Origin of the sequence: Nocardiopsis tropica, assembly GCF_042660575.1 — a bacterium.
Taxonomy (GTDB): domain Bacteria; phylum Actinomycetota; class Actinomycetes; order Streptosporangiales; family Streptosporangiaceae; genus Nocardiopsis; species Nocardiopsis tropica.
Genome location: NZ_JBHSUF010000033.1, coordinates 1 through 56,492 on the forward strand (window position 1 = coordinate 1; position 56,492 = coordinate 56,492).

The following is a 56,492-nucleotide window of genomic DNA, read 5'->3' on the forward strand; positions in this document are numbered from 1 at the left end:
GTGGGCAGGAGTGGTGGTGGGGGGTGGGGTGGCCCCCCTGTTTCCAGGAAAGCGGAGTGGGGGTGTGCCGCGCCAGGGGAGGATGCCGCCTGTGGACAACCCGGGGCCCGCAGACACCCCGTAGCGCGTCCGCGGGCCCCGTCGGTGTGTCAGACGCCTGCGGTGGCGGGTGAGGAGGGGGAGGCCGGTTCGGTGGCCAGCCCGTGGAGGTCGGCGGCCTCGATCTCCTCGCGGGTGATGCCGAGGATGAACGCGATCGTGTCCAGGTAGGGCACGTTCACGGAGGTGTCGGCCTGCTGGCGGACCACCGGCTTCGCGTTGAACGCGACGCCCAGTCCCGCCACCTGGAGCATGTCCAGGTCGTTCGCGCCGTCGCCGACGGCGACCGTCTGCTCCAGGGGCACGCCGGCCTCGGCGGCGAACCGCTTCAGGGTGGTGGCCTTGCCCTTCCGGTCGATGATCGGGCCGACCAGTTCGCCGGTCAGCGTCCCGTCCACGACCTCCAGGGTGTTCGCCGCGGAGTAGTCCAGCCCGAGGCGTTCCACGAGCACGTCCGTGATCTGGGTGAAGCCGCCGCTCACGATCCCGCACTCGTAGCCCAGGCGCTTCAGGGTGCGGACCAGGGTCCGGGCCCCGGGGGTCAGCTGGATCTCCTCGCGCACCGCGTCGATGGCGGAGGCGTCGAGGCCCTTCAGCAGGGACACCCTGCGCCGGAGGGACTCCTCGAAGTCGAGTTCGCCGCGCATGGCCTCCTCGGTGACCCGGGCGACCTCCTGCTCGCAGCCGGCGTGGGCCGCCAGGAGCTCGATCACCTCGCCCTGGATCAGGGTGGAGTCGACGTCCATGACGATGAGGTGCTTGGCGCGGCGGTGCAGGCCGCTGGGCTGCACCGCGACGTCGACGCCCTGGGTGGAGGCCTCCATGGCGAGCTCGGCCCTCAGCTGCTCGGCGCTGCCTCCGGAGATCTCCATCTCCACGGAGGTCACCGGGTAGCTCGACAGTCGCTCTATCCGGTCGATGTTCGCTCCGGCCCTCGCCACGCACGACGTGATCGCGCCGAGGGCGCCGGGGCGCAGGGGGTCGGCCAGGACGGTCACGTGCAGGCGGCCGGAGGCGAAGTCGTTGACGCGGCCGTTGCCGTCCCCGTCCCCGTACTCGACCTCCATGTCGAGGTCGATCGCGGTCTTGTCGAGGGCGCTGCGCACCTCCTCGAAGACCCGCTGGCGGCTCACGCCGGGGGCCACGCGCTCGTCGACCCCGAGAACCGTCCCCAGCACCAGGCGTCCCGCCAGAACGACCTGTTCGAGGTCGACGATGGTCACCGGGAAGACGGAGAGGGTGCTCAGGAGACGCGCGCTGATGCCGGGCCGGTCGTGCCCGGTCACTGTCACCAACAACGTGGAATCATCATTCATGGCGTCTTCCACGGTACTCGGCCGGGGGAGGGGCCGGTCGAGCCGGGAGGGCTCTTCGCCCAGCTAGTTCACCATGTGGACGGCTGGAGGAGAGGTGTAGGTCACTCCGGCGCCTACCGGTTGCCCCGGTTCTTCTTCTTGCGGCGCGGACCCTTGGCCTTGATGTCCACTCCGCCGAGCATGCACGTGCCCGTCAACCGGATGATCGGGGCGTTCGGGTCCGTGACCTGGTCCGTCCCGTGCATGTCCGCGCCGCCCAGAATCGCCGAGGTGTTGTTGATCACTCTCACCCCGTGCGGCACGGTGATGTCCACCCCGCCCATGATGACGGCGACCTGGATGGTCACCTCGTGCTGGCTGAGGACGGCCTCGCGGAGGTCCAGTTCGACCCCGCCGCAGAGCACGGACACGTTGGTCCGGGGCTCGACCAGCCAGCGGCCCTTGCGCTCGCAGCCGCCGAACACCGCGACCAGGTTCTCGGAGCCCTTGCTCTGGCCGGCGAGGTCGCGGGCCTCGCTCCCCAGGATCTCCATCCCGCTCGGGGGCTCGGACGACCGGCGGTCCATGGCCGCGTAGTCGTACCCCTGGCCGGTGACGGGCAGGTCCGAGACGATCGGGGCGAGCTCCCCGACGGTCTTGGCCCTGTACAGGGTGTCCAGGCGCTCCTCGTGCTCCACCGGGGTGAGGCGACCTTCAGCCACGGCCTCCCGCAGCCGCTCGGCAACCTTGTCCCGGTCCGCGTCGGAGGCTCGGATGTGCTCGGGCTGCATGATGACTGGTTCTCCTCGTCGACTCGGTGGGGCCGGGGCCCGGCGCCACACACCCAGTATCGGCACTCTCCCGTCACGATGGATCAGGTATATCCCCTGGACCTACCCCGAGAATTCCCGCGCCCCTTACCAGGGTGCGTCGGAGCGCCGGGCGTTCGCGCCTCCGCACCCGCCCCCGCCCCTCTCGGGCCCGGAGCGCGCGGCGCGGCGTGGTGGTGGCCGCAGGGGCGCCCTGCGGAGAACCCCAGGTGCGGTCGGAGGCGCGCACGGTGGTCCGGCGGGGGGAGCGCTCCTAGCGTTGGGCCATGGCCTTCTCCACCCTCCGCGGTGCACCCGTCCCCCCGCGCGGGCGCTCCGTCCCCGCGCTCCTCTGCCTCCTCGGCGCCGCCGCGCTGCTGGTCCTCCCCGCCGCGCCCGGCTCCGCCGGGACGGCCCCGCTCACCCCGGGGGCCGCTCCTCCGGCCCCGTCCCCCGGGGAGGTGGACGCGGTCGTGGAGGAGTACCGCCGCGCCACCGGTCTTCCCGGCGCCGCCGTGGTGATCACCCGCGGCACGGAGGTCGTGCACGCCCGCGGGTACGGGACCACCCCGGGCGGCGCGGACGTCACCGAGCACACGCCCATGGCGGTGGCCTCGCTCAGCAAGTCGGTCACCGCGCTGGCGGTCCTCCACCTGGCCGAGGAGGGGGAGCTCGACCTGGACGACCCGGTGCGGGAGCACCTGCCCGAGTTCACGATGGCCGACCCCCGGGCGGAGCGGATCACCGTGCGCCAGCTGCTCGACCAGACCTCCGGCATGTCCGACACCGAGTTCGCGTCCTACAGCCGCGGCAGGGACACCCTCACCCTGCGCGAGTCCGTGGCGGACCTGCGCGGCGCGCGCCTGGCCGCCGAGCCCGGCACGCGCTGGGAGTACCACAACCCGAACTTCCAGGTCGCCGCCCGCCTCGTCGAGGTGGTCGGCGGCAGGCCCTTCGCCGATCACCTGGAGGCGCGGGTGTTCTCCCCGCTGGGGATGGACGACAGCACCACCGTCGACACGGACCTGGACCTGCCGTCCGGCGCGCGGGGGCACGTCTCCGTGCTCGGACGCGCGTTCCCCGCGGACGAGCCCCCCGGGTTCGGCAACGGCTCCGGCGGCGTGGTCAGCACCGCGGCCGACATGGGCGCGTGGCTCGTCGCCCACACCGGCGGCGGGCTGGGGCCGGACGGTGTCCGGATCCTGTCGGAGGAGGGCGTTCGGGCGCTGCACACCCCCTCCGCGGCCTCCGGGTCCTACGCCCTGGGGTGGTCGCTGGGGGAGACCGCGTCGGGTTCGCGGGTCGTCGAGCACGGGGGAGACCTGCTCACCGCGACGGCGCACCAGGCACTGCTGCCCGACAGCGGGTACGGCGTGGCCGTCATGGCCAACACGGGGTCCTCGTGGGGCGGGGCCCACCCCCTGGCCTCCGCGCTCGTCGAGCTGGTCGACGCGGGCTCCGCACCCGGGCCGCCGACGGGCGCCGGGCCGGTGGCCGTCGACGCGGTCCTCCTGGCCGCGGGAGCCGCCGCCGTCCCGCTCGCCTGGCGCGGTGTGCGGCGGTCGCGCGACTGGGCCCTCGCGCGCGAGGGCGGCCCCCGGTGGGCGGTGGCGGCGCGCCTGCTGCCCTACGCGGGGCCGCCGCTGCTCCTGGTGGTCCTGCACGAGGTGGTCGGGTGGCTGTTCCGGGGGAGGGACGTGGCGTGGTTCCAGGTGCCCTATCTCTTCACGTCGTTCTGGTCGGCGCTCGCCGTGGTCGCCCTGGCCTGCGCGGCCGTCGTCTCGGCGCGGGCGGTCCGCCTCGCGGCGCTGCGCCGCCGGACACGGGGCGGTCGCGCCGCCGGGGCCGGGCGGGGGGAAGGGGAGGCCGCGTCAGCCGGGTGAGACGGCCCGGGGACGCCGAGGGGGCGTGGTCCGGGGAAGATCCGTCCGACCGCTCCGACCGCTCCGACCGCTCCGACCGGGGCCGCTGCGGGGCCCTCCGCCCCGACCACGGGGCCGGAGCGGCGCCGGCGGAGCCCGAACCCGGAGTCCGGCCCGGTGCCCGCCCCGTCCGGCTCAGCGGCCGTTCGGCGCGTGCCCGGGGAGGGCGATGGCCGCGTGGGCGGCCACCCTGGCCCGCCGCACCGCGGCGTCCAGCTTCCGCAGCGCGTCGGACCGCGCCGCCGCCTGACGGGCGTCCATCCCCCGGCCCGACGCCGGCTCGGCCAGCCTCACCACCTTCGCGAGCCGTTCCGCCTGGGCCGCCACCCGGTGGGCGCGGGGCGGGTAGCCGTGTGCCAGCGGCGGCGCCTCGCGGCCCCCCAGGTCGCCCAGCTCCCGGTGCACGCCCGGGGCGAACGCCGCGATGTCGTCCACGCCCTCCAGGGTCCTGGCGACCTCGATCAGGGTGAGCTTCAGGGTCTGCTCCGCCTCGGCCAGACCGGGAACCTGCGGGGGCGCCGGGTCGGCCCGATACGGCGCCCACGAAACGCCCACATAGGATGAACCACGCCGGTCGGGGGAGGGCACCATGCCCATCTGCTGGCCGGCGAGCTGCACCAGCACCCCCTCCTGGGCCTCGATGGCGGCCTGGTTGAGCTCCTTCGGGCCCACGAGCCCGAGGGGGTCGCCCCAGGTCGGCAGGGACAGCCGGAACGCGGACAGTCCCAGGCCACGAAGTCGTACCAGTGCCGACCGCAGCGGTACGCCGCTGTCGAAGGGCAGGTCCGCGACAGGTACTGTCCCGATCAGGTTGGGGCCGCCGCGCCGTTCGACCGCGTCGACGGCGTCGTCGAGCCCGACGTGGCCTGACAGCCAGGCGTTGCCCCAGGCGACGAGTGGTGCGGACGTGAGTTGCATTGCTTCAGGGTAGGTCGGCCCGTGCACCGGCGTGGGGCGTGATGTGAGGGAGGACGATGGACGGGCGGGTTCTGGGCCTGAGCGGGGTCACGGTCCGACGGGGTGGCGCCACCCTGGTCGACGGCGTGGACTGGTCGGTGCTGGAGGGTGAGCGGTGGGCGGTCCTCGGGCCGAACGGCGCGGGCAAGACGACGCTCCTCAACGTGGCGTTCAGCCAGCTGTACCCGACCGCGGGCGACGTGGAGATCCTCGGCGAGCGCCTGGGACGGGTGGACGTCTTCGAGCTGCGGCCCCTGATCGGCTACGCGGGCGCCTCGGTGGCCTCGCGGATCGAGGCGGGCACCCCCGTCCTCGACATCGTGCTGAGCGCCGCCTACGGGTACGTGGGCCGGTTCCGCGAGGAGTACGGCAGCCCGGACTACGGCCGCGCCCGCGCGCTGCTGGGCCACTGGGGGGTCGCCGACCTGGCCGACCGGGACTTCCACACCCTGTCCGAGGGCGAGCGCAAGCGCGTCCTGATCGCCCGCGCGCTGATGGCCGACCCGGAGCTGCTGCTCCTGGACGAGCCCGCCGCGGGTCTGGACCTGGGGGGCCGGGAGGACCTGGTGCGCCGCCTGGGCGGGCTGGCCCGCAACGAGTCCGCGCCCGCCCTGGTCGTGGTCTCCCACCACGTGGAGGAGATCCCGGCGGGGTTCACGCACGTGCTGCTGCTCCGTGGCGGCGGCGTCGTCCAGGCGGGGCCGATCGAGGAGGTCCTGACCGCCGAGCACCTGTCGGAGACCTTCGGCCTGCCGCTCAAGGTGGAGCGCGACGGCGACCGCTGGAACGCGCGCGCGGTCTGACCAGGGCATTCCGAGCGGGAAGTCGCCGATAGGGATTGCGGTAATAACACAAATCGATTGACCATAAACAGTATTCCTGTCCAGATGTGGTCGCCCCGACGTATATGGGGTAGCGTCAACGGTCGGTGAGCGGATCGCTCCATTTCGGCGCGCTTGGAGATCTTCGGGTGGGCGGGTCCGCCGGTGGACGCGGTCCGTCCGCACCGCCTGCCACCCCCGTCAGGAGATCCGGAGCTGCCCAGATGTCGATACTGAACGCCGCCCCTTGTTCGGAGACCGGGGTGCGCCGATGACCATGATCATCATCGTGGCGCTTTTCGTCGCGGTCCTGTTGCTCATCTTCTGGCGGAGCGTGCGTATCGTTCCGCACTCGATGGAGGACGTCGTCGAGCGGTTCGGTAAGTTCCACCGGACCCTGAGCTCGGGTTTCAACGTCGTCATTCCCGGGGTCGACCAGGTGCGCGAGCGGATCGACCGCCGCGTCCAGGTCGTGAGCTTCCCCCCGCAGTCGGCGATCACCGAGGACAACCTCGCGGTGGAGGTCGACTCGGCCGTCTACATCCGCGTCCGGGACGCCTACAAGGCCACCTACGAGGTCGCGAACTTCATCCAGGCCGTCGAGCAGCTCACCCTGGCCACCCTCCGCAACGTCATCGGCGGCATGAACCTGGAGGGCACGCTCACCTCCCGCGACGAGATCAACCGCGAGCTCAAGGCGGTGCTGGACGAGGCCACCCGCGACTGGGGCATCGAGATCAGCCGCATCGAGCTCAAGGGCATCGAGCCGCCGTCCTCCGTGCAGGAGGCGATGGAGATGCAGATGCGCGCCGACCGCGAGAAGCGCGCGCAGCTGCTCAGCGCCGAGGGCGAGAAGCAGTCCGCCGTGCTGCGCGCCGAGGGTGAGCGTGCGGCGGCGGTGCTGCGGGCCAAGGGTTCGGCCGAGGCCCAGATGCTCACCGCCAAGGCCGACGCCGACGCCCAGACGCTGCGGGCGCGCGGTGAGGCCGACGCCATCCACATGGTGTTCAAGGCGCTGCACACGAGCCGGGTGGACCCGGACGTGCTGGCCTACCAGTACCTCCAGAAGCTGCCCGAGATCGCCAAGGGCGACGCCAACAAGGTCTGGATCGTCCCGTCCGAGATGGGCAGGGCCCTCCAGGGCGTCGGCACGGCCTTCGACCGGCTCCGCGACGAGGTCGTGCGGGCTCCCTGACCCGGGGCCGCCCGGACCCGGCCCTCCTCCCCGCCCCGCAGGACGGCGCTCACGGCGCCCGACCTGCGGGGCGGGGCGCGTTCCGGGGCCCGCCGCGCACCGTTCGGCGGGGTCCGGCTATGCCCTGGATCACGTATCCCCGGCGTGGGGCCCCGATGATCGGCTCTCGTAGTCTGTTGACGCCCTCGACGGTCGGGGAGCGGGATCCGGAAAGCTGGTCGCATGGAACTCTGGGAGGCGGCGGTCATCCTGCTGGCCGGTGTGGCGGCCGGCGGGGTCAACGCGATCGCGGGCTCGGGGACCCTGTTCACGTTCCCCGTGCTCCTCGCCCTCGGCTTCCCGCCCGTCACCGCGACCGTGTCCAACAGCATCGGGCTCGCCCCCGGCACGCTCAGCGGCACCATCGCCTACCGGCGCGAGCTCGCCGGCCAGCGCGGCCGGATCCTCCGCCTCGGCGGGATGTCGTTCCTCGGCGCGATGACCGGCGCGCTCCTGCTCATCTACCTGCCCGCGGGCGTGTTCGAGTTCGTCGTGCCGTTCATGATCGGCGGCGCGTGCGTGCTGATCCTGCTCCAGCCGCGGATCACCAAGTGGGCGCGCTCCCGCCGACCGGCCTCCAAGAACGGGGGACCCCTGCTGCCGCTGGGCGCCTACGCGACCGGCACCTACGGCGGCTACTTCGCCGCGGCCCAGGGGATCATCCTCATCAGCATCCTCGGCGCGTCCCTGGACGACGACCTCCAGCGGCTCAACGCGCTGAAGAACGCGCTGACCACGATCGCCAACGGCACCGCCGCCGTGTTCTACATCGTGCTGGCCTCGCCGTCGTGGCCGGTGGTCGGCCTCATCGCGGCCGGGACCGTCATGGGCGGCTACCTGGGGGCCAACTTCGGCCGCAGGCTCAGCCCGGCGGCCCTGCGCGTGTGCCTGGTCGTCGTCGGGCTGACGGCGGCGGTCCAGCTGGTCATGGGCCGGATCTGACCGCTCCCCGTACACGGCCGGCCCGCCGTTCGGGGCCGGATGCGCGGCGGGGGCTGCCCCGCGGGGCGCTCAGGTGCGGAAGTAGCCGCGCCGGTCGGCGTCGTCGATCAGGGCCGCCGCGTAGGCTCCCAGGGCCTCGGAGCCCTCTTGGATCAGCTTGACCTTCTCCATGACCTGTGCCCGGGTGATGCCGAACCGGACCCAGGTCCCGCCCTCGTTGTGCCAGTTGGCGAGCATCGGGGACAGCCTGTCCACGGCGCGGGCGAAGCGGGCCTCGGCGGAGACGCGTGCCTCGAACTCCTCCCAGAGCTCGCGGGCGCGCTCGGCCTGGTCCTCGGGGAGGAGGGGGAAGATGCGGGCCGCCGCGGCCCGCTCGCGCGCCTCCTGCGTCTCGGAGTTCACCTTGTCGAAGAGGAAGGTGTCCCCGGCGTCGATCTCGACGATGTCGTGGAGCACGAGCATCTCGACGACGCGGTCGATGTCGGTGCCCTCGGGGGCGTACTCGGCGAAGGTGCGGGCGGAGAGGGCCAGGTGCCAGGAGTGCTCGGCCGAGTTCTCCCGCCGTGATCCGTCCACCAGCAGGTTCTGCCGCAGGATGCGCTTGAGCTTGTCGACTTCCAGGAGGAAGCGGAGCTGTGCGTTCAACCGCTCGTTGTCGACCCCGCTGGCAAAGACCGGTGCCGGTTCCGTCACGTGGTTCGCCCTCCTGAAGGATGAGTCGAAACGGTCAGGTGGACCGCTCGGTGCGGTCGCCACTGGATGATCCCATGGAACGCGTACCAACTGTCGCGTCGGCGTACGTCGAGGGGACGCGCGGCGAGGCGGCGGAGTGTACGCGGTGAACGGTCGGCGTGCCCGCGGCCCCTGCCGGGGGCGTGGCGCCCCGGGGGCCGTGACTAGGCCTCCGCGGATGCCCGGACCTGCGTGGAAGACGTGAGGTGGCGGTGGAACCACTCGGTGAGGGCCCTGTCGGCGAGTACTCCCGCCGGGGTGGGCCGCCCAGGTTCGAGTCCGGGCTCGGGTCCGATGGCGTGTGCCAGATCGGGCACCACGATGTGACGGAGCGCATGCTCGGGGGCGTGCCCGGCCAGGGCGTCGCACAGCGCCCCGCCCTGTTCGGGGGCCACGACGTCGTCGAGCCCGCCGTTGACGACCAGCAGGGGGACGCGTCCCCGGGAGATCTCGTCGGCCCGGCCGACGAAGTCCAGCCGTGCGCGGGCCTGGAGGGCCCGGTCGGTCCACCTGTAGGGCGTTCCGTCGCGTCGCGCGCGGGCGGTGACGACCAGGGCCGGGTCCACGACCGGGTTGACGACGGCGGCGGCGCCGACGGGCATGCGACCCTCGGCGAGGGCGAGCAGGACCGCGGCGGCCCCGGCCCCCACCCCGGCCAGGCCGACGGGGGCGTCGGTGACGGGGAAGGCCGAGCGCAGCTCGGAGACGGCGGCGCGGAGCTCGGCGGCGGCCTGCTCCACCACCGGGGCGAACAGGTCGACGAGGTGGTCGCGCTCGCCGCGGCGGTTGACCTCGGGGACGCCGCCCTCGGGCAGCCGGGCGCCGAACAGCGGCAGGCCGAGGTGGATCCGCCAGGCCGGGAGCGCCGCCATGGGCAGGGTGCCTGCGAGGGAGGCCTCGGCGCGGGGCGGCTCGAAGGCGTGCAGGCCGACGACGAGCGGGGCCGGGAGGTCGCCCGTCGCGGGCGGCAGGGCGAGGAAGGGCACCCCCGCGGCGGTTCCGGTGACGGGGCCGGTGAGGGTTCCGGCGTCGGCTACCACGGGTGGTCGCCCCCGCTGCGCTCGGAGAAGTCGGACAGGTAGCTGCTGACCAGCCGCTTGGCCTCGCCGATGAGCCTGGTGTCGCCGTCGGCGTCGTCGCGGAAGGCGAGCTTGAGGACGGCGTCGGCGGCCTCGACGGCCACGTGGACGGCCCGGTCGAGTGCGTCGTCGTCGGGGATGCCGGTGACGGAGACGATGATCCGGCGCAGGCGGATGGAGATGACGCGGTTGTTGTCGGCCCCGCCGTTGAGGAGGCGGGTGTCGACGATGTCGCCGAAGTGCAGGCTGCGGAAGCCGGGCACGTGGCGGTGCATGTCGATGTACTCGTCGACGACGGCGTCGACGGCGGCGGTCCAGTGGCTGAACGACGCGTCGGCGATCCGCTCGGTCACCCGGGCGCCGAACTGGTCGAGGAAGCGCAGGCCCAGCGCCTGGGTGATGGCCTTCTTGTCCGGGAAGAACTGGTAGACGGAACCGATGGCGACCCCGGCCCGTTCGGCGATCCGTGTGGTGGAGAGGTTGTCGTAGCCGACCTCGTCGAGGAGCTCGGCGCAGCAGTCGAGCATGCGCTGCACTCTGAGCATGCTGCGCTGCTGGGCCGGAAGTCTCCGGAGGGGGGCCTGCGCGAACGCGAGTTCGTCGTGGGCGACGCCGGCCGGTCCACGGCTCTCGCGCGGCGCGTAGGCGCTCCCGGCGGGGCCGGGGGAGCGTCGCGACCGCGGGGGCGTTGAGCTTCGGGAATTTGTCGTCACGGCTCCTATGATGCCTTTCCGGAATCACCTGGTTCCGGGGAAATTCCAGTTTCGTTCCCCGACCCCTTCCCGTGGTGCCCGGTCCGCCTGTGCCGGAGGCGTCGCCCGGGTCCGGGGCGGTGCGGACGGGGGCGCCGGCGCCGTTCGTCGTGTTCGTCGGTCCGTGTCTGTTTCGCGGCCCGGGTCCACAGGGGGACCCCGTCGCCCGAGCCACTCAGGATAGCGCTTTCCAAGGGAGGGCGTGGCATGGTTGGATCAGTGCCCGACGCAGTGCACGCACCCCTCCTGGAGGCTGAGCCATGACCACCGCCCCGGACACCACACCGGAGGAACTCGACGCCGTCCTCGAACGGGCCGCCGCCGCGGCCCCGCTCCTGGCCGCCCTCACCCCGGGCGAGCGCGCGGGCCTGCTGCGCGCCGTCGCCGACGCCCTCGACGGCGCCGCCGACCGGCTCGTACCCCTCGCCGCGGAGGAGGCCCACTACCCCGAGGCGCGCTGCAAGGGAGAGCTGGGCCGCACCACCTTCCAGCTCAGGCTGTTCGCGCAGACCCTGGAGGACGGCTCCTACCTGGAGGCCGCCGTCGACCCCGCCGACCCCGAGTGGGGGACGCCGCGCCCGGACGTGCGCCGCATCCTCGTCCCGCTCGGCCCCGTCGTCGTGTTCGGGGCCAGCAACTTCCCCTTCGCCTTCGCCACGGCCGGCGGGGACAGCGCCTCGGCGCTGGCCGCCGGGTGCCCGGTGGTCGTCAAGGCCCACCCCGGCCACCCGGAGCTGGCCCGCGCCACCGCCGGTGTCGTCGTCGACGCGCTCACCGGGGCCGGGGCGCCCGAGGGCTCCTTCGCGCTGGTGGAGGGCATGGAGGCGGGCAGGCTGGCGGTCACCCACCCGCTCACCCGCGCCGTCGGGTTCACCGGGTCGATCCCGGGCGGGCGCGCCCTGTTCGACCTGGCCGCGGCCCGGCCCGAGCCGATCCCCTTCTACGGCGAGCTCGGCAGCGTGAACCCGGTGTTCGTCACCCGCGCCGCCATGGCGGCGCGCGGAGAGCAGATCCTCGGCGGCTACGCCGACTCGGCGGCCATGGGGTCGGGGCAGTTCTGCACGAAGCCGGGCGTGGTGTTCCTGCCGGAGGACGCCGACCTCGGCGCCCTGGTCGCCGACTTCGCCGACAGGGCGGCGGGCCCGCTCCTCAACGACCGCGTGGCGGAGGGGTTCGAGCGGGGCCTGGACGCGCTCAGCGGCCACCCCGCCACCGAGGTGCTCGTCCAGGGCAGGCACACCGGCGACGACTGGTCCCCGAGCCTGCTGCGGACCGACCTGGACTCCCTGCTGGAGCACGCCGACACCCTCTTGGAGGAGTGCTTCGGGCCGGCGACCCTCGTGGTCGCGTACGCCGACGAGCGCCGCCTCCTGGAGGCGGCGGGGGTGCTCCGCGGCCAGCTCACCGTCACCGTGCACGGTGAGGAGGACGACCCGGTGGCGCCCGCGCTGCTGGCGCTGGGGGCGTCCGTCGCTGGGCGGGTGGTCTGGAACGGATGGCCGACGGGGGTGGCCGTCACGTACGCCATGACCCACGGCGGCCCCTACCCGGCGACCACCGCGCCCCTGCACACGTCGGTGGGCACCACGGCGATCCGGCGCTTCCTGCGCCCGGTGTCCTTCCAGTCGGTGCCGCAGTCGCTGCTCCCCCGCGAGCTGCGCGACGACAACCCGCTGGGCGTGCCCCGCCGCGTGAACGGGGCCGCGCCCACCGTCTGATGCCGTCCGGGCCGGGGCCGGGTGCGCTCCGATGGGTGCGCCCGGCCCCGCCCCCGGCGCCGCGTCCCCGTGCCCGGGCCCTGGGCGTCCGGCCGCTCGGCCGGGCGCGTGGGCGGGGCCCCGGCCCGGCGCGGGGCGTGAAGCCCGATGCGCGGGGCCCGTACTCACGGCCCCGGCACCGGTTCCGTGAGTGAGAGCCCGCCGGGACGGCGCTCCCGGTCACGTCGTGCCCGGGGGCCCGGGCCGCGTTCACGCCGCGGTGTCGGAACCCTCGTCCGCGCCGTCGCCGTGGGCGGCGTCGTAGGCGTCGCGGAACGCCTCCACGCGGAGCCGCCGGCGCTTCATCATGGAGGGGGTCATGCACGCCAGCACCACGATGAAGGCTGCCAGTCCCAGGATCAGGACGAGGGGGCCCGAGACCCCGTCCAGCAGGATGCGGTTGACGCAGTAGAAGGCGTTGACGAGGGCGGTCGCCAGCGCGAGGACCACGGTGGCGAAGACCGTCTTCGCACGGCCGAGCTCCTGTTCGACGGCGATCCGCCCCAGGCGGTTGCTCTCCGGGTCCGGGCCGAGTCTCCCCGCCCGAGCGAGCCGCCAGGCCTCCGCGAGCTTGGCGGGGTCGGTGCCCGGGGGCAGGTTCGTGAGCCTGATGGACTGGCCGGCGCGCTCGGCCGCTCGGGCGGATGCCGACGTCACGGCGAACAGGGCCACGAGGATCACGCACACCACCAGCAGGAGCAGGGCGAGGATGACGCCCAGCGGCCACAGGCTCCGAGCGGTGTCGATCGTGATGAAGGCGGCGGCGCCGAAGGCCCCGAGGGGGACCAGGACCACACCCGAGGCGCGGAGGGCGAACGCGCCCGGGTGGCCGGTGCGGTAGGTACGGAGCCGGGCGGCCCAGCGGGGGCGCGGCGGACGGGGGACGGAGGGGTGGGGGTCGCCCTGGGGGATCATGTCCGCAATGTACCCTTCTGTGGTTCGCCGACCGGTCGCGGTCGCCCCGACCGGGGGCCCGGCGCACCACGACGGCGGGCGGGCCGCCGGGGGAGAGGCTGACAGGCCGTCGTCAGGTTCGTCCGGAAGGGGTTGGGCGGGCGCGTGACCGCGCGTAACCTCGCGCCATGGAGAACCACACCGCCCCCGCCGGGACCGGCGTCGACGCGCTCGTCCGGGACCTTCCCAAGGTCGAGCTGCACGTCCACCTCGAAGGCTCGATGCCCGCCGAGACCCTCTTCGACCTGGCCCGCAGACACGCGGCCGAGGGCGTCCCCGACACCCTGGAGAAGCTCCGGGACTGGTACGCCTTCACCGACTTCCCCCACTTCATCGAGGTCTACCTGGCGTCGGTGACGACCCTCAGGGACGAGGAGGACTTCGCCGTCCTCGCCTCGGCGGTCGCCGGGCGGCTGGCCGCGCAGAACGTCCGCTACGCGGAGGTGCACGTCAGCCTCTACACGCACCTGATGCGCGGTGTGCCCGCGCGGGTGGTGTTCGACGGGATCGAGCACGCGCGCCGCGAGGCCGAGCGCGAGCACGGCATCAGGCTCCGGTGGATCCCCGACTTCCCCGCCGACTTCGGTCTGGAGAGCGCCGAGGCCACGCTGGAGGCCGTCCTGGCGGAGGGCCCGCCCAGCGTGGTGGGCTTCGGGGTGGGCGGTGTGGAGACACCCCTGGAGCAGTACGCGGGGGTGTTCGGCAGGGCGCGCGCCGCCGGGCTCGCCAGCCTCCCGCACGCCGGTGAGCACGGTGGACCCGAGCGCGTGCGGGAGGCCCTGGACGCGCTCCGCGCCGAGCGCATCGGGCACGGCATCGACTCCATGCGCGACGCGGAGCTGGTGGCCCGGCTGGTGGAGGAGCAGGTCCCGGTGGACGTCAGCCCCACCTCCAACGTGTGCACCCGCGCCGTGGAGGCGATCGGTGACCACCCGCTGCCCCGCATGCTCGACGCCGGGCTGCTGGTCACGCTCAACACCGACGACCCGACCATGTTCGGCACCGACCTCAACCGCGAGTACGCCACCGCCCACCGGCTGGGACTGGGGGCCGGGGACCTGGTCCGCCTCGCGGCGAACGCCGTGCACGCCTCCTACCTGGGGGCGGCCCACCGCCGCGCGCTGCTGGCCGAGATGGAGGAGGTCGCCGCCCGCCACGGGGTGGGGGTCGGGAGCCTCTAGGGACCCTGCTCCTCCCGGACCTCCGCTCCGCTGCGGCCCCGGTGTGGTGGGGGCACCGCGGCCGCCTGTGAGCGCGGGGACCTTCGGCGCCCCCGCCGGATCGGCCCGCCCCCCGCGAACCCGTCCGCGGCGCCTCCAGAGCCCGCGGGCACCCGGGCGCGGGGATCCGGCCGTGCTCCGGCCGACACGCGGTCGCCGGGCTGACCCCCGGGAGCGCCCCCGAGCAGGAGACTTGGGGGTGCGCCGGGCACGGCAGTGCCCGTGCCCGGCCCCGGGGGGAGACGCGATGCGACGGGACTCCGGCGGGAACGCCGAGGGGGGCTCCGGCCACGGCGGAGGCGCCGGGGAGCCCGGCCGGGCGGCCGCGGGCGGCGCCGGTGCGGACACGGGCGCAGTCCGCGCCGGCGGCGGGGACACCGGCCCCTACGTGTGGGAGGCCCCTCCCCCGGACGGCTCCCGCGCGCGCGGCGCCCTGGCGCGGTGGCTCCTGGCAAGGCGGGTGGACGAGGTGGGCGGCCCGGGGTCGGCGCCGCACGCCGAGCGCCAGCACTCCTGGTGGCGGGTCATGTGCCTGACCGGCGTCGACTACTTCTCCACCCTCAGCTACCTCCCGGCGATCGCGATCCTCACCGCGGGCGCCCTCTCACCCGTGGCGACGCTGCTGATCGTCGTCCTCACCCTGGGCGGGATGCTGCCCGTGTACCGGAGGGTGGCCGAGCGCAGCCCGCACGGCCAGGGGTCGGTGGCGATGCTGGAACACCTGCTCCCCGAGTGGAGGGGCAAGTTCCTCGTCCTGTGCCTGCTGGGCTTCGTGGCGACGTCGTGGATCGTCACCATCACCCTGTCCACCGCCGACGCCACCGCGCACCTGGCCGCCAACCCGTACACCCCCGCCGCCCTGGCCGACCACCCGGTGCCGGTCACCCTCGTCCTCCTCGCCCTCCTGGGCGCGGTGTTCCTGGCCGGGTTCCGCGAGGCGGTCCGGATCGCCGTCCCCCTGGTGCTGGTGTTCCTGCTGCTCAACGCGGTGGTGGTGGTCGCCGCGCTGGTGCGCATCGCGGCGGACCCGTCGACCCTCGCCGACTGGGAGGGCGCGCTCCTCGGGAGCGGCCGGGGGCTCCCGTCGATGGCGGCCACCGTCCTGGTGGCCTTCCCCCTCCTGGTCCTCGGCCTGTCGGGGTTCGAGACGGGCGTCAGCATGATGCCCCTGATCCGGACGGGGGGAGGGACCGGGCAGGAGCGCCTGCGGTCGCGGATCGCCGACACACGGACCATGCTGACCACGGCCGCCGTGGTCATGAGCGTCTACCTGCTGTCCACGACGTTCGTCTCCGGGGTCCTGGTCCCCCGGGAGGCGGTGGAGCCCGGTGGGCCCGCCGCCGACCGCGTGCTCGCCTACCTCGCGTACGACCTGCTCGGCAACGGGTTCGGCGTGTTCTACGACGTGAGCACGGTCCTCATCCTGTGGTTCGCCGGGGCCTCGGCCATGGCGGGCCTGATCAACATCGTGCCGCGCTACCTGCCGCGCTACGGGATGGCGCCCGCGTGGGGACTGGCCGTGCGGCCCGTGGTGCTGGTGTACACGGCCGTCGCGATGGCCATCACCGTGGCCTTCGACGCGGGGGTCACCGCCCAGTCGGGTGCGTACGCCACCGGGATCCTCGCCATGCTGGTCACCTCGGCCCTGGCGGTGACGGTCCTCGCCCACCGCTCGGGGCGGCGGCGGGCGGTGGCCGGGTTCGGGTTCCTGACGGCGGTGTTCGGCTACGCGCTCGCCGACAACGTCGCGGCCAGGCCGGACGGGCTGCTCATAGCGCTGGCGTTCGTGGCCGGCACCGTCCTGGTGTCGCTGGTCTCACGGGCACTGAGGAGCACGGAACTCCGGACCAGCAGCTTCCACCTGGACGAGACGGCGGTCAGGTTCGCCCTGGAGGCGGTGCTCCGGGGCCGGCTGCACCTGTTCGCCAACCGGCCCGGGTCCGGCGGGGCGGCCGGATACGAGGAGATCGAGCGCGAGCAGATGCTCCTGCACCCGATCCCGCTCCGGACGCCGCCGCTGTTCGTGGAGGTCGAGGTGCACCACCCGTCGGAGTTCGCGAGCGTCCTGCGGGCGCGCGGGGTGGAGGTGGACGGCCACCGGGTCCTGCGGGTGCGCAGCCCGGCAGCCCCCAACGCGCTCGCGGCGGTCCTCCTGTGCCTCCGTGACCGGACCGGGGCCGTTCCGCACTGCTACTTCGCCTGGTCGGAGGGGTCGCCGATCCGGCTGCTGTTCAGGTTCGGCGTGCTGGGGGAGGGGGAGACCGCGTCGTTCACCCGGGAGATCCTCCGCGAGGCCGAGGAGGACCCCAAACGGCGTCCGGTCGTCCACGTCAGCTGAGGTGCGGGGCTGCGGTCGGCCCCCGTCCCCGGTCCGCGCGCGGGTCACTCCTCCCGGGCGGCGGCCCCGGCCGGCCGAACGTCCGGACCGGGGCCCGCCGACGGGCGCCCGCCCCGCCGGAGGGGGCAGACGCCCGTCCGGCCCGCTAGGCGGGGGAGTCGGTCAGGGTCAGCCCGCACCCGGCGCGCATGTCGAGCCACGTCTGGGCGGCCTGACCCGCGGCCTCGTCCTCGTAGGGGACGGGCACGCCGCCCTGGATCCGCGCCGGCGCCCAGTCCGCCCCGGTCACACTGCCCCGGTCGAAGGTGAGGGTGAGCACCCCCGTCTCGGCGGTGGGCCCCTCGACGTTGTAGAACACGAAGTTGCCCAGCCCGTAGTGCACGTAGGAGTCGCCGGTGAACCCGCCCGGGGACAGGACGTGCGCGTGGCCGCCGACCACGGCGGTCGCCCCGGCCGAGACCAGCTCCTCGGCGAGGGAGGGCGCGTGCGGCAGCGGGCAGTGCGCGCCCTCCAGGCCCCAGTGGAGGAAGACCACGACGTTGTCGTGCTCGGCCGCGGCCCCGGAGACCGCGTCGAGCATCCGCTCCCGCATCTCGTTCTTGGTGGAGGCCATGCCGGGCTTGCCCTCACCCGCGGTCCACTCCGCCACGAGGTGGTCGTCCATGACGTCGGTGGCGCCGAACAGGGCCACGCTCTGGCCGTTGACCTCGGCCACATGGGGTGTGTACGCCTCGTCGGCGTCGCGGCCCGCGCCGACCAGCGCGACACCGGAGGCCTCGCCGTTCTCCAGCGTGTCGATCAGTCCGTCCGTGCCGTAGTCCATGCCGTGGTTGTTGGCGACGGTGGCCACGTCCACGCCTCCGGCGGCCAGGGCCTCCAGGGCGCTCGGGGGCGAGCGGAACAGGAACTCCTTGTCGGGGGCGGGGGTGCCGCCCTCGGTGACGGCGGTCTCCAGGTTGACCATGGCCAGGTCGGCGGCGGAGAGCTGCGCGGAGACGGGGCCGAGCGCGGTGGCGGGGTCGGCCAGGCGGGGTTCGAGCATCCCCTCGAACATGACGTCGCCGCCGAAGGCGATGGTGAACGGCTCGTGGGAGGACTCGGACTCCGTGTCGGGGGAGGGCGGGGTGGAGGCCTCCACCCCGGGGGCGACCGCGCCCTCCACCTCTTGCGTCTGCCCGCCACCCCCCGAGGAGCAGGCGGTCGCGGCCAGGAGGAGGGCGAGTGTCGCGGCGCCGGCCGACAGTGTCGTGCGCGTGCGTGTGCGGGGGCACGGGGGTACGGACTGCATTGCATGCTCCAGTGGGGGCGGGGGAAACGGAGGGCATGTCCTGAAAAGAGGACGCACATCATGCGTTTCCAGTTGGCCTTCATGAACGGATTGGCGGCCATGGGCGTACCGACCCGTCACCGGTGATCACCGGCAGTGCTCAGAGTAGGGCCGGCGGTCCCTTTTTCGTCGGTACGACATCGGCTGTATTCCGGTCGGTTTTCGGCCGCCCGCCGTCGATCGCACGCTCATGGCCAGCGGGTTCGGTCGAGTCCGCCGTGAGTGGGGTGAGAGTTTCCTGAGTTGCGGTAGAGGTCGTATTGGGACAGCGAAAGCATCATTTCGGCTGCTGTGAGTTCCTTTTTCTCTTTCCTTGGCGCCGGCATCGGAGGGGGCTGGGGCCGTCGTGCGAAGGGTCCTTCCGGCTCCGGTGCTCCGGGAGCCCCGTGCGTCGCGCACGTCTATCCGCTCTTTTCTCTCCAACGCCGCATTGTTCTCATGGAGCGCAAGGGGGTGCCTTGGGGTATAAGGCGTACTCGAAGACCGGTCAAACTAATCAACGAAGGTGCTTAGTGGATTACGTTCGGGGGTTTACCTGAAAAAAATTCATCATCTTTCATGGCCCTCTGTTGTTTTGTGTGTACCCTGAGTAGTCGTCTCCACGTCTGCGAACAGCAGGTATCCCTCAGAGTGACATACTGTGAGCGGAGGGTATTTGTGGCGATGGCGGACATTGCCTGAAAACGCGTGCGAGCCCGCAGTGGCTTGCTAACGTTTCGGTCCGTCGGCGGTTCGTCCCCGGAAAACCACTTCGGAGAACGCCGGACCACGACTCCCACGTGCGCGGGTCACCCCGCCGTTCCACCGCTCGCCGGTGACGGACCCGCACGGTCGTGGCAGCGGGACCGCACGAGTGCTCCGCCGCGACGCGGACACCCGGTCCGCCCACGACCACCAGCGCCACGACCGGCGCAACCCAGGCTGTCTCCGTGAAAGGTCCTAGCCGCACATGCGCAACACACTCCGTTACTCCTTCGCCACCGTGATGACCGCCGGGCTGGTCATCGCCCCCGTCACAGCGGCCTTCGCCGACACCACCACCGACGGCTCCGGCGGCATCGGCAGCGGCAACCAGATCGTCGTCCCCGTGGACATCGAGGCCGATCTGTGCGGCAACTCGCTCGCGGTGCTCGGCATCTCCTCGGCCAAGTGCACCCGGGTCTCGGAGGTCCTCTACGAGGTCAGCGGCCAGGGCGGGGCCGCCACCAGCGGAGCCGGCGGCATCGCCAGCGGCAACCAGATCATCGTCCCCGTCGACGCCGCCGTCGACGCGTGCGGGAACTCCGTCGCCGTCGGCGGCATCTCCGAGGCCGAGTGCCTGGAGGTCGTCGAGGTCCTGGAGCAGGAGAGCGCCGACGCGCCCCGTGCCCTCACGGACGGCTCCGGCGGGGTGGCCAGCGGAAACCAGATCGTCGTCCCCGTCGACGCGGCCATCAACGTCTGCGGCAACTCGGTGGCCGTCCTGGGCGGCTCCAGTGCCAAGTGCACCACCATCATCAACATCATCCAGGCCTCCCCCGAGAACGAGGGCGGACCCTCCACCAGCGGCGCGGGCGGTGTGGCCAGCGGCAACCAGGTGCTCGTCCCCGTCGACGCCGCCGTCGACATCTGCGGCAACGCCGTCTCCGTGCTCGGCCTCGCCCAGTCCGCCTGCATGGAGACCATCTCCGAGGGCGGGGACCCCGACCCCGAGACCCCCGAGGAGCCCGAGGAGCCGGGTGGCGAGACCCCCGAGGAGCCCGAGGCCCCCGAGGAGGAGCCCACCGTTCCGGAGGCGCCCCGTGAGGAGGACAGGGGCGAGGACGACTCCAGCGTCAGCGGCGACCGGCCCGCCACCCCCGAGCCGCAGGCCGACGAGCAGCTCGCCGTGACCGGTACCGCTCTGGGCGGCCTCGTCGCCGCCGCGGTCGCCGCGATCGGCGCGGGCGGCGCGGGCCTGTACTTCGCCCGCAAGCGCAAGGCGTCCGCCGCCGCCGGCCACGAGGAGTAGGAGGCCCGGGTCCGGCAGGTCCGGACCGGGGCCGGGACGCGGGGAGGGGAGGCTCCCCGCGCCCCGGGCGCCCACGCGGGGCCGCCGGACGCCGGCGGCCCCGCGGCCGTTCGCGAGGGGCGGTGCGGCGCGGCCCGGAGCGTCTCATAACCTCGAAGACGTGCTCAAGGTCCTGTTGTCGCAACGCATGCTGGCGTTCCACGCGCTCGTCCTGGTGATCGTGCCCAGCTTCGTCTGGCTGGGCTTCTGGCAGCTGGACCGCTGGGAGCTGCGCAGCGCGTCCGTCAACCTCCAGCAGGACAACCTCGCCGCCGAACCCGTTCCCGTCTCGGAGCTGGCCGCCGTCGGGGAGGACGTCGCCCCCGGCGACCGGTGGCGCACCGTCGAGGCCTCCGGCACCTGGGACACCTCCCACGAGATCCTCCTGCGCAACCGCGACGGATCCGGCGGCGTCGGGTACCACGTCCTGACCCCCCTGGTCGGGGAGGACGGTACGGCCGTCCTGGTCAACCGCGGATGGATCCAGCGCGGTGAGACCGCGCTGGACGCCCCCGAGCCCCCGGCGGCCCCCGGCGGGACCGTGGACGTGACCGGTCGGCTGCACTTCTCCGAGACGGAGGAGAACAGCGGCCTGCGCAACCGCGACGACCTGCCCGAGGGGCAGCTCATGATGGTCGACGTCGACATGATCGCGGACGGACTGCCCTACCCGGTCTACGGCGGATTCGTCGAGCTCACCCGGCAGGACCCGGCGCCCGATCCGGCCCCCGAGCCGGTCGAGCTGCGCGAGGTGGACTCCGGCATGAGCGCCTCCTACGCCGTGCAGTGGTGGGTGTTCGCCGTCGTCGCCGTCGCGGGCTGGATCTTCCTCGTCCGCCGCGAACTGCGCGAGGCCCGAGAGGCCCGCGAGGACGGGCGTCCGGGGGAGGCGGCCCCCGCGGGGCCGCCCGGGCAGGAGCCGTCGGAGGCCGCCGCCGGGACCGGTGGCGGTACCGACCTTTGAGTCCCCGTCCACGGCACGAGGAGCCAGCCCCATGCACGACGAGACCGACTACCCGGCGCCCGGACACGTGGAGCGCCGCGACGTCGACGCGGAGGAGAGCTCCCGCGCCGGACGCCTGTGGTGGGACGGCGCCGCCGACGCCTACCAGGCCGAACACGGCGGCTTCCTGGGCGACGCCGATTTCGTGTGGTGCCCGGAGGGGCTGACCGAGGAGCGGGCGGGGCTGCTCGGCGAGCCCGCGGAGCTGCGGGGGGCACGGGTCCTGGAGGTCGGCTGCGGTGCGGGCCAGTGCGGCCGGTGGCTGCGCGCGAGGGGCGTGCGGGAGGTGGTCGCGTTCGACCTGTCGTTCCGGCAGCTGCAGCACTCGCGGCGGATCGACGCCGAGACGGGGCACAGCCTGCCGACCGTGCAGGCCGACGCCCAGCGGCTGCCTTTCGCCGACGCCTCCTTCGACGCGGTGTTCTCGTCGTTCGGCGCGTTCCCGTTCGTGCCCTCGGCCGACGACGCCCTCGGTGAGGCGGCGCGGGTCCTGCGCCCCGGCGGGCGCCTGGTCTTCTCGGTGACGCACCCGGTCCGGTGGAGCTTCCCGGACGACCCCGGCGAGGAGGGGTTCACCGTCCACCAGTCCTACTTCGACCGCCGTGCCTACGTGGAGGAGGACGACGAGGGCAACGCGGTCTACGTGGAGCACCACCACACGGTGGGCGACTGGGTCCGGGGGATCGCCCGCGCGGGGCTGACGCTGAAGGACCTGGTCGAACCGGAGTGGCCAGAGGGGCTCGACCGCGTGTGGGGAGGCTGGGGGCCGGTGCGGGGCCGGATGATCCCCGGCACCGCGATCTTCTCCGCGGTCAGGCCGAAGGGCTGAGGGCCGGCCGGGACGCCCCGCCTCAGAGGTCGGGCGCGGCGGACCCGCCCAGGTATTCCGGGGGCACGGCGGCGACGAGCCAGACCCCGTTCCCGGTCACACGGAAGACGTGGCCGTCGGCGTGCATGCGCCCGGCGGCGACGGAGAGCACCACGGGAGTGCCCCGGCGGGCCCCCACCCGGCGGGCGGTCTCCGTGTCGGGGGACAGGTGGACGTCGTGGCGGTTCATCGGACGCAGGCCCTCGGCGGCGATGGCGGGCAGGAACCGGCCCACGGTTCCGTGGTGGAGCAGTTCCGGGGGGACGCTCGGCTCCCAACCGAGGTCGACATCGACGGAGTGGCCCTGCTGTGCGCGGATGCGGGTGCCGTCCGGGCTGAGGGCGAACCGCTTCTTGTCGTTGTTCCCGACCACCTCGGCGAGGGTTTCCCGGGAGAGGCGGATCCCGGCGTCGCGGCAGCCCGCGAGGAGGTCCTCCACCCCGGTCCACCCCTGGGCATCCAGACGCAGCCCCGCGAGGCCGGGGTCGTGGCGCAGGACGCGCGCCAGGAACTTGGAGGCGCGGACCCTCTCCTTGGTGTTCATGCGTGTGTTCGCCGGTCTTTCCACATGGGGATGATCCCGTGCGCCCGCCGTCGCGTGCCAGGGGTTTTCGGGCTGTCCGGATGCGGAAATCTTCTTGGAGGCTCGGGTCCGGGGGAGTAGTTTGCGTAGTTCGACCGGTATTCGGCCGACGACCGTCCGCCTCCAGGGACCGCGGGCCGGGCCCGCGCCGTGGACCACAGGAGGAGGGCCCCGTGTCCCAGAGGTTGCGTGCCGTGTGGCGGGAGACCCGCGACGCCTTCGAGCAGGGGCACTACCGGGTCGGGGAGCGGCTGGTGGACCTGTCGGGGGACCTGGCCGCGATGCGGGCGGGCACGCGGCTCTACCTGCCGGGTGAGCCGGCGGCGCCCTCCGGGCCGGGGATGCGGCGCACGACCCGTTTCGAGGTCACCCGGGAGAGCACGCTCGCCGCGGCCGGGCGACTGGCGTCCGGGCCGGGGCGGACCCATGTGGCGGCGCTGAACTTCGCGTCCGCCCGCAGGCCCGGCGGCGGCGTCGCCAACGGCGCGCGTGCGCAGGAGGAGAGCCTGGCCAGGTCGAGCGCCCTGTACGCCTCCCTGGTGCTGTGCCCGGAGTACTACGACCACCACCGGGAGCACGGGAGCCTGCTCTACACGGACAGGGTGATCTGGTCGCCCGGCGTGCCGGTGTACCGCGACGACGGGGGCGGGTGGCTGCCGGAGCCCCTGCTGGTCTCCTTCCTCACCTGCGCGGCGCCGAACCGGCGGATGATCGAGCGCAACCGGGTCGAACCCGCCGACCCCGTTCCCGGCGTCCTGGCCGCGCGGGCGCGCGGCGTGCTCGCCGTCGCGGCCGAGCAGGGGGTCGACCGGCTGGTGCTCGGGGCGTGGGGGTGCGGCGTGTTCGGCAACCACCCGTCGGAGGTGGCGGCGGCCTTCGCGGGGCACCTGAGGCCGGGCGGCGGGTTCGCCGGGATGTTCGAGCACGTGGTGTTCGCGGTCCTGGACCGCGACGACACGGTGCGCGAGGCCTTCGCTGGGGCGCTGTGACCCCGCGCCCGGCGCGGGTCCGCGTCAGTCCCCGGGCACCACGCCGGCCCGCCGGGCGGACTCGTCGGCCTGTGCGAGCCTGCGCAGGACCGCCATGAGGGTGTCGCCGAGCACCGAGTACACGACGGCGCTCTCCAGGATCTCGTCGGTGCCGGTGACCCGGCCGATGACATCGAGGTCCACCCGGGCCGCCTGCTCCATGGTGGCGGCGTAGCCGTCGAGGGCCTCGTCGTCGAGGGGGCGCCCTGCGCGGCGGTAGGTGGAGACCACCTCGGCCAGGTCGGCGGCGGCGCGGCTCTCGGGGTGGACGTGCCAGCCGCGCCGCTCGAACAGGGCCCGCACCCGGCCGTGGTCCTCCTCTTCGGCGGTGGCGACGCCCTTCGTGGCGGGCGGGAGCACGTGCATGGCGTGGCCGAGGAGTTCGTGGGTGATCGGAGGGTCGGGGGAGTCGACGCGGGCGAGGATCTCGCGGGTGGTGGCGATGGGCAGGCCGCCCACGTCGGTCAGGGCGCGGACCAGGCGCAGCCGGTGGAGGTGCCCCTCCCCGTAGCTCGCCTGGTTGGGGCCGGTGCGCTCGCCCCGGGGCAGGAGCCCTTCGCGGAGGTAGTACTTGATCGTCGGCACCGGGGTCCCGGACCGCTCACTCAGCTCGCCGATACGCATGGGCCCATCCTCGCTTCTTTCCCTTGCCACGTCCCGGTGCTTCATGGATAGTAAAGGTATCCGTAATGGATAGTGGAAGTATCCAAAAAGGAGAAGCGTGAACGTCCCGACCACCCCCCGCCCCGCCCCCGGCGCGTTCCTGCGGACCGCGCCGGACTGGCACCGCCCCCTCATGGCGACCGCCGCCCTGTGCGCGGTCGTCCTGGCGGCGGCCCTCGTCGGCCTCGCGGTGGACGACCGCACGCTCGTCGGCCGCCCGATCTGGCTCAAGCCGGCCAAGTTCGCCCTGTCGATCGCGGTCTACAACGTCACCCTGGCGTGGCTGCTCTCGCTGCTCGTGCGGTGGCGGCGCACCGGGTGGTGGCTCGGGACGCTCTTCTCCGCCATGGTCCTCGGCGAGCTGGCCGCGATCGGGCTCCAGGCCTGGCGGGGCGAGCTCAGCCACTACAACTACGCGACCCCGTTCGACACGGCCGTCTACAACGCCATGGCCGCCATGATCGTCACCGCGTGGACCGCCAACCTCGGGATCGGCGTCCTGCTGCTCGTGCAGCGCGTCGGCGAGCGCTCCACCACCTGGGCGGTGCGGATCGGCACGGGGATCGCCCTCGCCGGAATGGCCGCGGCCTTCTTCATGACCGTCCCGTCCGACCAGCAGATGGTCGCCCTGGAGAACGGCGGACCGGGGGACGTGATCGGGGCGCACACCGTCGGCGTGGCGGACGGCGGGCCGGGGCTGCCGGTCGTGGGCTGGAGCACGGTCGCCGGGGACCTGCGGGTCGCCCACTTCGTCGGCATCCACGGGCTCCAGGCGCTCGTCCTGCTCGCCCTGCTCCTGGTGGCGCTGGGCCGCCGCCACCCGCGGCTGGAGCCGGACGCCGTGCGGCTGCGCGTGGTCGCCGTGGTCGGATCGGCCCACGCGGCGCTCCTGGTCCTGACCGCCTGGCAGGCGCTGCGGGGCCAGTCGGTCGTGCGCCCGGACGCCGTCACCCTCCTGGCGGCGGCACTGCTGGCCGCGGCGACCGCGGCGGGCCTGTGGTGGGCGCTGCGCAGACGCGGGAGCGGCCGCGAACGGAACCGGGCGACCGGGCGGGCCTGAGCGGCCTCCGCCTCCGGTCGGCCCGTATCATCCGTGTGACCGGACGCGGAGGAGGCACGGTGCGGCTCAAACTCGACCTGCACGACATCTTCAACAAGGGCCGCGATATCGACAGGGCCCTCGCCGACATCATGGACGAGGCCGAGCGCACCGGGGCCAGGACCGTGGAGATCATCCCCGGCAAGGGGTCGGGGCAGCTGAAGAAGCGGGTGCTGCGCTACCTCGACCGCAAGGACGTCAAGGCCCGCTACCACCGGGTCGAGAAGGACTCCAAGAACTTCGGCCGTCTCTTCATCCACTTCAAGCGCTGACCCGGGGCACGGCCGCTCCGTGCGATGCCCCGTGCCGTGAGCGGGCTGCTACGGGCCACCGGGAGTCTTGAGGGCCCGTGACGAGGGAGGACACAGTGGGTTTCCCCGCCGTTCCCCGGCAGGGCGGAGTGTCCCGGGGGGCGGGGGTCTGCATGCCGGTTTCCCGGGGCGTGGCCGTCGTTCGACCAGGGGCGCCACGTCGAAAGGCGCTCCGGGCTCAGGCGGCGCTGGTCAGAATCCGGAACGACTTCCGCGGACCGAGACCGACACCCAGGCGCAGCACCATCCATATCCCGGAGTAGACGCGGACCCGTTCTCGGCGGACCGTCACCAACATCGGCTTCCAGTCCCAGCCGGGTCTGGCCTGGGAGAGCATCTCCTGTATATGCGGATCTTCGAGGCTTCGGCTCTCCAGCCATCCGCCTCCGATCTTCTCGACAGTTCGAGCCAGGTTTCCGCACCTTGCACAGCTGCTGTCGAACAATAAATAGTTTGCCAACAGAAAAATCCCTTCCTGGTGTTCCGTGCGGCCTTGACTGTCCGATACAGGGTGGCGGGTCGGTGGTCCCCCGTGTGCCAGGGGCTCCCGGAGTCCGGTCCGCCGTGCAGCCTCACTTCGGAGCGGGGCGGTTCTGCCGGTGCTCCCGGCAAGGCGCCCGTTTCCACCGAGTCGTCCGTTCGGCGGGGCGGCCCTGCCCCGTTCGGGGCCGGGCGGTTCCGAGGGCCCCGGGGTCGGTACCGATTACTCCTGGCGGGACGCCCGGTCGGTCCGACGGGTTTTCACCGGGGTGCTTTCCCGGCGATCAACCGCCAAGGGTGAGAAACGTGATGATCAGGGCCAGGGCGATGACGCCCGCAATCGACCAGACAACGGTCTTCGTTCCCTGCTTCATTCTGTATACCTCTCCTCGTGTTTGTTAAGGTGCCTCCCGGCTCGGGGGTGCCGGGGAGTTCTCGTCCGAACGGTTCAGGCGTCGCGGCGCACCAGGAAGACCGCGTACACGGCGAGGGCCACGAGAGCCCAGACCGCGAGGGTCAGCGCGGCGATTCCGGGTGGAAGCTCATGCACGTCGTAGGCGGGGGCTCCGATCAGGCTCAGGCCGGCCTGGTCGGGCAGGAGCCTGAGCGCTTCCGGCCACTGCAGGACGCCGGTGGCGACGACCAGGGGGAGGGTGATCAGGATCCCCAGGGGCGTGATCGTGCTGCGGAGGAGGCCGGCGAGGCCGAAGGCGATCACCGACATGAACGCGTACACCGCGATCCACCGTCCGAGGTCGAGGAGAAGCTCTCCCGCCCCCGACCCGGCCGAGACCCCGATGAGCAGTCGCGCGGGGGCGAGCACGACGACCGCCGCGGTGAGCACGGTGGTGACCATCGCTCCCAGCTTCCCGAGCACCAGGGCGCGGCGGTCCGGGGTCGCGGTGAGGCTCATGCGAAGCTGGCCTCCGCGGTATTCGCTCGCCGCGGCGTGCACGGGCAGGACCAGGAACGCGTACACCGGGGCGAGCATGAGAGTGCCGAAGGAGGACAGCGTCGAGGGCCCTTGGGAGCCTCCGGTGTAGAAGGTGACCCCCGACGCCTCGATCACCGCCAGGAGCGTGTTCGCGGCCAGGGTGACGGCGAGCATGGTGATGCCGACCGGGTTCGTGATGATCTTGGTGATCTCTGCGGCGGTGACGTCGCGTCGACGGATCACGGGCGGCTCGGTCCTCGTGTTCACCTTGCGTCCCTCCGCTTGACGGCGAGCGTCGCGACGACAGAGGTGACGAGAGCCCAACCGGCCAGGACTGCCGCGCCGTGCCCGGCGCTGCCGGTCAGCGGCGCGCCCGCGTCCCGTCCCTGCAGCAGAAGGTTGCGCGCCGCACTCAGGGGCAGGAACGCGTCCACGGCGGGCGAAACCATCGCGACCACCTGGGCCATGGTCAGCATGATCAGGATCACCGTCGCGATGATCCCGGTCAGAGTGCGCCGGGTGATGAGGGTGATCCCGGCGCCGATCAGGGTGAACGTCACGGTGAAGAGGAGCAGGGCGGCCTCGGCCGCCAGCATGTCCGTGCTCCACAGCATGTCGGGGTTCCAGTTCCGGACAGCGATGTACATGAAGGCGTTGGCCATGGCGATGCACACGAGCCCGAGCACGAGCGCGTAGGCCGTCATGGCCGAGAGCTTGCCCAGGACCAGGCGGAGGCGGTGGGGAACGGCGACCAAGCTCAGGCCGAGCTGCCCCGCCCGGAACTCCGTACCCGCGAGCACCGCGCCGAGGATCGGGAAGAGGAGGCCCGGATTGAAGACGCTGACACCGAGCGTCTGCCGGAGTTCCGTCTCGGCGTGAACGGCCCTTCCATCGACCTCGGACATACCGTCGGGCCGCACGTTCGCGACGGTGTCGATGTTGAATCCGAGAGTCTGGTACTGGAAGAAGACGTTGAGGGCGAGGATGACGCCCGTGATCACCCAGACGCTCGGGAGGGTCAGGACCTTCGTCAACTCGGATCGGACGACGCTCAGCACGCCGATCACCAACTCTGCCCGGGCTGGCTGCCCGTCAACGAGAAGAACGCGTCTTCGAGGGAGGCGTGCCCCTCGGTGATCTCGCTCAGGGAGCCGTTCGCGATGATGCGGCCCTTGTCGATGATCACGATGTCGTCGACCGTCTCCGCGGTCTCGCCCATGAGGTGGCTGGACAGCAACACGGTGTTGCCCTGGTCGGCATACCGTCGCAGGAAGGTACGGATGGTCCGGATGCCTTCGGGGTCGAGGCCGTTGACCGGCTCGTCGAGGACGAGGATCCGCGGCTCTCCGAGCAGGGCCGCGGCCAGACCCAGCCTCTGTTTCATGCCCAGGGAGTACTTGCCCACCCGCACCTTCGCCGCTTCGGAGAGGCCGACCGTCTCCAGGACCTCGGAGATCCGCCGGGACGGTATGCGGTTGGACTGGGCGATCCAGCGAAGGTGGTCGACTCCCCGGCGTTCCGGCACGGCCGAGGCGCCGTCGAGCATCGCACCGACTGTCCTCAGGGGCTGCCGTAGCGATGTGTACGGCCGGCCCTCGATGAGCGCCGTGCCGGAGGTGGCCCGGTCGATCCCGAGGAGAACGCGGAGCGTACTCGACTTCCCGGCCCCGTTCGGGCCGAGGAAACCGGTGACCCGTCCGGGGGCGGCGCTGAAGCTCACCCGGTCGACGGCCACCTTGGGACCGTACTTCTTCGAAACGTCCTTGACTTCGATCACCGGCACCAGACCCCTTGTGTCGACCGCCTCCTCCGTGCGCATCGAGCTTCACACGCCGGGCCCCGCCGCGCTGACACCCGAAAGTGGACACCTGGCGGCCCCGGTCCGTCCGGGCGGGGTCCGGCCTCAGCCGAGGACGCCCGCCTCGTAGGCCAGGACGACGAGGTGGGTCCGGTTCTTGGCGCCGAACTTCTCGAACATGCGCCGAAGGTAGGTACGCACGGTCTCGTTGCTCAGATGGAGTTCTGCTGCGATGTCCTGGCTCCTGTGGCCGGCTGCCAGGAGACGGCAGATCTTGATCTGCTGCTCGGTGAAGGACGGGTGTCCGCCGTCAGGCGGTCCGGCCGGGGCGGCGCCGCCCCCGGCGGAGAGGCGACCGAACAACCGCGACGTCACGTCCAGCGCCAAGGACGCGTGTCCCGCGTGGACGGCTCTGATCGCGCTCAGTATCCGGACGGGCGAAGCGCTCTTCAGGAGGAAGCCGGAAGCGCCGAATCGCAGGGCCTCGTGAACGTATTCGTCGTGGTCGAACGAAGTGAGCATCACGGTTCTCGTCGAAAGCGAATTCCGTCGCAAATCGCGGACGACGTCGATGCCGCTCGGCCCCGGCATCTCGATGTCGAGCAGCAGGACGTCCGGCTCCGAGGCGGCCAGCCGCTTCACCATTCCCTTTCCCGTGTCGGCTGTGCCGACCAGGTCGATATCGGGAACCTTCGCGAAGAATTTCTTGTAGGCGCGCAGGAATCCGTCGTCGTCGTCCGCCATGAAGACCCTGATGGAGGACCCGGGGTGCGTCGGTCCTCCGGCCCCGGCCGCGTCGACGACGGCGATGTCCTCCCTGGCGGGAGGAGAGGGTTCATACACCTGCGAGCTCATGTCTTCTCCGCGTGCCCCGAGAGGAACTGGTGCTTTGCGAGCTCATTGTACAACTCGCAGCTCTGGATCAGTTCGTGGTGGGTTCCCTGGGCGATGACGCGTCCCATGTCGAGGACAATGATCTTGTCCGCCGAGACCACGGTTGAGAAACGATGGGCGATCACCAGCGTTGTCCGGTCGATTGCCGAGAGGTCCAGGGCATCCCGGATCAGGGCCTCGTTACGGCTGTCCAAATTTGATGTCGCCTCGTCCAGCAGCAGCACGGGGTTCCCGGAGAGCAGAGCCCTGGCGATTGCCAGACGCTGGCGCTGTCCACCACTGAGGCGCATGCCCATTTCGCCGATCTGCTTTTCGAGATAACGGCGTCCTTCCTCGCGGTCCTGCACGAGCCCGACTTGTCTCAGAGCGTCGATGCACTCGGTGTCCGTCGCTTCTGTGTCAGCCAGCATCAGGTTCTCTCTCACGTTCCCGGAAAGTACAACGGCGTCTTGATCGACATATGCTAGCTGCTTCCGGAGTTTATCGCGTGATAATTCCATGACGTCTTGTCCATGGAAGAGTATCCGACCGTCGGTCGGTTCGTAGAAACGCTCAAGAAGTGAGAACAGGGTTGATTTGCCAGCGCCGGACGGCCCTACGAGGGCAACGGTTTCCCCCCGTGCGACGGAGAACGAGACGCTGGAGAGCGTCAATTCTGTGGTGTCGGGGACGCTCGACGTCGGTCGGTCATACCGGAACGATACGTCTTCGAAGCGGAAGACTTCGTCCGCATGTCCGGCGAGGATACTGCTGTTTGCAGTCTGGATGTCCGGTTCTGTGGGCTCGGACTTTATCTCTAATATGCGCGCCAAGGCGCCGAAAGCTTCACCGAGGGAGGCCACGACATTCCCCACCATCGCGATCGGGGTCACCATGAGCATCAAGTACATGATGAATGCGCTCAGTTCACCGGTGGTGAGCTCCCCCGACGCGACCCTCAGGGCGCCGAAGCCGACGATCACGATCAGGAGAACCTGCACGGCCACACCGGACACCGTCTGCAGCAGCGCGCGCAGACCTGCTGCCCTGAGGCCGGCTCGGCGGACCTCCGAGGCCATCGCCATGGCCTTGTCGGATTCCCGGCCGACCGCCCGGGCGGCCCGCACAGTCTTCATGGACCCCAGCGAGCGCGAGACGCTCTCCGCGAGAGCACCCAGCGCGTTCTGCATCTGGAGCCCGACCGGCCTGGTCTTCCTGCCGAGAGCCAGGACGACGACGAACACGACCAGAACCGCCACGAAGGAGAGGCCGAGCAGTACGGGGTCGATCAACGCCATCATGACAAGCGATATCAATACGGTGATCGTGCTGATGGCAAGGTCGATCAGGCCAGATGTCAGGAAGGTCCGTGTCTCGGAGACGTCTGTCGTCACCCGCGTGACCAGGTCTGCCCGGTCCCGGAAGTCAAGCCTGGCCATCGGCAGCGAGTAGAGGTGCTTCACCAGCCGTTCGCGGGAATCATAGGCGAACCTCTCACCCGTTCGTTCGATCACGAGTTCGCGCACCCCGGTGAGCACTGCGCTGACGAGCAGGAGCACGACCAGCAGAGCCGCCTCACCCAGAGGGAGGCCGCTCTGGAAGGTGTCGACCATCCTGGACACCACGAGAGGCTGGACCGCGCCGGCGGCGGTGCCGAGGGTGCCGAGGAAGAAGGCGATGCCGAGCGGAACGCGGTACGGCCTCAGGAGCGGCAGAACGTCACGAAAACCGGCGACCGGGCCGTTTGAGGGGCCAGGCGCGCCCCCCTCCCCGGAACGGAGCGGGTCTCGGGGGTCTGTGTCCGTGTCCGAGACGGTCAATTCTTCTCACCGCCTGAGGAGGCGTACTCCGGGGTGCACACGAGCATCTTGCGGAACCCGCCCAGATCGGCGGACTCACCCACGGGGCGACCGTCGATCTCGACCCAGGCATGTGCGGCGAAGGGCCTGTCCTGGACGCCGGTGCACCAGGTGACGCCGTAGCCGTGCCACCTCGCCAGGAGCGCGGTGGCTATCGACCGCGGCAGACAGCCCTCACCGGCGCACAGCGTGCTGACGGAGACGACCAGTCCCCGGTGGTGTTCCACGTCCTCCACCGCGGGTCTCCCGCCGTTGCGCACGACCAGGCTCATGAGCTGCTTGATCCGATGCGGCTTGAGCTGGCTGACGACGAGCGCCAACCCCACACAGGCGCGAGAACGGAGCAGCGCTCCGCGGGAGGCGGACTCCGCTGCCGGTTCCGGTAGGACGGGGCTGCTCACGCTATCCTCCCCTCGACGAGACGCGCCTTTTTCATGTCCCGGAGAAGCTTGCGGACGTCGCGTCGCGCGACGTCCGGGGGCACGTCGAAATCAGTGGTGACGGTCAGGACGAGTTCATCGACCGACCGTTCTACGTCGAGGGCCTCGGCAAGTCGTATGCCAACCGCGTTCAGATGCCAGTAGGTTCCTCTCTTCGTGTCCAGCAGCAGAGCGCCTTCCTCGTTTGCGCTGATCTTGACCGTGGATTTGAGCTTTACCATGCCTGTTTTCCTCCCGCGGTGATTCTGATCTTTTCTTCGCGGACGTTCCGAAGCCATCTCTCGGCGAATTCGAGGTCAACGACTTCCGAATATGCGATCCCGTCTGCCGAGTAGGAGTCAGATGCTCTCACCACCTCTTCGTTCTTCACGAGCCCCATGTCACCGAGTAGCGACCCGTCGGAGAAGGTGTCGTGTGCGCGGTCGAGTATCGTCCGGTGGTGGTCGAACACCTCAGGTGTGTAGTCCCCCTTGTCGCGGCGAAGAAAGTAGTCGAGGCCCATCTCTTTCGGTCTCGCTGCTGCAAGCAATGGCTTGGCCGGATACTGTCGCGTTCGATCCCTGTGATTGAGGGAAAGTGCTGCTTCGACGACTCTTCTGTCGAGATACGGGCTGTCGAACTGGACCTTGTCCGACACGTAGTTCATCCTCCTGTTCACTGCCCCATGGACGGTGAGATAGGAGAGTATTTGATGGGCTGTCCGGTCCGGGGACAGTTCGGCGACTCCTTTCCGGAGCTCGGACAGGGCGAGGTTGCTCACCTGCTCCCTGGTTGCTTCGGTGAAGAAGCTGGGGAACCGTGGCACCTGGATCCAGCTCGAGTAATCAGATGCATCGTGAGCTGGATACGAGTAGTTCCCCGAGGCGATCTGGCCGAGCTCATAGGAGAAGGTCCTCCGATCCAAGAGCATTCTGAACAACGCTGGTACAGGGATGCGGTTCATCGTCCGGTACCGCCAGATCCAGGCGTACCTGCCCCGCCCACCCGACCTGAAGTAGGACCAGATCATGCTTGATACCTGCCCGAAAAGGGCGTCCCCTGCGTGTCCGTTCAGATGTAGGGTGCTTCCGGTACCCCCGATATGCTTCTCAATGGTGGAAGCCGATGCTATGGCTGTCGACAGTGCTCCAGGCCCCTCCGGAAAGATAGAGGGTGAGGCCGGGATCTCCCCCGTGATGTGGTCCAGAACCGACTGGTAGGGCACCTTCAAATGATGGGAGGAAATCTCACGCGCTGCGCGGTCCGACCACGACCAGTCGTTGTTTGATTTATCCCTCGACTCCATGAAGAAGGTGTGGAGATTCAGTCCGATGCTGGACAAGAAAAAGCCCAGCGTTGTGGAGTCCAGGCCCCCTGAAAGGTCGGCGCTGACTGCAGGACGGCCTTCTGTGCGTGACCTCAGTGCTGTCTCGATCCCTGTGGAGAGCTTGTGTTTCAGTTCATCCAGCGGCTGGTCAGCCTTCGGTGGGCGCCACCACAGACTTCTTCGGGGTTCGGAATCTTTGGCGATGTGTAGGTATTCTGCAGTCCCCAAGGCGTCGACGTTGAGCCATATCGGCCGCCGCATGAAGGGGTGGGACACCTCGGCGTTGGCGAGGCGCGTGGCGAGTACGCTTTGATCTAACTCGAAACCGTTGAGAGCGGCGAGTGGATACTGTTCGTCGCTCACTACCACAAGCCCGTCGAACCGCGTCCAGAAAAGAGACCTCGACTGAAAGACTGGAGCATAGGCGTGGAGTTCCTCCCCGTTGTGGGCGAAGAGGAGGACATCGAAGTCCACGAGCTCGTCGGCGAGGTCCTTCGTCTGTGGAAGGGAGGAGATCCTGTCCGTTTTCTCTGTGAGATCCCCGCTTTTTAGGCGGGCGTGGCCGGTGACGGCGAAGTTTAAGTTCCTGTTGTGCGATGTCAAGAATGCGCCGCTGGCTGGACTGCCCAGTATCCAGGGGCGTCCGGAGCGATGATGACAGAGCACAGGACCCACTGTGTCCTGGAACAGCGACAGGGTGCGCTCATGAATATCGGTGTCGGGGAGGATGAATAGCGCCACGATCACTCCTCTCGTGCCGGTGGTTTCATTTTGCGTATCGGGGCTCGTCCTGAATTTCTGTAGAGCGGTATTCTCCGATCTCGCATGGGAGTACGGGGCAGCACTCCAGGAGTGCTGCCCCGTACTTGTTCAGGTCGTTCAGCAGGCGGGGCTGGTCGTCCACAGGGCGCGGAAGCCGAGGATGTCATTGCAGCTCAGGCGACCCAGCGACTTCGTAAGCTTCTTGAACGAACCGATGTGGGTAAGAGAGGGGGAGGTGTACTTCTTCATGGTCTTTCCTTTCTTGGAGAACTGGCGGATCTGGCGGGGCAGCTTCCTTCAGTCTTCCACGGGCGCCAATGCAGGTCGTAGGAGGCCCCCGAAGGGGCAATGGCTTCCCCAATGACCGTGGCTGTTTGGTCGGAAAGGGCTGTAGGCAGGCCTGCTGATCCGCCGGCCCCGGTATGCGGACGAACGTTTGTCCGTCCGTAGGGAATCTAAGTGAGTTCTCCCGCCCAAGTCAATGAACCTCCGCCGCCACGGTGGATGTCTTTCGTTCTGGAAGTGCAGGTCACGGCGTTGTGAACGTTCGCCCCGGGCTTCACTCGGAGAAAGAAACCCCTGGTGGGGGAGTGTTCTTGCAGAAATCTTCGAAGGAATCAGGGATGAGGCGCCCTCCGGGGCTTCGTGGGCGCTCTGCGGTAATCGTTCTACCCTTATTGAACTGGGGTTACTGGAACAGACATGAGGAAACAGGTTCGATAATCATGAACAAATGATCTTGAATTGGAGGCGGGTACGTTCTGCAATGAATCGTTTCCGCTGTGTCATCAATCCTATTCGCCTCGTCGTCGGGCCGCCTGCTGCTGAATCGCATGTCTATGCATGCGTGAATGGACGCATGTTGTTCGAGGTGAAGTTGAGAAATTTGTGAACCAAAGTTTTCCGAGCAGGGGGGTGAAGGAGGGATTTCGTGGACGGATACTCCTCCATCAGAGCCCGGGTGGGCCCGCACCACCCTGATACGGGCCTCCGTACGGTGGCGGTTGGAAAGGCACTCGCCGAGGACGGGTGCGGAGGGTGGGGCGCCGTGGTCGGCGGTGCGGGCCGCTGTGGTGGGATCGACGCATGTTGAGAGATGCTCGGGAGGCGTCGGGTCGGCGCTCCGCCGCCTCACGGCTGGTGGACGCCGCCGTGTCCGCGGCCGTCGTGCTGGTCTTCTGGATCCCCCCGGTGCTCGGCCTAGCCCCGGGAGGGGACCGGCTGCTCGGCTCCTGCCTCGCGCTGCTCGTGGGCGGCGCCGTGCTGCTCCGGTGGAGGTTCCCGGCTGCCGCGGTGTCCGTGGCGCTGGCCTCCACGGCGGTGGGATGGCTGCTCTCCGCCACCACTGATCCCATGGTGGGGGCGGCCTGGTGCCTGTACCCCCTGGCGCTGCGGGGCGGGTCCCGGGAACGCGACGTCGGCTCCGTCGTCCTGGGGGTCCTCGTCCTGGTGTCCCTCGTGCTGGGGGTCAGCTCATCGGCACAGGACGCGATGCAGGGGGTCGTGTTCGGCCTCGGCGCGATCGGTGTGGCCTGGCTCCTCGGACGAGCCGAGGCGGAGCGGCTCGGTGCGGTGCGTCGTGCCGAACGCCAGCAGGCCGAGTTCGAGCACGTCCGGAGGGAGGCCGCCATGGCCCGCGAGGTCCACGACGTCGTGGGCCACGCGCTGAGCACCATCAGCGCCGAAGCCGCCGTCGCGCGGGCCGTGTCGTCCTCGGAGCGGGAGGAGCTCCTCGAGGCGCTGGAGGACATCGAGCACCGGTCGCGTTCGGCCCTGGTCCAGGTGCAGGACCTGGTGCGGGCGCTGCGCCGGCGTGACCGTGCTCCGCTCGGCGGCGGCGGGAACCACGCCGCCGCGCTTCGTGAGCTGGTCGCGGCGGCGACGGTGAGCGGCCTGGAGGTGGATGCCCACATCGACCTCCCGGAACACGGAGGGGAAGCCGCCTTCGTCGCCACCCGTGTCGTCCAGGAGGCGCTGAGCAACATCGTTCGGCACGCGGCGGCCGAACGGTGCGAGCTCATGCTGGCGCCGGTCGGGGGCGAGCTCGTCGTCCGGGTCGACGACGACGGCGTCGGGATCCGGGCCGGCGGGAGCGCGGGCTCGGGGATCGCCGGGATGCGCGAACGGGTCGAATCCGTCGGAGGGCGTCTGACGGTGACCAGACGTCTGAGCGGAGGGACGCGTGTCCTGGCGGAGCTCCCGCTGGAGGTGCGGCGCTGAGCACCTCCCCGACCGCGTTCCGGAGCGGCCGGGCCGGCCAAGGTGAGTTGTGAGAGTCTTTGCCGCCCCGATCCCCGACGGGCCGGTCGGCCGGGTCACACTCGGAAGTGGTGTGCGTCCGATGGAGAAGGGGTTCTGATGATCACCACCGACTTCCTGCCCGGTTCACCCTGTTGGACCGATCTGTCGTCGCCCGACGTCGAGGCTTCGGCCGCGTTCTACCGGGAGCTGTTCGGCTGGCAGGCGGTCGAGGGAGGCCCCGACAGTGCCGGGTACCGGTATTTGCTCCTGGACGGCGCCGCCGTGGCCGGGCTCGTGCCGTTCATGGGCGAGAGTGAGAGGCCCGCCTGGACGGTCTACTTCTCCGACCCCGACGTGGACGACACGGTCCTCACGGTGGAGCACCTCGGCGGAACCCTCGTGGTGGAGCCGTTCGACGTCCTCCACCGCGGGCGCATGGCGGAGTTCACCGACCCTCAGGGCGGCTACGCCGGGCTCTGGCAGGCCAGGGCCTTCCGGGGGATGGAGGCCGCCGACCGCCCCGGGACGCTGTGCTGGGTCGAGCTGTGGACCCCCGACGGCGACGGTGCGCGGGATTTCTACGCCGAGCTCTTCAAGTGGTCCTACACCGGCTTCTCCCTGCCGGGGGAGGCAGGGACGTACACGATCGTCACCCCCGCCGGGCAGGGGCGGGACCGGGCGCACGGCGGGATCATGCCGGTCGATCCCGCTCAGCTGGCCGCCACCGGGGGCGCGGCGGACTGGCACCCGGTGTTCGCGGTCGAGAACTGCGACGCGGCCGTGGAGAGGGTCCGATCGGCGGGCGGCCGGGTGTACACGGGTCCGGAGAGCACACCGGGGGTGGGGCGGCTCGCCCTGTGCGCCGACGTGTTCGGCGCGGGGTTCGTCCTGCTCGCGCCCTCGCCGATGTGAAACCGCGCCCGTTCGGGGCCGGGCCCCGGCGGGGACCGCGGCCGCAAGGAACACGGAGGCCACTGCCATGATCACCACCGACTTCACACCGGGCGCCCCCTGTTGGCTGGAGCTGGGCACACCGGACGTCGACGCGGCCGCCGCCTTCTACCGGCGGATGTTCGGGTGGACCGACACCTCGGCGGGACCGCACACGGGCGGTTACCGGTTCGCCCGCCTGGACGGGAAGGACGTCGGCGGGCTCGGCCCGCTGATGGAGGAGGGCGAGCAGCCCGCGTGGACCGCCTACTTCTCCGTCCCGGACGCGGGGGCCGCCGCCAAGGCGGTGCGCGGACTGGGCGGCACCGTGCTCGTCGAGCCGCTGGACGTCATGGGACTCGGGTGGATGGCCCACTTCCTGGATCCACGGGGCGGGCACTTCGCCGTCTGGCAGGAGGGGAGGTTCGCCGGGTTCGACGTCGCGGACCGCCCGGGCACCCTGTGCTGGCTCGAACTGTGGTCGCCGGACGGGGCGGGGGCGCGCTCCTTCTACGGCGGGCTCTTCGGATGGTCCTTCCACTCCTTCGCCCTGGCCGGGGCCCATGAGTACACGCTCGTCGGACCGGAGGGGACGGGGGAGGAGGCCGCCCACGGCGGGATCCTGCCCGTCGACAGGTCCCGGCTGTCCGACGACGCGGGCACCGCGCTCTGGATCCCCGTGTTCCGTGTGGACGACTGCGACGCCGCCGCGGAACGGGCGGCCGACGCGGGCGGACAGGTGTACACGGAGCCGGAGGACACGCCGGGCGTGGGGCGGGTCGCGAACTGCGCGGACCCCTTCGGCGCCGGGTTCATGGTCCTCGGCCCGTCGGTGTGAGCCGCCCCCGCGGGCCGGACCGGCCCGCCGGACGGCCCCGCGCGGGCCCGGTCGGGGGACGCCGGGCCCGCTCCGCCGCCTACTGCCGTGACACGGCGGACGCTCCGCCGCGCAGGACGAACTTCCGGATCTTGCCGGTGGCGGTCTTGGGGAGCTGGTCGAGGAACTCCACCTGCGTGGGCGCCTTGAAGTGGGCCAGGTTGTCGCGGGCGAAGCCGATCAGCTCCTTCTCCGTGGCCTCGGCCCCCTCGCGCAGCACCACGGACGCCCTCGGTGTCTCGCCCCAGCGCTCGTGCGGCACCCCGACGACCGCGGCCTCCAGCACCGCCGGGTGCCGCAGGAGGACCCCTTCCACCTCGACGGACGAGATGTTCTCGCCGCCGGAGATGATGACGTCCTTGATCCGGTCCTGGATCTCCACGTACCCGTCCGGGTGGGTCACCGCGGCGTCCCCGGTGTGGAACCAGCCGTCGCCCATGGCCGCCTCGGTGGCCTCGGGGTCGTCGTAGTAGCCCTTCATGACCACGTTCCCGCGCACGGTGATCTCCCCGACGGTCGTACCGTCCCAGGGGACCTCCCGGCCGGCGGTGTCCACCACGCGCAGCTCGCCGGAGGTGAGCAGCTCGACCCCCTGCCGGGCCTTGACGGCGGCGCGGTCGCGGCCGGACAGCCCCCCGTGCTCCGGCCGGGGCTCGCACACGGTGATGAACGGAGCGGTCTCCGTCAGCCCGTAGACGTGGGTGACGGTCCAGTCGAAACCGTCTTCCAGGCGCTCGATCGTGTCGGCGGCCGGGGAGGCCCCGGCGGTGACCACGCGCACGCCGGGCGGGACCTCGCCGCGCACCCCCTCCGGGGTGTTGGCCAGCATGATCAGCACGGTGGGCGCCGCGCACAGCCAGGTGACGCCCTCGTCGCGGATCAGGTCGTACACGGTGGCCGGGTCCATCGCGGGCAGGCACACGTGGGTGGCGGACGCGGCCGTCACCGTCCACGTGTAGGTCCATCCGTTCGCGTGGAACATCGGCAGGGTCCACAGGTACCGGTCGCCGACGTCCATCCGCAGGTGGAGCAGGGTGCCCACCGAGTTCATGTACGCGTTGCGGTGGGTGATCATCACGCCCTTGGGGCGCGCGGTGGTCCCGCTCGTGTAGTTGACGGTCAGGAGGTCGGTCTCCTCGACGACCGGGCGCACGAACTCGGGGGAGGCCTCCGCGACCAGGGCCTCGTAGTCCTCCCAGCCGGACCGGGCCCCCTCCAGCGCCACGAACCGCTCCACGTCCGGAAGCCGGTCGCGGACGGCGTCGACGGTGTCGAGCTGGTCGGCGTGCACGCACAGGACCTTCGCCCCGGAATGGTTGACGATGTAGGCGAAGTCGTCGGCGGACAGGCGGAAGTTCACCGGTACCAGGACCGCGCCGAGCTGCGGCACCGCGTAGAAGGACTCCAGCTGCGCGTGGGTGTTGGGGGAGATGTACGCGACCCGGTCGCCCTTGGCCACCCCCATGCCCTGGAGGACCGACGACCACCGGTCGCACCGGTCGAAGAACTCCTCGTAGGTCAGCCGGAGGCCCCGGTCGACGACCGCCTCGCGGTCCGGGTGCAGTCTGCGCGTCCGGCGCGCGAACTCCAGGGGGGTCAGTGCGAGTTCCATGGTGCCTTCCTTCTGTGCTGGGCCGGTCCGTGTCCGCGGCGGGCCCGTGTCCGCGGCGGTTCCCGGCTGGGGGCGGTCACAGTGCGAACAGCCGTGCCGCGTTGCCGTGGAGGACGGCCCGCAGCCAGTCCGGGCCCAGGCCGAGGCGGGTCAGGGCGTGGAGCTGCTCGGCGTAGGGGTAGGGGATGTTCGGGAAGTCGGTGCCCAGCAGGACGCGCTCGCCCAGGTCCGCCAGGCGGGGGAGGGCGTCGGCGGGGAACGGCGCCCGGGCCTCGGCGAAGTCGGTGAACACCATCGTGGTGTCGAGGTGGACGCGGCCGTACTTCTCGGCGAGGTCCAGGAACTCGACGTACTCCGGCGCCCCGGCGTGCGCGATGACGGCGGTCAGCCGGGGGTGTGCGCTCAGGACCTCGGAGAAGGGGCCCGGACCGGTGAATCGGCCCGGCTCGGGGCCGGAACCGCAGTGGACCACCACGGGCGTCCCGGCGTCGGCGAGGTTCCCCCAGACGTCGGAGAGCAGGGGGTCGCGCGGGTCGTAGCCGCCGACCTGGAGGTGGGCCTTGAACACGAGGACGCCGGCCTCGACGGCGGCGGCCACGTAGTCGCCGGCGCCGGGCTCGGGGTAGAAGGTGGCGCTGCGCAGGCAGTCGGGGTTGTCGTCGGCGAAGCCGCCCGCCCAGTCGTTGAGCCACACGGCCATGTCCGGCCGGTGCGGGTACGAGAGCGCCGTGAAGTGGCGGACGCCGAACCCCCTGAGCAGGGCGAGGCACTCGTGCTCGTCCCCCCGGTAGGCGAGGGGCCACTGGTCTCCGAGGGCGTCGAAGTGGTTCCGCACCTTGCGCAGCACGTTGTGCGGCATGAAGTGCGTGTGGACGTCGATGAGCCCCGGGAGGCCCAGGTCCCGCCAGACCGTGTGGACGTCGGCGGACCCGGACGCGGGGTCGGATGAGACTCGTGTCACACCTGACACGATACGTGGGCGTTCCCCCGCTGTTCGTGCTGGCCCTGCGGGGAACTCCGGGTCGCCCGCGGAAGACGGGGGCCGAGGGGGCGGGGTCGGGGGATGCCGGGACCTCGGCCGCCGCGGGAGCCGCCCCGGGCCGTGGGCCGTGAACCCTCGGCGCGCCGTTCCGGCGGAGCCCTCCCGGGAAGGCGGAGGGCCCGGCCGGTGCGTCCGGGTCAGCGCCGCCGGGTGCGCGCCGTGGTCGGCGCGATGCGGTCGTTGCGCAGGTGCTCGTAGACGATCGAGGCGCGCACGTCCGCGACCTCGGGTCTCTCCGTCAGCTTGTCGACGACGAACGCGTACAGGCTGTTGTTGTCCGGCAGGGCCACGTGGACCAGGAAGTCCTCGCTGCCCGAGGTGACGAACACGGACAGGGTGTCCGGCAGGGAGCGGACCCAGTCCCGGAAGGCCTCGATGTTGTGGCGTGAGGGCTTCACGACGCTCACGGTGATGAGCGCCTGCACCGGGCGGCCGATCTTCTCCAGGTCCACGTCCAGGATCGAGCCGCGAATCACACCCTTCTCCCGCAGCGCGCGGGTCCGGTCGAGGGTCGTCGTGGGCGATGCGCCGACCGCGGCGGCCACGTCCCGGTTGGTTTTTCGTGCGTCTGACTGGAGTTCGGCCAGAATCGCCGTATCAAGTTCGTCAAGATCAGGCATGGGCGCATTGTAGCCGTATTAAATACGGAATGTTGTGTATACACCCGCTCTATGATTAACATTTAAGAGAAAAGGTCGTATTTGGCTCGCCGAGGAAGTGATCCTTCCGGAGCAGGCACCGTCGCCCCGCCGTTCGGCCCAGCTCTGGCGCGAGGACGCGCCACCGCAGAACACAAGGGACGTCCGTACCGTGAGACCTTCCTCTGTCCCGGCAGCCGCCGACCGACCGTCGGCCCGCCCGCGGACCCGTGGCCGCACCCTGGCCCTCATCGCGATCGTCTGCGCGGCGCTCAACCTGCGCCTGGTGGTCACCTCGCTGTCCCCCCTGCTCGCCACGGTGGGGGAGGAGTTCGGGTTCACCGCCGTCGTCGTCGGCGTGTTCGGCACCCTGCCCCTGATCGCCTTCGCGGTGTTCGGTCTGGTCACGCCCGCGATCATGCGCCGGCTGGGGCCGGAGGCCACCGCCGCTCTGAGCATGCTCCTGACCGGGGCGGGACAGGTCGTGCGCTCCTTCGCCCCCGACACCGGGACCCTGCTGGTCCTCACCGGCATCGCCCTCACCGGCGCGGCGCTGGGCAACGTCGTGCTCCCGCCGCTGATCAAGCAGTACTTCCCCGACCGCCTGGCGGCCCTGAGCACGGTCCAGATGGTCGCCATCCACGCGGGAGCCCTGTTCCCCCCGCTGGTCGCCGTCCCCCTGGCCGAGACGATGGGCTGGCGCTTCGCCCTGGGCGCCTGGTCGGTGCTCGCCCTGGCGGCCGCCCTGCTGTGGGCGCTCCAGGGGCGCCGGGTGCGCCGGGACGCCCCGGCCGTCGCCGCCTCCGGGCGCCGGTCGGGCGCCGTCCCGGCCGACGGCGCGGGGCCGGAGGACGCCGCCGGCGCCGGACCGGCCCGCCCGATCTGGCGGGTCGGCACGGCCTGGCGGATGGCCCTGCTGTTCGGCATGGTCACCTGGAACGTCTTCACCCTGTTCACCTGGCTGCCCGCGCTGCTGACCGGCGCGGGCCACTCCCCGGCTGCTGCCGGTGCCATGGTGTCCCTGATGGTGGGCTCCAGCCTGCTGTTCGGGCTGGTCGCGCCGACCCTCACCCTGCGTGCCGTGAACACCTTCCCGATCGTGGCACTCGGCCTCACCGGCTACGCGGTCGGCTACCTGGGGGTGGCGGCGGCACCACAGCTGGCGCCGCTGTGGGTGGTCTGCCTGGGCCTGGGCACCAGCCTGTTCGTGGTGACCATGACGATGATCAACGCGCGCAGCACCACCGCGCGGGGCTCGGCGGCCCTGTCCGGGTTCGTGCAGGGCGCGGGCAGCGGGATCGCCCTGGGAGGCCCTCTGCTGTTCGGGCTGCTGCGTGAGCTGACCGGGGGCTGGACCGCCTCGTACGCACTGGTCGCCGGCGGGTCGCTGGCGGTGGCGTTCGTCGTCGCCCACGTCGAGCGCACGCCGTGGACCATCGAGGCGGCCGCGGCCGGAGGCCGTCCCGGCTGACCGGCGCCCCCGCGGGCGGCGTGCCGGTGGGCGGCCCCGGGCCGGGAAAGGCCCGGTTGGCCGGACCCGGCCACCCGGTGCACGTGCACCGGGTGGCCGGGTCCGGCCGCTGTCTCCCCCGAGCGCGGCCGGGGCCCCGGCCGCCCGCCGATCCCGGCCGGGCCGCGTCCCCGGAGGGGCGCAACCGGGTGGCCCAGGTGATCGGTCCTGGCCAGAGGCATGGGAGACGGGCCGGGGCGGTCCCCGCCAGGCCTTTGCGCAGGCCCGGCGAGCCGCGAGTGCGCCGTCGGCGGAGGGGGGTTTCCGGTCGGTCCGCCGATGTACGGGGCAGAAACACCAAACCTCGCTAATACGGGCAAGACGCGCATAATGACGTCATGACAAGCCCACCCCTCGACAGGCCGTCCCCAGCGGCCCGTGATCGGGTCCCCCGACCGCGATGACAGCGGATCGGGATCGCCGACCCCCGCCCCCCGGCCCGGTCCCCCCGGTGGGCGGCGCGGAGGAGGTCCGGCCGCTCATCCGCAACCACGACTTCCAGACGCTCTGGGTCAGCCGGTTCTTCGCCGGGCTCGGCAAGGAGAGCGGAGAGGTCGCCTACCCGCTCCTCGTCCTCTTCCTCGCCGGCTCGGCCACGCAGGCGGGCGTCATCGGGTCGGCCCAGGTGGCCACCGCCATGGTCGCCGCCGTGGCCGGGGGCGTGCTCGCGGACCGGGCCGACCGCAGGACCGTCCTGCTGTTCTGCGACCTCGGACGCCTGGCGCTGCTCGCCCTTTTCGCGCTCCTGCTGTTCACGGGGAAGGTGGCGTTCCCCGTCATCGTGGCGGTCGCGGTCGGCTCGTCGGCGATGATGGGCGTCTCCAACCCGGTCGCCATGGCCTCCGTCAAGCAGCTGGTCCCGGCCTCGCAGGTGTCCGGGGCCGCCGCCCAGAACCAGATCCGCTTCTCCACCACCACGGCCCTGGGCGCGCCCATCGCCGGGTCGCTGTTCAGCCTGGGCCGCGCCCTGCCCTTCGTGACGGAGGCCCTCGCCTACCTGGTGTCGGCGGCACTGGTGCTGTTCATCCGCCGCCCGATGCAGGCCTGCCGCGCTCCGGCGCGCGAGCGCTGGACCCTGCGCGGCACGGTCGGCGGGTTCTCCCTGCTGGCGGCGGACCCGATCCTGCGACCGATGATCCTGTGGATCGTCGGGTTCAACCTGGCCTTCTCGCAGTCGGGGGCGTTCCTCGCGCTCATCGCGACGGCGGAGGCGCAGGGCGCGGGCCATGTGCAGATCGGCCTGACCGTGTCCCTGGCAGGATCGGGCGGACTGGTCGGCGCCCTCGCCGCCGGCGCGGTCCTCAGGTGGGTACGTCCCTCCTCCGCGTTCCTCGCCGCGGCCTGGTCGGCTCCGCTGTGCGCCCTCGGACTGGCGGTCGCGCCGAACGCGGTGTCGCTCGGTGTGTTGCTGGGTCTCGTGTTCGCCGTCGTTCCGTGCGTGAACGCCCTGTTCTACGGCTACGTGGCCGCGTCGGTCGGCGACGGGTACCAGGGCAGGGTGCTGGGGGCGGTCATGTTCATGGCGCTGGTCTCCCAGCCGGTCGGCATCCTCGGGATCGGGATCGTCTTCGACCGTGCGGGGCCGACCTGGGTGTTCCTGGCGATGGCGGGCCTGTCGGCGCTCGCGGCGCTGTTCACCCTCTCGCCGGTGATGCGGGACCTCCCGCGCCCGGAGGAGCTGGCCGGGACCTGAGCGCGGAGGCCGGACCCCACCCGCCCCGGGCGCGGGCGGCGGAACGGGGCCACGTCCCCACGCGGACCCCTTCCGCGGGGCGCACCGGGGCGGGGCCCGCGAGGACGCGCCCCCGGGGTCGGAGGCCGCCGACAGGCCGGGCCGGATGTCGGCACGACGCCACGTTTTTCCCATATATGGAGTTCAGGGTGTTACGTGCTCCGAGGACGGGGGGTACTACACCCACAGGTATTCGTGACTCTCCGTGATGGGATAACTGTGAAACGTATCGCCGCCGTCCTCGCCGCCGCCGGACTCGCCCTGACCGCCGCCGCCCCGGCCCACGCGGCCCAGGGCACGCTCGAACTGGGCCCGAGGAGTTTCGAGAACCCGAGCGGGTGCTACAACTTCCGGCCGTTCGAGGCCAAGACCGTCACCAACCTGACGGACGAGACGGTCACCGTCCACTACGAACGCGACTGCTCGGGGGAGGTGGTCGGGCAGGTCGGGCCGCAGGCGACCGAACGGTTCGACAACAGCCTCTCCACCTTCAGCGTCCACGTCCCGTGAGACGGCCCCGGCCCCCGGGCACGTCGTGCACGGGGGCCGGGGCCCGGGTTCGAGCGGAGCACGGCGGGGCCCGGCGGGCCCCGCCCCCGCGGGAGCCCCGTCCGATCCCTTCGCGCGCCCGCCGGCCGCCCACCGGAACAGTCCCCTGGACTCGTCCGGCCCCGGGTCAGCCCTCGAAGGGCATCGCCATCAGCGGGTCCGAGGTCGGCTGTTCGGAGCCGCCCTCCGGCTCGACCGTGACCGCCACGCCGTCGGTGTCCTCGTCCTCCGGGGTCGCCAGCACCGGCAGCACGAACCCGGCCTCGTCCACCGACAGGACCCCCGCCGACGAGACGGTGCCGTCGGGGCGGGTCAGCCAGAGCTGGTAGTCCTCGTCCTCCAGCCGCTCCAGCCCGTGCGCGCTGAACACCAGCTGCCCGCTGGCCTCCGAGTGCACGACGGTCACGGACACGCCCTCCATGGGCTCGGCCGTGGTGTGGTCGGCGCCCGGGTCCGACAGCACGGCGGCGATCTGCCGCTCGTTCTGGCGCAGGCGCTCCACCTCGCGGATCTGGTCGACGGCCACCGCTCCCAGGGCGACCACGAGCACCAGGCACGCCGCGAGTACCAGCCCCGTGCCCCGGTTCCACCGCTTGCGGCGGGGCTCGGGCAGTGGCTCGGGCGGCGGCGCGAGCTGGCGGGTCCTCGCCACCTCCTCCAGCACGAGCCGGCGCAGCTCCGCCGGGGGCGTGAGCGCCGCGGCGGAACCCAGCAGGGCCGTCGTCTCGGCGAAGCCCCGCACCTCCTGCACGCACGAGTCGCAGTCGGCCAGGTGGTCCTCGAACCGGACGCTCTCACCCGGCGACAGCGCGCCGAGTGCGTAGGCGCCCGAGAGCGTGTGCAGGTCCTGGCCCAGTCTCCTGCTCACCACTCCACCCCCAGGCAGTCGCGCAGCCGGATCAGCCCGTCGCGCATCCGCGTCTTCACGGTGCCCAACGGCGTGGACAGCAGACGGGCGACCTCACGATAGGTGTACCCGCCGTAGTAGGCCAGGCGCACGGACTGGCTCTGGAGCTCGGTCAGGGTGTCCAGGCACCGGCGCACCCGCTCCCGTTCGAGGCGGTCGGTGGCCTCCTCGGCCACCTCGTCGTAGGGGCGGTGCGTGTCGGCCGCCACCGCGCGCGCCTCCCGGTCCGTGGCCGCCTGCTCGGACCGCACCCGGTCCACGGCCCTCCGGTGGGCGAGCGTCATCACCCACGCGCGAGGGCTCCCCCGACGCTCGTCGTAGCGGCACGCGGTGCGCCACACCTCCACCATGACCTCCTGCGCGACCTCCTCGGACTGGGCCGGGTCCCTCAGGACCCGTCGCACCAGACCGTAGACGGCCGGACTGACCAGGTCGTACACCTCGCCGAACGCGCCCTCGTCGCCACGGGCCACCTCGCGGAGCAGCCGCGTGAGCCCCTGGTCGGACGGGGCGGGGGCCGCCGCCCCCTCCACGCGGCGGGGACCACGGGGCGCCGTGGCTTCCTCGTTCATCCGCTCCTCGTTCCTGGTCGGTACGCGGTCGTGCTCCTACGGCTCCTGCCCGGTGGCCGTGTGACGCACGGGCCCGGACGGCCCGGCGTCATCGCGCGGGCCGCCCGGGTGCGTCGTGCTCGGAGCCTGGGTCGTGTTTTCCGGATCATTCCGCCCTCGCGTCCACCCGGCCTCCTCGCGCGGCGCCTCCGCGCCCGTGGAGCACGACCAGTCTGGACCTCGCAGATCGTCTTGCGGGAGACCGCCCGGTCGGCCGCCCGCGCCGGTGTCGGATTCGCCGACACCGGCGAAGGCATCCGGAGAGCACCACCTAGGAGGGCATGAGCACGGTGTCGACGATGTAGACGGTCGCGTTCGAGGTCTGGACGTTGCCGCAGACCACGGCGGAGTCGTCGTCGACCGTGTAGTCCTCGCCGGACCCGGCGGTCGTGACGTCCCCGCCCTGGAGCGACGTGAACGTGCCCTCCTCCAGGTCGGCGGGCGCGTGGCGTCCCTCGACCACGTGGTAGGTCAGGACCTCGGTGAGCTGCTCCTGGTCGGCCAGGAGGGCGTCCAGGTCCTCCTGCGGGATCTTCTCGAAGGCGTCGTTGCTGGGCGCGAAGACGGTGATGTCCTCGGCCGAGTTCAGGGTGTCGACGAGGTCGGCCTCGCCCACGGCTGTCACGAGGGTGGACAGCAGCGGGTTGTTGGACGCGGCCGTCGCGACCGGGTCCTGGGCCATGCCCTCGAAGCTGCCGTCGCCGTCCGCCGGCACGTCGGCACAGCCGGGGCCGAAGTTCTCCCCGGCCTCCTGCATCCCGCCGGAGCCCTCGTTCTCCTCCGTGGCGGGGCTCTCCTCGGCGCCGCCCGCGGCCGGGGTCTCGGCCTCCGTGTCCCCTTCCATCCCGCCACAGGCCGACAGGCCGAAGGCGAGGACGGCGGCGGCTGCGGTGGCAGTGAGAGCGTTCTTGCGGATCATGGTTCTCTCCTTCAACTGGGTGAACTTCGGTTGTCTCGAACCGCTGCCCGGGAGCAGCGGAAGCGTGGTCACTCGGCGGTGAAACGGACGCGGTGCCACCCGGTGGCGCCGTTCGGGACCGGGTCGACCCGCTCCGGGGGCTGGGTGCGGCCGGCGGAGTCGGTGGCGCGGACCTCGACGGTGTGCTGGCCGGGGTCGACGACGGTCTCCGCGACCCACTGGACCCAGGTGTCGATGCCCGGAACCCGGGCCAGCTCGGCGGTCTGCCACGCGCCGTCGTCCACGCGGACCTCGACGGCGTCGACCCCCCGGCGCTGGGCCCAGGCCACCCCGGCGAGGACGACCTCCCCGGAGCCGACGCGCCCCAGGGGGGCGGGCACGTCCACCCGCGACATGGTCTTGACCGGCGCCCGCACGGCCCAGCCGCGCTGTGCCCAGTAGGCCTGCTCGTCGGCGAACCGGGTGAGCTTGATGTCGGTGACCCACTTGGTGGCGCTGACGAACCCGTACAGACCGGGGACGACCATGCGGGCCGGGTACCCGTGGACGGGGGTCAGGGCCTCGCCGCCCATGCCGACGGCGAGGAGGGCGTCGCGTCCGTCCATGACGACCTCCGTGGGGGTGCCGCAGGTCCATCCGTCGTGGGAGGTGCTGAGGATCTGGTCGGCGTCCGCGTGGACTCCGGCGCGGCGCAGGAGGTCCGCGAGGGGGTGGCCGAGCCAGCGGGTGTTGCCCGCGAGGTCCCCGCCGACCTGGTTGGACACGCAGGTCAGGGTGATGTCGGCCTCGACGAGGGGCAGGCCGAGGAGTTCTTCCATGTCGATCTCGAACGGCCGGTCGACCATGCCGTGCACACGCAGGGTCCACCGGGAGGCGTCCACCCGCGGGACGGTGAGGGCTGTGTCGATCCGGTAGAAGTCCTCCGCGGGGGTGCTGAAGGGGGACAGGCCCGGCACACCGAGGTCGGTTCCGGAGGGCAGCGGGGCGAGGGGTTCGGCGGCGGCGGGGAGGGCGATCGCGGACCGCCCGCCCGTGCCGCCGAGGGCGGACGGCAGCAGGCGGCCCAGGGCGCCGGCCGTCCCGGAGGCGGCCAGGACCCCCGCCGCGGTCAGGACGAAGCCGCGCCTCCCGGGCCCCTGGGCGGGTCCCGGCTCGGGAGCGTGCGCCGTCTGCGCGCCCCCGGTGCCGTGTGCGTCCGGGGCGTCCTGCGAGCCCTGCGCGTCCGCCGGCGCCTGCGGGCCTGCGCCTGTCGGCCCGTCCGCCCCGGCTGCGGCCTCCGCCGCCGGGCGGAGGTACCCGCGCGCGCTCCGGAGGAGAAGGGCGAGGGCCGAGGCCCCTGCCGCCGCGCCGACGAGTACGGGGATCGCGGCCCCCGGCTCGTCGGCGCGGCGCAGGAGCACGGCGGCGATCCCCGCCGCCGCGAACACCGCCAGCCCTGCGTACCCGACTGCCGGGCGCCGGAGCGCCACGACGCCGAGCACGGCCCCGACACCGAGGAGGACGACCGCGATTCCGGAGAGCAGTACGACTTTGTCGGCTGTTCCGAACAGCGAGATCGCCAGCTCCATCAGGGCCGGCGGTGTGTTGTCGACGACGGCGTCGCCGACAGCGATCACCGGTGGCGCGGTCCGGGCCAGCGCGGAGGCCAGCTCGGCGGCGCCCAGTGAGGCGCCGACCGAGAGGAGCCCCACGACCGTCCCGACGACGGTCCGTCGCCTGTCGCGTGGCGGGTTTCTCGTCCCGCGTGTCTCGGTGGTCACATGGGGTATTCGGACCCGGAGGCCGGGCGGATGGGTCGGCCGGGAACTTTTTCCGAGGTTTTTCGAGGAGGGTCCTGAGCTGGGGCTACTCCGCGGTGAAGCGGATGCGGTGCCGCCCCTCGGCCCCGTCCGGGATCGTCTCCACCTCGTCGGAGGACTGGGTGTACCCGGAGGAGTCGGTGGCGCGCACCTCCACCGCGTGCATCCCCGGGCCGACCCGCGTCTCCGCGACCCACTGGACCCAGGTGTCGGCGCCCGGCGTCCGGGCCAGTTCGGCCGGCCACCACTCGCCGTCGTCCACGCGGACCTCGACCGCGTCGATCCCGGTGTGCTGCGACCAGGCCACACCGGCCAGGACGACGTCCCCGGCGGCGGTCCGCGTGAAGTCGCCGGGCACGTCCACCCGCGACATGGTCTTGACCGGTCCCCGCTCCGCCCACCCGCGGTCGGACCAGTAGGCCTGCCTGTCGGCGAACCGGGTGAGCTCGATGTCGGTGACCCACTTGGTGGCGCTCACGTAGCCGAAGAGGCCGGGCACGACCATGCGCGCCGGGAAGCCGTGCTCGTGAGTGAGCGGACGGCCGCCCATGCCGACGGCGAGGAGGGCGTCGCGCCCGTCCATGACGGTCTCGGTGGGGGTGCCGCAGGTCCACCCGTCGTGGGAGGTGCTGAGGATCTGGTCGGCACCGGCGCGGACTCCGGCGCGGCGCAGGAGGTCCGCGAGGGGGTACCCGAGCCAGCGGGTGTTGCCGACGAGGTCGCCGCCGACCGGGTTGGACACGCAGGACAGGGTGATGTCGGCCTCGACGAGGGGCAGGCCGAGGAGTTCTTCCATGTCGATCTCGAACGGCCGCTCCACCCTCCCGTGGACCCTCAGCACCCACCGGGAGGCGTCGAGCCGGGGGACGGTGAGGGCGGTGTCGATGCGGTAGAACTCGTCGGCGGGGGTGCTGAACGGGGTCAGGCCGGGGATGCCGAGGTCGGTTCCGGCGGGCAGCGCGGGCAGCGGGACGGCGGCGGCCGGCAGGGCCGGGGCGGGTCGCCCGGGGGGACCGCCGAGGAGGGCCGGGAGCCGGAGGCCGAGCGTGCCCGCCGCGCCCGAGGCGGCGAGGACCCCGGCGGCGGTGAGGACGAACCGCCGCCCCGCGCCGGTCGGCGCCGACCCGTCTCCCCCGGCGGGCGCGGACGGGCCGCCGGACCCGTCGTCCCCTGCGGGCCGGCGGGCGCCTCGGCCCTCATCGGCCCCGGGGGTTCTCGTGTCCGCGTCGGTGACCGGGCCCGGGGCCGTGCCGGGAGCCGCATCCCCGGTTCCGCCGGGCCCCCTCCCGGAGGCGTCGCGCCCGTCCGCCCCGGCCGGCGGGGCGGCTCCCCCTGTACCGCCCGCGCTCCTCAGCAGCACCGCGAGCGCGGCGGCCCCGGCGAGGGCGGCGCACACCACGGACAGCGCCGCACCGGGGTCGTCGGCCCCGCGCAGCCGCGTCGCGGCCAGCCCCGCGGCGGCGAACGCGGCCAACCCGGCGAAGCCGACGGAGGGGCGGCGCAGCGCCACCGCCCCGAGCGCGCCCCCGGACACCGCCAGGACGGCCACGATCCCCGCGAGGAGTACGGCCTTGTCGGCGGTCCCGAACAGCGTGATCGCCGTCTCCACCAGCCACGTGGGGCTCAGTTCCACGACGGCGTCGCCCACCGCCACCACCGGCGGGGAGGACCGGACCGCGGCGGCGGCCAGCTGTGCGGCGCCCAGTGCCGCGCCGACGACGAGCAGGCCGACGACCGGCCCCGTCCACCGGCCGGGGAACGGCCTCGCGCGCGCTGTGCCCTCTCCCGTTCCGGCGGTGCTCGGGCCGGAGGCGGGATCGGCGGACCGGGGGGACCTCTTCGCGGACATGCCACCAAGAATCCCCCACCCGGGGGTTCACCGCCAGAGCCGTCGCCGTCCACGGCGGGGCCGGGCGCCTCCTGGACGCACGTCGAGGGCCCCAGCGCCGAACGGCGCTGGGGCCCGAGAGTTCAATACCACCTACCGGCCGCTGCCGGTCTTCCGCTGCCCGAAGTCGAGCTGGGACGGGATCGCGGGGATCGCGGTTGTGTGACCGTGGACCACCTTCTTCCGAACCGGGCCTTGCGGTGCCCGGGCGAACGTTCCGCGCCGGGCGGTCCTGATGGCACCTACTCCTCTCGATCTCACTGCGTGCGCTGTCTTCCACTGCGGTGCTACCGGCTCCCGGCGCCGTGCCGCTGAGCGCGCCGGTCGAGCCCTACCGCGTTCTTCGTCCTGCTGCGGCGTCCCCTGGACGGGCGGGATGCCGGTCCTGCGTACTGCGGTGCTGCTCGTACTGCGGTGCTGCTGTCCTACCGGCTCCCGGTGTCTTGAAGCACGTGCACACCGTCGAGCCGTCCTGCGTTACCTCCTGCGCGGTGTTCCCCGGTACGGGCGGGACACCGGTACTGCGGTGCTACCGGCTCCCGGCGCCGTGCCGCTGAGCGCGCCGGTCGAGCCCTACCGCGTTCTTCGTCCTGCTGCGGCGTCCCCTGGATGAGCGGGATGCCGGTCCTGCGTACTGCGGTGCTGCTCGTACTGCGGTGCTGCTGTCCTACCGGCTCCCGGTGTCTTGAAGCACGTGCACACCGTCGGGCCGTCCTGCGTTCCACCGGCGTATCCGGTGGTCCAGCCGTGTATCTCTGTGGCTACGACAGGAAATCTAGCAGCACCGAAGGGGCATGTCTACTCCAGCCGCTGTAGTTTTCTGAGCTTTCCGGGAGAAGGTTTCCAGGAGGCGCGGGGGGACCTCCGGCCGCCGGCCGTCCCGGCCTCCGGCGGCGGGGCCGCGGAGAGCGGGGCCGGGCGGCCCGACGGCGCCTGTCGGCTCCTGTGCCGGTCCCGCCCTCCCGATTCCCGGACATCCCCCCTCCGAGCGGCCGGTATCCCGCCAACCGGGGACGTGGCGGTCGGTTCGGCCCTCCGAGTGCTGGAGGATGTTGCCGGTACGCCTCCCTCAACGATCGGAGTTCCCCCACATGGCGCGGAAGACGCCCATCACCGTGGTCGCGCTGATGGTCTCGGGCAGTCTCCTGCTCAGCGGCTGCACGGTCACCGCGGACATATCCGACTGGTGGTCCGAGACGTTCGGAGACGCGTCGGGGCCGCCGACGGTCAGGGAGGAGTTCCCCTACGTCCGCGAGGGGCGCATCTTCCAGGACACCGGGCAGGACACGGAGATGCACTTCGCGGTCACCGGCCTGGAGCGCACCGACGACTACACCGTCATGTACTACGAGGTGACCTACCCCGACGAGTTCTCCGGGCCCAACCGCAACCTGAGCATGGCCCACACCCTCGTGGACCCGCTCAGCGGCCGGGTCTACCGCCAGTTCCTGGACGGGGAGGGGCTCAAGTACGGGTCGGAGAGCCCGAACCAGGACGGCCTGTACCCGGTCCACGACGGCGTCACCAACGAGTACGTGCGCTACTTCCCCCGCATCCCCGACGAGGTGCGGCAGGTGACCTTCGTCGGTAGCGGCCTCGGAGCGATGACGGGCATCCCCGTCCAGGACGTGGAGGAGGAGCGGCCGGACCCGGAGAGCCCCAACGGCCCCGACCACCTCACCCTGGACGCTCCGCCGCCCCGTGGCGAGAACCTCACCTTCGTGAACCGCCGCCCCGACGAGGACGCGGTGGCGGACGAGGGCTGGGTGCAGAGCTTCGTGGACTCCGAGATCGCCTCCACCACGCGGGACGGCGACCGCGAGATCATCTCCCTGCACTCCGACGTCATGTTCGAGTTCGACCGCTCCGACCTGACGGCGGACGCCGAGGACGTGGTGCGCCGGGCCGCCACCACGCTGGCCGCGAACGTCGATCCGGACGAGCCGGCCATCACCGTCATCGGGCACACCGACGGCATCGGCGACGACTCCTACAACGACAACCTCTCGGTCGAGCGGGCGGAGAGCGTCCGCGACCTGCTCGCCGAGGAGCTGGGCACCGACTTCACCCTGGAGGTCGAGGGCCGGGGCAAGCGCGAGCCGGTCGCCCGCGAGGGCGGGCCCGACGACGACGAGGCCCGCGCCCGCAACCGCCGCGTCGAGTTCTCGTACGTGTTCAACACGACGGTCGAGGCGACGGAGGAAGAGGAGTACGACGACGACGGGCTGGGCGTCGCGCAGCGCAACGTCACCTGGCCGGCGCCCTACGACGCGGACCCGGGGTCCGTGGTGGCCGAGGGCGAGCTGGACGGGGTGCGCCTGGAGGTCTACCCCCTGCGCCGCGACGGCGCGTACGTGATCGGCACGGTCGCGCTGACCAACACCACCGGCGAGCCGACCATCCCCGACCTGGGCGGCCAGGAGGCCGTGCAGGCCGGCGGCCCGGAGCAGTTCAACAAGGGTACGCTCGGCGGCTTCCAGCTGCTGGAGCCTGAGAGCGGGCTGGTGCGCTACGTGGCGCAGATGGACTTCGGCGAGGGCCGCTACAGCAGCTTCGCCGAGGAGGTCCACATGCTCCAGCCCGGCAACACCTACAACCTGGTCGCCGTGTTCCCGGCGCCTCCGGTGGACGTGGAGGAGCTGACCCTGCGGGCCGGGCCGTTCGGTGAGTTCGAGGAGGTCCCGGTCGAGTACTAGCCGGCCGGAGGCCCCGCCCCCGGTGCTCCGGTAGGTGCGGTGGGGCCCGGCGGGCCGCGGCGCAGACCCGGTTCCGCAGGGCCCCGCCCCCGGCGCAGGGCCTCCGGGGTCCCTGGAGCCCCGGAGGGTCCGGGACGGCCGCGGGGGCTGGGCCGGGGTCGCATAAGCCGCGAGGGGCCGTCAGCGCGACGCTGACGGCCCCTCGTCGTGTGTGCGGCGTCCGGAGCCCGGCCCCGCGCGCGGTCAGCCGCGGACGCGCTCGGCGGCCTGCATGACGATCCGCTCCAGGTCCTCGCGGGGGACCTCCTCGCCGTAGGCGATCACGGTCACGTACAGGTCGCCCGGCAGGGACAGGTACAGGTTGCGGCTCGAACCGTCCACGGTCCCCACGTACTCCAGGTCGCCGCCCAGGGAGTCGGACTCGTCGGTGTGGTAGGTGTCCACGTCCACGTCGATGTCCACCTCCCAGTTCATCTCCTCCTCGGCGCCGGGCACCTGGACGACGTCCGGGTTGGCGCTGGGGTCGGCGCCGGACGTGAAGACCAGGGTGAGGGAGGGGGCGCCCGCGGTGCCGCTCCCGTCGCTGAAGGAGCACACCACCTGCTCGGCGCCGTCGATCCCCTCCACCGGGCCGGCGTCCTCGGCGAGGACGGGGCCCGGGGCCAGGTCGCCGACGACCTCGGCGGCCCCGGCCGCGGCGCAGGAATCGGGGAGCCCGTAGGACGAGGCCTCCTGCTCCGTCTCCTCTTCCTCCCCCTCCTCGGCGCCGGGCTCGGCGCTCGGGTCCTCGTCCGGTGACTCCTCGCCGTCTGCGGAGAAGAAGCTGAAGTCCATGTCGAACTCGTCGGTGTCGACCACGTCACAGCCGACGAGGACGAATCCGCCGACGACGACGGCGACGGCGGCCGTGCCCAGGCACGACAGGGGGGAGGACGGGATCAGTCGCATGGGTGGCTTTCGGTTCGGGGAGCGCCGGGCGGACGGGAGTGGCGCCGACGGGGGACACACGGAAACCTAGCAAGTTCCGCGTCCCCCCATCGATCGGACACCGCCGCACCCCGTCCCGCCCGCGCCCCGCCCCGCCCGGGCGCCGGCCGCACACGGCGGCGGCCCGTCCCCGGGACCCCTGGCGCCCCGCCCCGCCCGGCCCCCGGAGCGGGGGCGGCGGACGGTCCGGCGCGGGTCCCCCGGCGGCGGATTCCGCGTGTGTTTTCGGCATACCGGGATCAGGATCCTGGATAGTCGGCACCGTTGAGTCCGTTTTATGTACTTATGTGGCGAAACGGTGAACTCTTTCTGGTTCCGCTGGTTATAACGTGTGTCACGCCCGTTCCATGCGAAACCTCTCGGAGGCCCTGGCCCCCGAACTCCCCGAGCCGGTTTTCCCCCGCATCCCGACCCCCCTTCCAGAACTCCCCCACCCCCCTTTCCCAAGCCCCTGATCTCGACGTATCCGTTTTCCCGCCGTTCCTTTCCCCGGCCCCGGACCTCCCGGACGCGACGCCCGCCGACCCGGTCCGGGGCGGGTTCCCCCGCCCGTCCGAACATCTTCGAGAGTGAGACCCGTCCATGCTCGACGCGGACATCCGCCTGGAGTGGTTCGTCTCCTTCCTGGCCGTCATCGACACCGGGAGCTTCGTCGCCGCGGCCGAGTCCACCCGCAGGTCCCAGCCGCGCGTGAGCCAGCACGTGGCCGCGCTCGAACGCGAGATCGGCCAGCCCCTCTTCGACCGCAAGAAGCGCCCGGTCCGCCTCACGGAGGCGGGTGACGCCCTCGCCGTCCAGGCCCGCAACGTGCTCCGCGCGCTGGAGGCGGCCGAGTCCGCCATGGCCCCCTGGCGCGGAGGCACGCGCGGCATCGTCTCCCTCGGCTCCTACCCGAGCGCCAGCGCCGCGTTCGTCCCCGGCCTCCTCAAGAACCTCATCGCCGAGGACCCCGACGTCAAGGTCGTCCTCGTGGAGCGCTCCACCCTCGAACTCGACGAGGCCCTCGCGTCCGGGGGCATCGACCTCTACCTGCGGCCGATGTCGCCCCGGCCCACGTCCCCCTCGGTCACCAGCCTGCCCCTGTGGTCCGAGCCGCTCGTGGTCCTGCACGCGGAGGGCCACCCCCTCGGGGACGTGCCCGACCCCGTGCCTGTCGACGCCGTCGCGGAGCACCCCATCGTGTCCATCGGGCGTCTCGACGCCCCGGAGACCTCGGAGTTCGAGTCCTACCGGGTGTTCCAGGAGCGGGGGCTGCAGATCGACCCGATCCAGGCCACCAA

At 71.9% G+C, this 56,492-nt stretch carries 49 protein-coding genes (1 of these 49 running past the window's edge); 21 read left to right on the forward strand and 28 right to left on the reverse strand.

What is annotated here, in order from left to right; translation table 11 throughout:
• Positions 1-149 precede the first annotated feature (149 nt).
• Complete coding sequence (gene serB / locus ACFQBR_RS32345) at positions 150-1,415, reverse strand: phosphoserine phosphatase SerB (protein ID WP_267947480.1); 1,266 nt, start codon at positions 1,413-1,415, stop codon at positions 150-152.
• Positions 1,416-1,528: 113 nt separating this feature from the next.
• Positions 1,529-2,185: a DUF1707 SHOCT-like domain-containing protein gene (locus ACFQBR_RS32350; protein ID WP_344182561.1), complete on the reverse strand. Its 657-nt coding sequence runs from the start codon at positions 2,183-2,185 to the stop codon at positions 1,529-1,531.
• A 305-nt stretch (positions 2,186-2,490) separates the two neighbouring features.
• Between ACFQBR_RS32350 and ACFQBR_RS32355 the strand changes: the two genes are divergently transcribed.
• Positions 2,491-4,086 (forward strand): serine hydrolase domain-containing protein, encoded by a 1,596-nt coding sequence (locus tag ACFQBR_RS32355; protein ID WP_344182559.1) that lies wholly within the window; start codon positions 2,491-2,493, stop codon positions 4,084-4,086.
• A 174-nt stretch (positions 4,087-4,260) separates the two neighbouring features.
• Here ACFQBR_RS32355 and ACFQBR_RS32360 read toward each other — a convergent pair whose 3' ends face one another.
• Entirely contained in the window at positions 4,261-5,043 is a 783-nt protein-coding gene (locus ACFQBR_RS32360) for a hypothetical protein (RefSeq protein WP_267947483.1), read from the reverse strand.
• Between the two features lie 56 nt (positions 5,044-5,099).
• On the opposite strand from ACFQBR_RS32360, the gene ACFQBR_RS32365 reads away from it, so the two are divergent.
• The 3 genes from ACFQBR_RS32365 (at position 5,100) to ACFQBR_RS32375 (ending at position 8,079) form a co-directional block, all read left to right on the forward strand.
• A complete protein-coding gene (locus ACFQBR_RS32365) occupies positions 5,100-5,885 on the forward strand; it encodes an ABC transporter ATP-binding protein (protein ID WP_267947484.1) in 786 nt (261 codons plus the stop codon).
• A 289-nt stretch (positions 5,886-6,174) separates the two neighbouring features.
• The gene (locus ACFQBR_RS32370; protein ID WP_267947485.1) at positions 6,175-7,098 is read left to right on the forward strand and encodes an SPFH domain-containing protein; all 924 of its coding nucleotides are present in this window, start codon (positions 6,175-6,177) and stop codon (positions 7,096-7,098) included.
• 222 nt (positions 7,099-7,320) lie between these two features.
• Complete coding sequence (locus ACFQBR_RS32375) at positions 7,321-8,079, forward strand: sulfite exporter TauE/SafE family protein (RefSeq protein WP_267947486.1); 759 nt, start codon at positions 7,321-7,323, stop codon at positions 8,077-8,079.
• A gap of 69 nt (positions 8,080-8,148) precedes the next feature.
• On the opposite strand, the gene ACFQBR_RS32380 is transcribed toward ACFQBR_RS32375, so the two are convergent.
• From ACFQBR_RS32380 to ACFQBR_RS32390, 3 genes are all read right to left on the reverse strand, one after another.
• Positions 8,149-8,772, reverse strand: a complete 624-nt coding sequence (locus tag ACFQBR_RS32380; protein ID WP_267947487.1) for an HD domain-containing protein — start codon at positions 8,770-8,772, stop codon at positions 8,149-8,151.
• A 203-nt stretch (positions 8,773-8,975) separates the two neighbouring features.
• A complete protein-coding gene (locus ACFQBR_RS32385) occupies positions 8,976-9,851 on the reverse strand; it encodes an alpha/beta hydrolase family protein (protein WP_267947488.1) in 876 nt (291 codons plus the stop codon).
• Positions 9,845-10,435, reverse strand: a complete 591-nt coding sequence (locus ACFQBR_RS32390; RefSeq protein ID WP_344182555.1) for a TetR/AcrR family transcriptional regulator — start codon at positions 10,433-10,435, stop codon at positions 9,845-9,847. Before ACFQBR_RS32390 ends, ACFQBR_RS32385 begins: the two co-directional genes overlap by 7 nt.
• Before the next feature lie 467 nt (positions 10,436-10,902).
• Here ACFQBR_RS32390 and ACFQBR_RS32395 point away from each other — a divergent pair, with 467 nt between their 5' ends.
• Entirely contained in the window at positions 10,903-12,360 is a 1,458-nt protein-coding gene (locus ACFQBR_RS32395; protein ID WP_267947490.1) for an aldehyde dehydrogenase (NADP(+)), read from the forward strand.
• Between the two features lie 249 nt (positions 12,361-12,609).
• On the opposite strand, the gene ACFQBR_RS32400 is transcribed toward ACFQBR_RS32395, so the two are convergent.
• Positions 12,610-13,314 (reverse strand): hypothetical protein, encoded by a 705-nt coding sequence (locus tag ACFQBR_RS32400; RefSeq protein ID WP_344182553.1) that lies wholly within the window; start codon positions 13,312-13,314, stop codon positions 12,610-12,612.
• Positions 13,315-13,481: 167 nt separating this feature from the next.
• Here ACFQBR_RS32400 and add point away from each other — a divergent pair, with 167 nt between their 5' ends.
• Both add and ACFQBR_RS32410 read left to right on the forward strand, forming a co-directional pair.
• Entirely contained in the window at positions 13,482-14,534 is a 1,053-nt protein-coding gene (add, locus tag ACFQBR_RS32405; RefSeq protein WP_344182551.1) for an adenosine deaminase, read from the forward strand.
• 286 nt (positions 14,535-14,820) lie between these two features.
• Positions 14,821-16,911, forward strand: coding sequence for an APC family permease (locus ACFQBR_RS32410; RefSeq protein ID WP_344182549.1), 2,091 nt, complete (start codon positions 14,821-14,823; stop codon positions 16,909-16,911).
• Positions 16,912-17,056: 145 nt separating this feature from the next.
• Here the strand turns inward: ACFQBR_RS32410 and ACFQBR_RS32415 are convergent, their stop codons facing one another.
• Complete coding sequence (locus tag ACFQBR_RS32415) at positions 17,057-18,199, reverse strand: CapA family protein (protein WP_344182547.1); 1,143 nt, start codon at positions 18,197-18,199, stop codon at positions 17,057-17,059.
• Between the two features lie 988 nt (positions 18,200-19,187).
• On the opposite strand from ACFQBR_RS32415, the gene ACFQBR_RS32420 reads away from it, so the two are divergent.
• The 3 genes from ACFQBR_RS32420 to ACFQBR_RS32430 all read left to right on the forward strand — a co-directional run bounded on the left by ACFQBR_RS32420 (position 19,188) and on the right by ACFQBR_RS32430 (position 22,099).
• Positions 19,188-20,228: a chaplin gene (locus ACFQBR_RS32420; protein WP_352983309.1), complete on the forward strand. Its 1,041-nt coding sequence runs from the start codon at positions 19,188-19,190 to the stop codon at positions 20,226-20,228.
• A gap of 160 nt (positions 20,229-20,388) precedes the next feature.
• Entirely contained in the window at positions 20,389-21,231 is an 843-nt protein-coding gene (locus ACFQBR_RS32425; RefSeq protein ID WP_344182543.1) for an SURF1 family cytochrome oxidase biogenesis protein, read from the forward strand.
• A gap of 31 nt (positions 21,232-21,262) precedes the next feature.
• Positions 21,263-22,099: a class I SAM-dependent methyltransferase gene (locus ACFQBR_RS32430; RefSeq protein ID WP_344182541.1), complete on the forward strand. Its 837-nt coding sequence runs from the start codon at positions 21,263-21,265 to the stop codon at positions 22,097-22,099.
• A 22-nt stretch (positions 22,100-22,121) separates the two neighbouring features.
• Here the strand turns inward: ACFQBR_RS32430 and ACFQBR_RS32435 are convergent, their stop codons facing one another.
• Positions 22,122-22,682: an RNA 2'-phosphotransferase gene (locus tag ACFQBR_RS32435; protein WP_344182539.1), complete on the reverse strand. Its 561-nt coding sequence runs from the start codon at positions 22,680-22,682 to the stop codon at positions 22,122-22,124.
• A 212-nt stretch (positions 22,683-22,894) separates the two neighbouring features.
• Here ACFQBR_RS32435 and ACFQBR_RS32440 point away from each other — a divergent pair, with 212 nt between their 5' ends.
• Positions 22,895-23,710, forward strand: a complete 816-nt coding sequence (locus ACFQBR_RS32440; protein ID WP_344182537.1) for a TIGR02452 family protein — start codon at positions 22,895-22,897, stop codon at positions 23,708-23,710.
• Positions 23,711-23,734: 24 nt separating this feature from the next.
• Here ACFQBR_RS32440 and ACFQBR_RS32445 read toward each other — a convergent pair whose 3' ends face one another.
• On the reverse strand, positions 23,735-24,373 hold the full coding sequence (locus ACFQBR_RS32445) for a MerR family transcriptional regulator (protein WP_344182535.1): 639 nt from the start codon (positions 24,371-24,373) through the stop codon (positions 23,735-23,737).
• Between the two features lie 97 nt (positions 24,374-24,470).
• On the opposite strand from ACFQBR_RS32445, the gene ACFQBR_RS32450 reads away from it, so the two are divergent.
• Entirely contained in the window at positions 24,471-25,472 is a 1,002-nt protein-coding gene (locus tag ACFQBR_RS32450; protein ID WP_344182533.1) for a hypothetical protein, read from the forward strand.
• A gap of 59 nt (positions 25,473-25,531) precedes the next feature.
• Positions 25,532-25,783 (forward strand): Smr/MutS family protein, encoded by a 252-nt coding sequence (locus tag ACFQBR_RS32455; protein WP_267950208.1) that lies wholly within the window; start codon positions 25,532-25,534, stop codon positions 25,781-25,783.
• A gap of 967 nt (positions 25,784-26,750) precedes the next feature.
• Here ACFQBR_RS32455 and ACFQBR_RS32460 read toward each other — a convergent pair.
• The 9 genes from ACFQBR_RS32460 to ACFQBR_RS32500 form a co-directional block, all read right to left on the reverse strand.
• Positions 26,751-27,503, reverse strand: coding sequence for an ABC transporter (locus ACFQBR_RS32460; RefSeq protein ID WP_344182531.1), 753 nt, complete (start codon positions 27,501-27,503; stop codon positions 26,751-26,753).
• Positions 27,500-28,294, reverse strand: coding sequence for an ABC transporter permease (locus ACFQBR_RS32465; protein ID WP_344182529.1), 795 nt, complete (start codon positions 28,292-28,294; stop codon positions 27,500-27,502). Before ACFQBR_RS32465 ends, ACFQBR_RS32460 begins: the two co-directional genes overlap by 4 nt.
• A 5-nt stretch (positions 28,295-28,299) precedes the next feature.
• Positions 28,300-29,013 (reverse strand): ABC transporter ATP-binding protein, encoded by a 714-nt coding sequence (locus ACFQBR_RS32470; RefSeq protein ID WP_267950209.1) that lies wholly within the window; start codon positions 29,011-29,013, stop codon positions 28,300-28,302.
• Positions 29,014-29,139: 126 nt separating this feature from the next.
• Positions 29,140-29,889 carry a response regulator transcription factor gene (locus ACFQBR_RS32475; RefSeq protein ID WP_344182527.1) on the reverse strand — a complete coding sequence of 250 codons (750 nt, stop codon included), beginning with the start codon at positions 29,887-29,889 and terminating at the stop codon, positions 29,140-29,142.
• Positions 29,886-31,727: an ABC transporter ATP-binding protein gene (locus tag ACFQBR_RS32480; RefSeq protein ID WP_344182525.1), complete on the reverse strand. Its 1,842-nt coding sequence runs from the start codon at positions 31,725-31,727 to the stop codon at positions 29,886-29,888. The genes ACFQBR_RS32475 and ACFQBR_RS32480 overlap by 4 nt, the downstream gene beginning before the upstream one ends.
• Positions 31,724-32,167, reverse strand: a complete 444-nt coding sequence (locus ACFQBR_RS32485; RefSeq protein ID WP_267947506.1) for a lasso peptide biosynthesis B2 protein — start codon at positions 32,165-32,167, stop codon at positions 31,724-31,726. Before ACFQBR_RS32485 ends, ACFQBR_RS32480 begins: the two co-directional genes overlap by 4 nt.
• Positions 32,164-32,427, reverse strand: coding sequence for a PqqD family protein (locus tag ACFQBR_RS32490; RefSeq protein ID WP_267947507.1), 264 nt, complete (start codon positions 32,425-32,427; stop codon positions 32,164-32,166). Before ACFQBR_RS32490 ends, ACFQBR_RS32485 begins: the two co-directional genes overlap by 4 nt.
• Entirely contained in the window at positions 32,421-34,253 is a 1,833-nt protein-coding gene (locus ACFQBR_RS32495; protein ID WP_344182523.1) for an asparagine synthase-related protein, read from the reverse strand. The genes ACFQBR_RS32490 and ACFQBR_RS32495 overlap by 7 nt, the downstream gene beginning before the upstream one ends.
• 138 nt (positions 34,254-34,391) lie before the next feature.
• Positions 34,392-34,523, reverse strand: coding sequence for a putative RiPP precursor (locus ACFQBR_RS32500; RefSeq protein WP_267947509.1), 132 nt, complete (start codon positions 34,521-34,523; stop codon positions 34,392-34,394).
• Between the two features lie 837 nt (positions 34,524-35,360).
• On the opposite strand from ACFQBR_RS32500, the gene ACFQBR_RS32505 reads away from it, so the two are divergent.
• The 3 genes from ACFQBR_RS32505 to ACFQBR_RS32515 all read left to right on the forward strand — a co-directional run bounded on the left by ACFQBR_RS32505 (position 35,361) and on the right by ACFQBR_RS32515 (position 38,283).
• Complete coding sequence (locus ACFQBR_RS32505; protein ID WP_344182521.1) at positions 35,361-36,494, forward strand: sensor histidine kinase; 1,134 nt, start codon at positions 35,361-35,363, stop codon at positions 36,492-36,494.
• Between the two features lie 138 nt (positions 36,495-36,632).
• Complete coding sequence (locus ACFQBR_RS32510; RefSeq protein ID WP_267947511.1) at positions 36,633-37,427, forward strand: VOC family protein; 795 nt, start codon at positions 36,633-36,635, stop codon at positions 37,425-37,427.
• A 67-nt stretch (positions 37,428-37,494) separates the two neighbouring features.
• Positions 37,495-38,283 (forward strand): VOC family protein, encoded by a 789-nt coding sequence (locus ACFQBR_RS32515; RefSeq protein ID WP_267947512.1) that lies wholly within the window; start codon positions 37,495-37,497, stop codon positions 38,281-38,283.
• Positions 38,284-38,362: 79 nt separating this feature from the next.
• Here the strand turns inward: ACFQBR_RS32515 and ACFQBR_RS32520 are convergent, their stop codons facing one another.
• The 3 genes from ACFQBR_RS32520 to ACFQBR_RS32530 all read right to left on the reverse strand — a co-directional run bounded on the left by ACFQBR_RS32520 (position 38,363) and on the right by ACFQBR_RS32530 (position 41,596).
• Entirely contained in the window at positions 38,363-39,934 is a 1,572-nt protein-coding gene (locus ACFQBR_RS32520) for a long-chain-fatty-acid--CoA ligase (protein ID WP_344182518.1), read from the reverse strand.
• Between the two features lie 76 nt (positions 39,935-40,010).
• On the reverse strand, positions 40,011-40,895 hold the full coding sequence (locus ACFQBR_RS32525; RefSeq protein WP_344182516.1) for an amidohydrolase family protein: 885 nt from the start codon (positions 40,893-40,895) through the stop codon (positions 40,011-40,013).
• Between the two features lie 218 nt (positions 40,896-41,113).
• Positions 41,114-41,596: an Lrp/AsnC family transcriptional regulator gene (locus tag ACFQBR_RS32530; RefSeq protein ID WP_267947515.1), complete on the reverse strand. Its 483-nt coding sequence runs from the start codon at positions 41,594-41,596 to the stop codon at positions 41,114-41,116.
• 190 nt (positions 41,597-41,786) lie between these two features.
• Between ACFQBR_RS32530 and ACFQBR_RS32535 the strand changes: the two genes are divergently transcribed.
• The 3 genes from ACFQBR_RS32535 (at position 41,787) to ACFQBR_RS32545 (ending at position 45,366) form a co-directional block, all read left to right on the forward strand.
• The gene (locus ACFQBR_RS32535) at positions 41,787-43,085 is read left to right on the forward strand and encodes an MFS transporter (protein WP_344182514.1); all 1,299 of its coding nucleotides are present in this window, start codon (positions 41,787-41,789) and stop codon (positions 43,083-43,085) included.
• Between the two features lie 439 nt (positions 43,086-43,524).
• A complete protein-coding gene (locus ACFQBR_RS32540) occupies positions 43,525-44,817 on the forward strand; it encodes an MFS transporter (RefSeq protein WP_344185940.1) in 1,293 nt (430 codons plus the stop codon).
• Positions 44,818-45,075: 258 nt separating this feature from the next.
• A complete protein-coding gene (locus ACFQBR_RS32545; protein WP_267947518.1) occupies positions 45,076-45,366 on the forward strand; it encodes a hypothetical protein in 291 nt (96 codons plus the stop codon).
• A gap of 166 nt (positions 45,367-45,532) precedes the next feature.
• Here ACFQBR_RS32545 and ACFQBR_RS32550 read toward each other — a convergent pair whose 3' ends face one another.
• The 5 genes from ACFQBR_RS32550 to ACFQBR_RS32570 all read right to left on the reverse strand — a co-directional run bounded on the left by ACFQBR_RS32550 (position 45,533) and on the right by ACFQBR_RS32570 (position 51,490).
• A complete protein-coding gene (locus tag ACFQBR_RS32550; RefSeq protein ID WP_344185939.1) occupies positions 45,533-46,273 on the reverse strand; it encodes an anti-sigma factor in 741 nt (246 codons plus the stop codon).
• Positions 46,270-46,884 carry an ECF RNA polymerase sigma factor SigK gene (gene sigK, locus ACFQBR_RS32555; protein WP_267947520.1) on the reverse strand — a complete coding sequence of 205 codons (615 nt, stop codon included), beginning with the start codon at positions 46,882-46,884 and terminating at the stop codon, positions 46,270-46,272. The genes ACFQBR_RS32550 and sigK overlap by 4 nt, the downstream gene beginning before the upstream one ends.
• Before the next feature lie 310 nt (positions 46,885-47,194).
• Entirely contained in the window at positions 47,195-47,842 is a 648-nt protein-coding gene (locus tag ACFQBR_RS32560) for a fasciclin domain-containing protein (protein WP_344185938.1), read from the reverse strand.
• A 68-nt stretch (positions 47,843-47,910) separates the two neighbouring features.
• A complete protein-coding gene (locus ACFQBR_RS32565; protein ID WP_378554952.1) occupies positions 47,911-49,611 on the reverse strand; it encodes a molybdopterin-dependent oxidoreductase in 1,701 nt (566 codons plus the stop codon).
• Between the two features lie 76 nt (positions 49,612-49,687).
• Entirely contained in the window at positions 49,688-51,490 is a 1,803-nt protein-coding gene (locus tag ACFQBR_RS32570) for a molybdopterin-dependent oxidoreductase (RefSeq protein ID WP_378554951.1), read from the reverse strand.
• A gap of 1,130 nt (positions 51,491-52,620) precedes the next feature.
• Between ACFQBR_RS32570 and ACFQBR_RS32575 the strand changes: the two genes are divergently transcribed.
• Positions 52,621-54,225, forward strand: a complete 1,605-nt coding sequence (locus ACFQBR_RS32575) for an OmpA family protein (RefSeq protein ID WP_267947523.1) — start codon at positions 52,621-52,623, stop codon at positions 54,223-54,225.
• Between the two features lie 243 nt (positions 54,226-54,468).
• Here the strand turns inward: ACFQBR_RS32575 and ACFQBR_RS32580 are convergent, their stop codons facing one another.
• Positions 54,469-55,173, reverse strand: coding sequence for a hypothetical protein (locus tag ACFQBR_RS32580; protein ID WP_267947524.1), 705 nt, complete (start codon positions 55,171-55,173; stop codon positions 54,469-54,471).
• A 621-nt stretch (positions 55,174-55,794) separates the two neighbouring features.
• Between ACFQBR_RS32580 and ACFQBR_RS32585 the strand changes: the two genes are divergently transcribed.
• On the forward strand, positions 55,795-56,492 hold the 5' portion of the coding sequence (locus tag ACFQBR_RS32585) for a LysR family transcriptional regulator (RefSeq protein ID WP_267947525.1). The gene runs 304 nt beyond the window's last position; the window shows 698 of its 1,002 coding nt (coding positions 1-698); its start codon is at positions 55,795-55,797; its stop codon lies beyond the right edge, outside the window.

Bases quoted from the DNA above. Each gene is read 5' to 3' on its own strand.
- ACFQBR_RS32420 (WP_352983309.1), top strand. From the start codon at position 19,188: ATGCGCAACACACTCCGTTACTCCTTCGCCACCGTGATGACCGCCGGG.
- ACFQBR_RS32510 (WP_267947511.1), top strand. From the start codon at position 36,633: ATGATCACCACCGACTTCCTGCCCGGTTCACCCTGTTGGACCGATCTG.
- add (WP_344182551.1), top strand. From the start codon at position 13,482: ATGGAGAACCACACCGCCCCCGCCGGGACCGGCGTCGACGCGCTCGTC.
- ACFQBR_RS32445 (WP_344182535.1), bottom strand. From the start codon at position 24,373: ATGCGTATCGGCGAGCTGAGTGAGCGGTCCGGGACCCCGGTGCCGACG.
- ACFQBR_RS32570 (WP_378554951.1), bottom strand. From the start codon at position 51,490: ATGTCCGCGAAGAGGTCCCCCCGGTCCGCCGATCCCGCCTCCGGCCCG.
- ACFQBR_RS32505 (WP_344182521.1), top strand. From the start codon at position 35,361: ATGTTGAGAGATGCTCGGGAGGCGTCGGGTCGGCGCTCCGCCGCCTCA.
- ACFQBR_RS32475 (WP_344182527.1), bottom strand. From the start codon at position 29,889: ATGAGCTCGCAGGTGTATGAACCCTCTCCTCCCGCCAGGGAGGACATC.
- ACFQBR_RS32575 (WP_267947523.1), top strand. From the start codon at position 52,621: ATGGCGCGGAAGACGCCCATCACCGTGGTCGCGCTGATGGTCTCGGGC.
- ACFQBR_RS32410 (WP_344182549.1), top strand. From the start codon at position 14,821: ATGCGACGGGACTCCGGCGGGAACGCCGAGGGGGGCTCCGGCCACGGC.
- sigK (WP_267947520.1), bottom strand. From the start codon at position 46,884: ATGAACGAGGAAGCCACGGCGCCCCGTGGTCCCCGCCGCGTGGAGGGG.
- ACFQBR_RS32520 (WP_344182518.1), bottom strand. From the start codon at position 39,934: ATGGAACTCGCACTGACCCCCCTGGAGTTCGCGCGCCGGACGCGCAGA.
- ACFQBR_RS32580 (WP_267947524.1), bottom strand. From the start codon at position 55,173: ATGCGACTGATCCCGTCCTCCCCCCTGTCGTGCCTGGGCACGGCCGCC.
- ACFQBR_RS32530 (WP_267947515.1), bottom strand. From the start codon at position 41,596: ATGCCTGATCTTGACGAACTTGATACGGCGATTCTGGCCGAACTCCAG.
- ACFQBR_RS32355 (WP_344182559.1), top strand. From the start codon at position 2,491: ATGGCCTTCTCCACCCTCCGCGGTGCACCCGTCCCCCCGCGCGGGCGC.
- ACFQBR_RS32365 (WP_267947484.1), top strand. From the start codon at position 5,100: ATGGACGGGCGGGTTCTGGGCCTGAGCGGGGTCACGGTCCGACGGGGT.
- ACFQBR_RS32360 (WP_267947483.1), bottom strand. From the start codon at position 5,043: ATGCAACTCACGTCCGCACCACTCGTCGCCTGGGGCAACGCCTGGCTG.
- ACFQBR_RS32500 (WP_267947509.1), bottom strand. From the start codon at position 34,523: ATGAAGAAGTACACCTCCCCCTCTCTTACCCACATCGGTTCGTTCAAG.
- ACFQBR_RS32515 (WP_267947512.1), top strand. From the start codon at position 37,495: ATGATCACCACCGACTTCACACCGGGCGCCCCCTGTTGGCTGGAGCTG.
- ACFQBR_RS32490 (WP_267947507.1), bottom strand. From the start codon at position 32,427: ATGGTAAAGCTCAAATCCACGGTCAAGATCAGCGCAAACGAGGAAGGC.
- ACFQBR_RS32430 (WP_344182541.1), top strand. From the start codon at position 21,263: ATGCACGACGAGACCGACTACCCGGCGCCCGGACACGTGGAGCGCCGC.
- ACFQBR_RS32390 (WP_344182555.1), bottom strand. From the start codon at position 10,435: ATGCTCAGAGTGCAGCGCATGCTCGACTGCTGCGCCGAGCTCCTCGAC.
- ACFQBR_RS32375 (WP_267947486.1), top strand. From the start codon at position 7,321: ATGGAACTCTGGGAGGCGGCGGTCATCCTGCTGGCCGGTGTGGCGGCC.
- ACFQBR_RS32350 (WP_344182561.1), bottom strand. From the start codon at position 2,185: ATGCAGCCCGAGCACATCCGAGCCTCCGACGCGGACCGGGACAAGGTT.
- ACFQBR_RS32540 (WP_344185940.1), top strand. From the start codon at position 43,525: ATGACAGCGGATCGGGATCGCCGACCCCCGCCCCCCGGCCCGGTCCCC.
- ACFQBR_RS32370 (WP_267947485.1), top strand. From the start codon at position 6,175: ATGACCATGATCATCATCGTGGCGCTTTTCGTCGCGGTCCTGTTGCTC.
- ACFQBR_RS32415 (WP_344182547.1), bottom strand. From the start codon at position 18,199: ATGCAGTCCGTACCCCCGTGCCCCCGCACACGCACGCGCACGACACTG.
- ACFQBR_RS32400 (WP_344182553.1), bottom strand. From the start codon at position 13,314: ATGATCCCCCAGGGCGACCCCCACCCCTCCGTCCCCCGTCCGCCGCGC.
- ACFQBR_RS32435 (WP_344182539.1), bottom strand. From the start codon at position 22,682: ATGAACACCAAGGAGAGGGTCCGCGCCTCCAAGTTCCTGGCGCGCGTC.
- serB (WP_267947480.1), bottom strand. From the start codon at position 1,415: ATGAATGATGATTCCACGTTGTTGGTGACAGTGACCGGGCACGACCGG.
- ACFQBR_RS32395 (WP_267947490.1), top strand. From the start codon at position 10,903: ATGACCACCGCCCCGGACACCACACCGGAGGAACTCGACGCCGTCCTC.
- ACFQBR_RS32560 (WP_344185938.1), bottom strand. From the start codon at position 47,842: ATGATCCGCAAGAACGCTCTCACTGCCACCGCAGCCGCCGCCGTCCTC.